Here is a 53,472-nt window from a genome sequence, read left to right on the forward strand (position 1 = left end):
TTGAGCGGCTGCGCGCTGATCTCGCGGCTCGGGATGTCGAGATCCAGCGGCTCAAGACCGAAGTCGCTCAAGCGCAAGAGAAGGCGGCCGCAGCGCGGGCGCGTGAGTCTGGCTACCGCGAGCAGATTGATCGGCTTGAATCCCGCATCAGTCAGGTCGGGTGTCCGGCAAATCGTCAGACTGACGAAAACGGCGACCGTGACAGCCGCATCCTGGCGCTGTCCGGGCTCTCCGAGGTCAAGGTTTCCGAGACCCTCAAGGCTGAAGGCATCAAATGCTCGCCTCGCACCGTGGGCAACGTGCGCCGTCGCCACCGTGCGGAACGTCCTGAGGCGGCTGGACCAGTGACGAGTTCAGCCGCTGGCGTGAATCGCAGCGTCCAGACGATCAAAAAATGACCAGACTCACGGGCGGATTGGACCCTGAAAGAACCCGGATGATTCCAGGATCTTGGTTCGCCAAGTAAGTTACTGATTTGATTGGTGGGCCGTGTAGGATTCGAACCTACGACCAAGGGATTATGAGTCCCCTGCACTAACCGCTGTGCTAACGGCCCCGGAATACGGAGTGGTTTGTTGCGCCATCCCTGGCGTCGAGATGGATCAGTCGCTGTCGAGGAAACTGCGGAGCTTGTCCGATCGGGTCGGGTGGCGCAGCTTGCGGAGCGCTTTGGCTTCGATCTGACGAATACGCTCGCGGGTGACGTCGAACTGCTTGCCGACCTCTTCGAGGGTGTGGTCGGTGTTCATGTCGATGCCGAAGCGCATGCGCAGAACCTTAGCCTCCCGGGAGGTGAGGCTGGCGAGCATGTTCTGCGTGGCTTCGCGTAGACCCTCGGCGGTCGCGGAATCGACCGGGGAGATGACGCCGGAGTCCTCGATGAAGTCGCCGAGGTGCGAGTCTTCGTCATCGCCGATCGGGGTCTCCATGGAGATGGGCTCCTTGGCGATCTTGAGGACCTTGCGGACCTTGTCCTCCGGCATGTCCATGCGCGTGGCAAGCTCTTCCGGGGTGGCTTCGCGCCCCATTTCCTGGATCATCTGACGCGAGATGCGGTTGAGCTTGTTGATCGTCTCGATCATATGCACCGGGATACGGATGGTGCGCGCCTGGTCGGCGATCGAGCGCGTGATGGCCTGCCGGATCCACCAGGTGGCATAGGTCGAGAATTTGTAGCCTCGACGATATTCGAACTTATCGACCGCCTTCATGAGGCCGATGTTGCCTTCCTGAATGAGGTCGAGGAACTGAAGCCCGCGATTGGTGTACTTCTTCGCGATGGAAATCACCAGACGGAGGTTGGCCTCGACCATCTCCTTCTTGGCGCGACGGGCCTTGGCCTCGCCGATGGACATCTTGCGGTTGACTTCCTTGATCTCGCCGATGGTGAGGCTGTTTTCTTTCTCGACGTCCTGCAACTTGCGCTGGGCGCGACGCACGTCGTGGGCAAGGTCGGCCAGGCGCACGCCATAGGGCTTACCGCTTTCGAGCTGCTGATCGAGCCAGCCGGGATTGGTCTCGTTGTCGGGGAAGGTCTCGATGAAATCCTTGCGCGGCATGCCGGCCTGATCGACGCACAAGCCCATGATGATGCGTTCCTGGGCGCGAACCCGCGCGATGGTCGTGCGCAGCAGCTCGGCGAGCTCCTGAAAAACGGGCGCAACCAGCTTGAACTGCAAGAAGATCTCGGAGACAGCCGCCATGGCTTCGCGGGAGCGTTCGTCGCTGCGACCGTACTCTTCGAGCGCGGCTTTCAGCACCCCATAGCGCTCGCGCAGCAGGTTGGCGCGACGCGCCGCATCTTCTGCATCAGGACCCGTGTCGACTTCCGCGACGGTCGTGTCGTCATCATCGTCGTCCGAGTCGTCGTCCGAGTCAGCTTCCAGCTCGGCCTTGTCGGCACCGCTGTCGACGACGGCGGGCGGCGCGGCGGGCGCGACGATCGCGGGCTCCTCTTCGCCGTCGTTGAAACCTGAAATGACGTCCGTGAGGCGCGTTTCCTCGCGGTCGACACGGTCGAAGATCTCGATCAAGCGCTCGATGGAGCGCGGATAGACGGAGAGCGCGGATAAGACCTGGTTGAGCCCGTCCTCGATGCGTTTGGCGATCATCAGCTCGCCTTCGCGGGTCAGCAGCTCGACAGTGCCCATCTCGCGCATGTACATGCGCACTGGATCAGTGGTGCGGCCGAACTCACTGTCGACCGTGGCTAAAGCCGCCGCCGCCGCCTCCGCCGCCTCGTCGTCGGAGACGGCATTATCGCTCAGGGTCTGATCGATGACATCCGGGGCGGTCTCTTGAACCATGATGCCCATGTCATTGATCATCCGAACGATATCTTCGATCTGGTCCGTTTCGACGATTCCGGGCGGGAGATGGTCGTTGACCTCGGTGTAGGTCAGATAGCCTTGCTCTTTGCCCCTGGCAATCAGTTGCTTCAGTTGAGACTGCTGCTGTTCTTGATCCATGGGTTACCTTGACTCAGTGCTGCGGTAAGGCGACTTGAAAGCGAACTTCGTATTTTAGCATATAAAACGGAAGGCGTCTCTCTGTATTTCCGCGAAACAGTGTATCCGTCGGTGTGATGGGCGCATTGGACACCTGTTATCGATCACGCTCACACAATAGATAGACGAAATCACCAGAAAAACCAGATAGATCATTCCTTCAGTGGAGCCTGTCGCGGCGTATCCGGGCGGATTCCACCTCCTGCTCCACCCGAGCACGCTCTTCGGCAGACCACTCCGCCGTGCTACGCTGATTGAACGGGCGGCTGCGCTCGATCTTGCGCGTCTCCTCGCTCAAGCGATGCAGGGCTCCAATGAGCTCGGCGGCAAGGTTTTCCTCGGCGATGTCGCGCAAGAAGGGATCGACGCTGATGCGCTGCAGGTAGTTGAAATGGGGATGCTCGCGCCAGCGCTCCAGGACGGTGGCCTTATTCCGCTCGGGATGCTCGAGCAATGCATCCAGTAGCTGTGACAAGACATCGACACCTGGGTTCGTCGAGCGACGCCAGCTGGCATCCTGCTCCTTGGCCTCCGCCGCCAGATGGGGATTGTCGAGCAGGAGGGCAATCGCCTGGGCGACCAAGCTCAAACGCATCGGGATGCGCGCCTGGGCGCCCTTGCGGTAAGGACGCCTGGCAGAGCGAACACTGGGCTCCGCCGTCACGCCCGTCAGTTGTGCGATGCGCTTGAGCACCAGCTCGCGATAGATGCCTTGCGGCAACTGCTCGACCAGCGGCTGGGCCAGACTGGCGAGCCGAGCCCGACCGTCCATGCTGGTCATATCCACCTGCTCGGCCAGGTGATCGAACAGGAGATCGGAGAGCGGCTTCGCCTCCGTGGCCAGGGCATTGAAGCCCTCCGCCCCGACCCGACGCACCAGGGTGTCCGGATCCTCTCCATCGGGGAGAAAGAGGAAGCGGATCGACTGTTGCCCGGTGGCCAGCGGGAGCGCCTCTTCGAGCGCCTTCCAGGCCGCCGCGCGTCCGGCGCGGTCGCCGTCGAAGCAGAACACCAGCTCGGGCGCCGTGCGCAAGAGTTGTTTAAGATGCTCCCCTGTCGTGGCCGTCCCCAGGGTGGCAACGGCATTGTCGATCCCGAACTGGGCGAGGGCAATGACGTCCATATACCCCTCGACGACGACGACAGCGGAGATCTTGCGATTGGCCCGTTGGGCCTCGAAGAGGCCGTAGAGCTCGCGCCCCTTGTGGAAAATGGGGGTTTCAGGTGAGTTGAGGTATTTGGGCTTGCCATCGCCAAGCAGCCGGCCCCCGAGACCGATGACGCGACCGCGCCGATCGCGGATGGGGAAGATCACGCGCTCGCGGAAGCGATCGTAGCGGCGGCCGTCCTGCTCGCCGATCAAGCCGCACGTCAGGAGCTGAGCTTGCGCGGCGGCACTCGCACCCAGGCGCTTGAGCAGGAAATCATTGCGGCCCGGCGCGAAGCCGAGATCGAAGCGCGCGACCATCTCCTCGCTCAGGCCGCGCTCCTTGAGATACTGTACGGCACGCGCGGCCTGCGGATGTTCGCGCAGCTGCTGGCGGTAGAGCATTGCGGCCTGCTCCATCAAGCCGTAGAGGGGCGCGTGATCCGGGCCTTTCGGCAGCGCATCCCCCTGCTTGGGGATCTCGAGGCCGACACGTTGAGCCAACTCCTCGACCGCCTCGGGGAACACGAGGTGGTCATATTCCATGAGGAAGCCGATCGCGGTGCCGTGCGCGCCGCAGCCGAAGCAGTGATAGAACTGCTTGTCGGGGCTGACGGTGAACGAGGGGGTCTTTTCGTCGTGGAAGGGACAGCGGGCTTGGTAATCCTTGCCCGCCTTGCGCAGCTGGATGCGCGAGCCGATCAGATCGACGATGTCGGTCCGAGCCAGGAGATCATCGATGAAGTCAGGAGGAATTCTGCCGGCCATGCCAGGGGTCAGGCTGGAGCAGCGGAGCGATCAGCTCCCGAGGCGCTGCTTGACGAGCGCACTGACGGCGCCCATGTCCGCGCGGCCCTGAATCTGCGGGCGCAGCACGCCCATGACCTTGCCCATATCGCTCATCGCCGTCGCACCGCTTTCGACCACGGCCGCATCGATCAGTGCCGCAATCTCGGTATCGGACAGGCCCGCGGGCAGATAGCCCTGAATGACACCCACCTCGAAGCGCTCCACATCGGCGAGGTCCGTGCGACCAGCGCCATCGTATTGCGAGATGGAGTCGCGCCGCTGCTTGACCATCTTGTCGAGCACGGCCAGCACCTGAGTGTCGTCCAGCTCGATACGCTCATCGATCTCGCGCTGCTTGATGGCGGCGAGCATGAGCCGAATGACACCCAGCTTATTCTTTTCACCCGCCTTCATGGCGGTCTTCATATCGTCCTGGATGCGCTGCTTGAGCATGTCGCGGGCTTCACCTCGGTCCGGATTCGTTTCAGAGTGAGGCGACCTGGACCTCGGCTGGAATGCGGGGCCGAGTCATGCGCGACAAGACCCTGCACGCCGGGCCGCGTTGGCCGCCCCTGTGCTTGAGATCCCGATGACGAGATCCCCATCGCGAGATCGGGGAGAGACTCAGTAAGGACGTTCCCAACGACGCGCTTCGCGCTGCAACTTTTTCTGATGACGCTTGACGGCAGCGGCCTTCTTACGCTTCCGCTCGGACGTGGGCTTCTCGTAGAACTCACGACGACGGACCTCGGCGAGCACCCCTGCCTTTTCGCAGGAACGCTTGAAACGCCGCATGGCGACTTCGAATGGCTCGTTTTCTTTGACGCGAACGCTGGGCATAGAAAGTCCCTTGGTATCTCCGGTTGAATGGATGGAAGGTAAAAGATCCCGAAGTATAACGCGAAACGAACTTTTCTTGCAAAAGGCAATATGATGTCGATCGACAATCGCTGAGGTTCTAACGTTATGCGCGTCTTGGGTATCGAAACATCGTGCGACGAGACAGGCGTCGCCATCTTCGAGGAGCGGCAGGGCCTGCTGGCTCACGCAGTCTATAGCCAGATCGAGATCCATGCGGAGTATGGCGGCGTGGTCCCGGAGCTTGCCTCGCGTGACCATATCCGCAAGACCTTGCCCTTGATTCACCAGGTGTTGGACGAGGCGGATCTGCCCCCGGACTCGATCGATGGTGTCGCCTTCACCGCGGGACCAGGGCTGATCGGCGCCCTGCTGGTCGGCTCCGCCATCGGGCGCAGCCTGGCGTGGGGCTGGTCGGTGCCGGCGATCGGCGTCCACCACATGGAGGGGCATCTGCTGGCGCCGCTGCTGGAGACGCCAGCGCCGGACTTCCCCTTCGTCGCCTTGCTGGTCTCGGGCGGTCACACCTTGCTGGTCGACGTCATCGGTATCGGCCGCTACGCCATCCTTGGGGAGTCGCTCGACGATGCCGCCGGCGAGGCCTTCGACAAAACCGCCAAGATTCTGGAGCTACCCTACCCTGGCGGCCCAGCGCTGGCGAAGCTCGCCGAGCAAGGCGACCCCGAGCGCTTTCGTTTCCCGCGACCCATGACCGATCGGCCCGGCCTGGACTTCAGCTTCAGCGGACTCAAGACCTTCACCCTCAACACCCTCAAGACGGAGCTGGTGGCGAGCAACGACCCGGCGCAAACCCGAGCCGACATCGCCCGCGCCTTCGAGGAGGCGGTGGTCGATACCCTGGTCATCAAGTGTCGGCGAGCCCTGCGTGAAACGGGGCGCACGCGCCTCATCCTGGCAGGCGGCGTGAGTGCCAATCGGCGCCTGCGCGAGCGCATGAACAGGGCCATTGCGGCCGAGGGCGGCGAGACCTTCTATCCGCGCCCCGAACTCTGCACGGACAATGGCGCCATGATCGCGTTCGCGGGTCTTCAGCGCTTGCGCGCCGGACAGCATGAGCCGCTGGTCTTCCGACCGCGGGCGCGCTGGCCCATGGGGGAGCTGAGTCCGGCCTGAGACGTGGAGCGATCACGGAAAGCTGTCGTCGAGACCGTCGTCGTCGCGGTCCGTCACCGGCAAGATCAGATGGAAGACAGCACCCTCTGGCGGCGATGACTCGGCCCATAGCCGCCCGCCGTGCGCCTCCGCGATCGCCCGACTGATGGCGAGGCCCAGCCCGAAACTGGAGTCGCTCGTGGACTCGAAGATATCGAACACCGCCTCATGCCGACCCGCGGGCAGGCCGGGCCCCGTATCCCTGACGATGAGTTCGATCTCGCGCTCGGAGGGAATGACATCCAGGACGACTTCGCGCCGTGGGCAGTTGGCGGCATCGATGGCTTGGACGGCATTGCAGATCAGGTTGACCAAGACCTGCTCGATCTGGACCGGGTCAGTCTGGATGGCCGGCAGACCATCCGGCGCGTTGAGCTTGAGCTGCACCCTGCGGTCCGAGGCAAACCAGAGCACCATCTCGAAGGCGCGCTTGAGCATCTGCTCGAGCGCCACCGAAACCTTGTACATCTTACGCCCGCGCAGGAAGGCGCGCAGACGCTCCATGATGTCTCCGGCGCGATGGACCTGGTCGTCGATCCGACGAATCACCTCCACCAAACGACCCGGATTCGCCGCCGGCCCCTGCGCCAGTTGAGTCGCCGCGCTGCAATAGAAACCCGCCGAACTCAGCGGCTGCAGGAGTTCGTGGATCAGCGAGGAGGCCAGGATGCCGACGGCATTCAGCCGTGCCACTTGGGCAAGCGCATCGCGCGCGCGCCGCGCCTCCTCTTCAGCGCGATGCCGCTCGGTGATATCCAGATAGGCGACGACAGCCCCTTCTTGCTCCCCTTCGAGCGGCAGCACCCGCATGAGCAGCCAACGCTGCCCCTGGGCCGTATCACAGGGATACTCGATGCTGAAATCGTCGCGCTTGCGCTGGATCACCTCCCGGATGCCCCGCGCCGCGCTCAGGACCGCCTCACCGGGCTGATCGTCGACCCGCCGCGCGGGGGCGCCAGCATTCAGACCCAGCGCCTCGCGCAGGTCATCATAGGCGCCGTGTTCACTGGATGCCTGGCGCCAGGCGCGGTTCGCCGTGAGGATGCGGCCATTGGCGTCGAGCACCGCAATCTGTGAGGTCAAGGCGTCCAGCACGGATTGGCGCAACCGATCGCTGGCAAGACGCTGGCTTTCCGCCTCCTGCTCCGCGGTGACATCCGATAGGGCCGTGAGGCACTCGGGGCCGAGCAGCCCGTCGCGTCGGATCGAGCACAAGCGCACGACGCGCGCTGGCGCCGGGTCGCGCAAGTGCAGCACCAGGTCGCACACCCGGGGCGGTGTCACGCCCTCGTCGAAGACCTGGCGTAGATGCTCGAGAAAACCCCGAATCTGCGCGCCGATGACGAAGCGCTTGAAGGGGCAGCCTTCCAGCTGAGCGCGCGGGTGACCGAGCAGTCCCGCGGCGGTGAGATTGGTGCTGCGGATCAATCCGCGGCGATTGAAGACCACGTAGCCGACCGGGGCATCGTCGAACAACTTGACGTAGTGATCACGGGAGATCCTGAGCGCTTCCTGCGCGTCGCGCAGCATGCGCCCCTGGATCTCCAGCTCGATCTCATGGGTCTGCAGGGCCAGCGTGAGGCAGCGCTGTGAATCGTTGGCGGCGCGCGCCGCATCGAGCGATGCGACGAGACTCTGGAATTGCGCCTCGAGCACTGTTTTGTCGATCGTCTGCAATCGCGCGGGCGGAGTTGGGATCCCCGCAAGCGCTGGCCGGGGCTCGTCCTGATGATCGCTCACGCTTGGCTCCCCTGCGATGAGGCACTTGGCATTGGACGCACGACCTCGAACGATGCGGCCGCTCTCGCGCTGAGCGAGGGATTGGCATGACCGGGGTACCGAGGTTGCAAGGATCCCGAGGTTTCGGAGGCTGGCGCGCGGACGCCGCGCGACCCGCTCGAAGAGACCGGTGAGCCGGTCAGTCGATCAGTCGGCCTTGGTCGTGAGCCGACCTTCCTTGCCCTCGATCAGGTTGCGGATGTTCGTGCGATGCCGCCACACCAGCAAGCCGGTAATGATCAGTTGCATGCCAATCAGCACCTTCTCCGGCCAAAAGAGCCACACGAAGCCAGGCGCCAAGGCCATGGAAATGAGCCCCGAGAGCGACGAGATCTTGAGCACCTTGGCGACGAACAGCCACACGGCCGCCACGCAGAGCCCGATCGGCCAATAGAGCCCGAACTGGACCCCGAGCGCCGTTGCCACGCCCTTGCCGCCACGGAAGCCGAAGAAAACCGGATAGAGGTGCCCGATGAAGGCCGCCAGACCGATCCCGGCCAGCACGCCGGGCCCGACCTCGAGCAGATGCCCGATCAGCATCGGGATCAAGCCCTTGAGCGAGTCCCCCACCAGCGTGATGGCCGCCGGCTTCTTGCCACCAATGCGCAGGACATTGGTCGCGCCCGGGTTGTTGGAGCCCTGGGTGCGCGGGTCCGGTAGGCCCATGAGGCGACAGACGATGATGGCACTGGACAGGGAGCCCAGCAGATAGGCGGCGATGAGAAGAAGGATGGCGGTCATCATGGCCCCGCATTGGACCCGCGAAGCGCCTTCAGGTCAAGATAGGCAGACGACCAAAATTTCTCCCAGAGGCCTGCATGGACATCGTCTACATCCGGGGGCTCAGAATCGAGACCACCATCGGCATCCACGACTGGGAGAAGCGCGTCCGCCGCCCCCTGATCCTCGATCTCGAAATGGCCAGCGACGTCGCCCAGGCCGCCGCGACCGACCGCATCGAGGACGCGCTCGACTATGACGCCGTGACCAAGCGTTTGGTGCGGGAGGTGTCTGCCAACCGGTTCGAGCTGGTCGAGACCTTGGCCGAGCACTGCGCGACCATCCTGCGGGAGGACTTCGGCGTCCCCTGGCTGCGCCTGAGTCTCAACAAGCCCGGCGCGGTCGGGGACGGCGTCGATGTCGGGGTTCTGATCGAGCGCGGCGAAAAACCCGCCTGAGGGACGCTCGAACGCCAGATGGCCGAGCGCCGCTGCCTCAATCGTCGGACGACAGACCACCGATGCGCAGCAACTGCTCGACCAAGGCACCGGTATCATCGGCCTCGTCCGCGCGCTCGGCGGGTGTCCAGGAATAGTCGATTTCGAGCCGATAGGAGCCGAGAAACGCATGCGGGCTGCGGCCCCCCCAGTCGGCCGGCGACAGCATGGAGAAAAAGGAACGGCCGTTGCCGCGCTGGTAGAGATGATAGGTCTTGCCTGGGATGCGCTTGAAGGCACACTCGGCGCGGTTCAGCACCTGCTCCTCGCGGGCGTCGGACAGAACCCTGCGCGCCTCCTCTTGAAGCAACCGAATCTGGTCCGCGATAACGCGCAGCTTGGCGCCAGTGCGGGCGCTGAGCATGGTTTCGGCCTTCGCAACCTCAGCGGCCAGCTCTCCGGTATCGAAGGACGGGGCCAGCCGGCTGACCGGATAGGGCGAGCTGCGCGCATCGCCAGGATGGATGATGGATTTCTGGTCTTCAGTCATCTTGCCTCTACTCGAGCATCAGTACCATTTAGGTCAAAATCAGCCCGATTAACAGGATTGCAAGGAGTATTGTTCATGTCATGTCTAAGCACGCCTTCGGGCATCTCGCTCGTGCGCGAACCCTGCGTTTTCATCCAGTTGCGGCGACATATTGGCACCTGGCCTCAGACGGCGACGGGGTCTGTTTGACGTGCCTCCCGCCCCCGACATCCAACTCTCCGAGCTCGAGGCAAACATCAGCGCTCGCCTGCTGGAGCAGATCCGCATCGCCATCGCGGACGCGGATGGCCTGCTGCCTTTCGATCGCTTCATGGAGCTGGCGCTCTATGCACCTGGCCTTGGCTATTACGTCGCAGGCGCGCAGAAGTTTGGACCATCGGGCGATTTCGTCACCGCGCCCGAGGTCTCTCCGCTCTTCGGCCGCTGCCTGGGCAACCAGTGCGCCGAGGTGCTCGCGGCGCTCGGCGGTGGGGATATCTTGGAGATCGGCGCGGGTAGCGGCACGCTCGCGACCCAGATCCTCGGGCAGCTCCTGGAGATCGGCACCCTACCCGATCGCTACCGCATTCTCGAGCCCAGCCCGGACCTCCAGCAACGCCAGCGCGAGCGCCTGCGCGACGAACTCCCGCCGCTCGCGGACCGCTGCGAGTGGCTGACGGACTTTCCGACGGCATTCCGCGGTGTCGTGGTCGCCAACGAGGTGCTGGATGCCATGCCGGTGCATCGTTTCCGCATCGGCGAGGCGGGCGAACTCCTCGAGGTCTTCGTCAGAGACGGCGCGGGCGTGCTGACAGAGACCGCCGCGGTGCCGCGCTCGGCTGATCTCGCCGAAGCCGTGGCGGCTTTAGGGGCCGAGGGCCTGGCCCTGACGCACGGCTACAGCTCGGAGATCAACCTGCGCCTGCCGCCTTGGCTGCGCGCGTTGGCCGGCTCCATGGCCGCGGGTCTGGCGCTCTTGATCGACTACGGCTATCCGCGCTCCGCCTACTATCAGCCCGACCGTCACATGGGCACGCTGATGTGCCATCACCGTCACCAGGCGCACGACGATCCCTATCGCCTGCCTGGCCTGCAGGACATCACCGCCCATGTCGATTTCACCGCCGTCGCCGAGGCTGGGGTCGGCGCCGGCTTCGACCTCGAAGGCTTCACCACGCAAGCGCACTTCCTCATCGGCTGCGGCATCGATCGGCTCATGGCCAAGTCCGAGGATGCCCCCGACCTCGGCGCAGGTGCCAAACAGCTCCTCTTGCCAACCGCCATGGGTGAGCGCTTCAAGGTCATGGGGTTGGGCAAGGGACTCTCCACGCCCTTGAGCGGCTTCGCCGTCCGCGACCTCAGCGATCGACTCTGAGGCGCTGGACGCATCGCTCTCCGACGCTTCCCGCAGCAGAGGGGGTCGAGGTCTTGGTCCTCTTCACCAATCAGGTGCGCGCCCAGGGCTTCCTCAAGAGCCATTGGGGACGGAAACCACGGCTTCTCAGGCGCTTCGGATGACGCTCGTATCGACCCGGCGCGACCACCAACTCGCCAGCGCGGCACCCGAGAGGTTGTGCCAGATCGAGAAGAGCGCGCCGGGCAAGGCCGAGGCCGCCGAGAAATACTTGACCGCAAGGGCGACCGCCAGACCCGAATTCTGCATCCCGACCTCGATGGCCAGGGTGCGCGCCTGGCGTTCCTCCATCCGCATCGCCCGCGCAGCCCAATAGCCGGCAACCAGGCCAATGGCGTTGTGCAGCACCACCGCAACCATGACAAGCAGCCCGACGCCCGCCAGATTCGCGTGATTCAATGCGACGATGATCGCAATGATGAGGACGATGGCGCCCATGGAGACGATTGGGAAGAGCGCCTTCACCCGCGCAAGGCGAGCCCCGAGTAGGCGATTGGCCAGAAGGCCAAGGGCAACCGGCGCCAGGATGATCTTGGCGATGGACATCAGCATGTCCAGCGCGGGCACCGGGACGCGCTCACCCACATAGAGCCATGTCAGCGCCGGGGTCAGCAGCACGGCCGCCAGGGTCGAGACCGTCGTCAGGGTGATGGACAGGGCGACGTCCCCGCGCGCGAGATAGCAGATGACGTTCGAAGCGGTGCCCCCAGGGCTCGCGCCGAGCAGCACGAAGCCCACGAGCAAGGCCGGCGGCAACCCCAGGCTCAACCCGATCAGCCATCCCGCAAGCGGCATCACCCCATATTGCAGCGCCATGCCGAGGAGAATGACGCCAGGCTGACGGACGACGCCGACGAAGTCGTCCAGCGTCAAGGTGACGCCCATGCCGAACATCACCAGGCCCAAGAGTGGAAGGATGCCCGGCTTGAGTCCGACGAGCCACTGCGGCATCGCGACGGCAATGGCGACGCCGATGAGGGCGAGCAGCGGGAAGAGGGTCACGGAGCGGTTCATGGCAAGCCGCGCGGCCGGCCTTCAGCCGCGACCTTCTGACGCGGGGACTCGGCGCAACGCGGTGCGCCGCCTGCCGACCAGCAGCCGATTCCAGCGGGGCACCATGGGCTGGAAAGCGCGTGACACCGCCGAGCAGTGTCACGAGAAATCAGGTGAGAATCCAAGGCTAACCTGCTGCCGCTAAAGCCTGCTCAAGGTCGGCGATGATGTCGTCGATATGCTCGATCCCGATCGACAGCCGGATCAGGTCTTCGGAGACCCCCGCGCGAGCCAACTCCTCGGGCGAGAGCTGACGGTGGGTGGTCGTGGCCGGATGGCAGGCGAGCGTCTTGGCGTCACCGATGTTGACCAGCCGCACCGCGAGCTTGAGCGCGTCGATGAAGCGGGCACCCGCCTCGCGCCCGCCCTTGATCCCGAAGGAGAGGATCGAACTGGCCTTGGCGCCATCCATGTACTTCTGTACCAGGTGATAGTCCGGGCTGTCCGGGAGTCCGGCATAGCGGACCCACTCGACCTTGGGATGATCCTTGAGGAAGCTGGCGACGGCGATGGCGTTCTCGCAGTGCCGGTCCATGCGCACATGCAGGGTCTCGATCCCCTGCAGGATGAGGAAGCTGTTGAAGGGAGAAATCGCCGCGCCCATGTTGCGCAGCGGCACGACACGGGCACGTGCGATGTAGGCCGCCGGCCCCAGGGCCTCCGTGTAGACCACGCCGTGATAGGAGATGTCGGGCTCATTCAGCATGGGAAAACGGTCCGCGTGCTCGGCCCAGGGGAAGTTCCCCGAGTCCACCAACGCGCCGCCGATCGTGGTGCCGTGGCCGCCCATGTACTTGGTCAAGGCATGCACGACGATGTCGCCGCCATGCTCGAAGGGGCGGCAGAGATAGGGACTCGGCACCGTGTTGTCCACGATGACAGGCACCCCATGCGCGTGCGCCATATCGGCGATGGCCTGGATATCCGCGACATTGCCCGCCGGATTGCCGATGGACTCGCAGAAGATCGCCTTGGTGTTGGCATCGATCTGGGCGGCCATGCCGTCGATGTCGTTGGGCGCGGCGAAGCGCACCTCGATACCCAGCCGGGGCAGCGTGTGCGCGAAGAGGTTGTAGCTTCCGCCATAGAGGGTCGCGACGGCGACGAGGTTGTCGCCCGCCTTGGCGATGGTGAAGATGGAATAGGTCACCGCTGCCATCCCGGAGGCCAGTGCCAGACCGCCCACGCCCCCCTCCATGGCCGCCACGCGCTGCTCGAGGACGTCACTCGTCGGGTTCATGATGCGGGTATAGATGTTCCCCGGCACCTTGAGATCGAAGAGATCCGCGCCGTGCTGGGTGTCGTCGAAGGCGTAGCTGGTGGTCTGATAGATGGGCGTGGCCACCGATTTGGTGGTCGGGTCCGGCGCGAATCCAGCATGGATGGCCAGGGTCTCAAGCTTCATGGAAGCACTCCTCGGGGTGGCTGATTGTCGTTGGTCTTTGCGGGATACTGGGATCTTCGGACATGGGAGCCAAGCCCGACCGAGTGAGGCCCATCCCGCTCAGATGATACAGTCGGAAGCCAGGCTCGAAGAAGAAAACGACGGCCGTTATCCCAGAGGACACGCGCAATGGTAGAGATCAAAGATCGCGAGACCGGTGAGATCCTGGAAACCATCGATGCCGACTCGCTCGTCGGCGCCGATCTCAGGGACATGACCTTGAACGGCGCGGACCTGCGCGGGGCCGATCTGACCGGCGCCAACCTGACGTCCAGCGACCTCAACGGTGCTTGCCTGAGCGGAGCGATTCTCGTCGACGCCATCCTGGTCGGCGCCCACCTGAAGGACGCGGACTTGAGCGGCGCGGACCTCTCGCGCGCACGGCTGGGCGCGGAGCACGCCTCCCGCGCGGTCATGCTCAACGGGGCGAATCTGGATGGAGCCAAGCTGCTGGGGGCCGATCTGCGCAGCGCCGAGGTGCGCTACGCGAGCCTGCGAGGCGCCAATCTGAAGTGCGCGGATCTGCGCGGCACGGACTTCCACGGCAGCGATCTCTGCCATGTCGTCGCCGTCAAGGCACTCTTCATCCAAGCCAATCTGCGCGAGGCCAACCTCTGCCACGCGGATTTGCGCGACGCTCACCTCAATGACGCCAGTCTGGTCCGGGCCAGTCTGCACGAAGCCGACTTCACCAGCCTGGATCCGGACGGTTTCACCATCATCAACCTCGCCAACTTCGAAGGCGCTGACCTCAGCGGTGCCAAGATGCGCAGCGTCTCGGCGCAGGACACCAATTTCCGCCATGCCAATCTGACCGACGTCGACCTGACCGACGCCATCCTCGGCGGCGCCATCCTGCATCGCGCGGACGTCACCAATACCGATTTCTCGGGCGTCGAGCTGGCCAGCGTGACCATGGAGTTCGCGAACGTCTCCAAGGCGCGCAATGCGGTCGTGCCGTCCTACAAGAAGAACCTGCGATAAGCCAATGAAAAAGCCCGTCGCAACCCAGGTCGCGACGGGCTCTTCAATGCTTCTTAATCAGCTGCTTAGCTAATTGATTGGTAGTAATCCATGAGGATTTGAGCCACCTCCGGACGGGAGAACTCGGGCGGCGGTGCGATACCGCTCCCCAGCAGCTCACGCACCTTGGTCCCGGAGAGCAGAACGAAGTCCTCCTTGGTGTGATCCGGCGCCTCGCACATCATCACAACCCGGTTGAGCTTCTTCGAGTAAGCGGTATGGTCTGCCTTGAAGATCTCGATCTGCAGCGCATCCTCGGGCACCTCTTCATCGAAGATGGTCTGGGCATCGAAGGCGCCGTAATAGTCCCCCACGCCGGCATGGTCGCGCCCGATGATGAAGTGGGTGGCGCCCATGTTCTGACGGAAGTAGGCGTGCAGCACGGCCTCGCGCGGACCCGCATAGAGCATGTCGAAGCCATAGCCGGTCACCATGGCGCTGTTGGGCGGGAAGTAGAGATCGACCATCTTGCGGATGGACGCATCGCGGACCGGGGCCGGGATATCACCGGGCTTGAGCTTGCCGAGCAGCATGTGGATGACCAGACCGTCGCAATTCAACCGCTCCATGGCCATGTGGCACAGCTCTTCGTGCGCCAGGTGCATGGGGTTGCGGGTCTGGAAGGCAACGACACGCTTCCAGCCGCGCTCGGCGATCTCATTGCGGATCTCGACGGCCGTGCGGAAGGTATCCGGGAAGTCGGCCTGGAAGTAGGAAAAGCTCAGGACCTGGATCGGCCCGGAGACCGCAAAACGACCCTGGCTGTTGAAGGTCTCCACGCCAGGATGCTCGCCGTCCAGCGTACGGTAGACCTTCTCAGTCATCAGGGCCATCTGCGCGTCGGAGACCTCCTCGATCGCCTCCACGTCCATCACGGCCATGACCGGGGTGCCTTCCACGTTCGGATCGCGCAGCGCAATGCGCTTGGCACCTTGGATCGCGTCGACGTTCTCCAGCAGACAGAGCACGGGGACGGGAAAGAATCGCCCGTCCGTCATCCGCATGGTCTCCGCCACACTGACGGCGTCCGCGAGGTTCATGAAGCCCGGCAAAGGGCTGAAGTAACCGCCGCCCATCATGACCGCGTTGCCGGCCGCTTGCGAGCTGATAAGGACCTGCGGCAGGCCCTCCGCCTCTCTCAGCAAGGCATGATGCGCGTCCGAATCGTAAACGAACAAGGGTTTCAGGACGTCGGAACCCACAGGATTGATCATCGCCTGTCTCTCCTCTCGGCTTCATCCGGTGTCCACCGGTATCGCGCGGACCAGGCGGATGAGACGGATTCTTGAAGTGTTTTCGAATTGAGGTGTGACGGCTGCCGGATTGGCCGCGGATAACGCCCACCGTCGGGTCATCGGGCGTGCCGGCAAAGGCATGCGGGGGTCTGCGAAATGCCGCAGGGGCCGCGAGCCGACGAGGTCGGCAGGCATGAGAATCGCCCCGGACGCCCCCGGCGCCATGCCGTTCAAGCCCGCTAGAGGGGGCCAAGTCGAGTCCAGCGCCGACCAGGGCACCATACCACGGGTCGACGCATCGCTTTACAAGGATCTGCTTATAGAGCTAACAAATTTCTCTGAGGTTCGGCAGGGGAATCGCACGGCCGATTGCGCTACACTCCCGCGCTTTGCGCGCCGCGCATCTGCCGCGCCCGCCTCACGGTGAGTGTCTGGCAGTCGCGCCAGGGCAGCGAACGGACAAGAGCTGCCAGGGCCACCAAGCGGCTTGAGATGTGGCCGGCAAGTCTGCGACCCTGATCCCGATATTGGAATCGTGGCGGCCGGGACAGGTTTCCCGGACATCACCCACGTGCTTGAGGATTCACTGCAATGCCGTACTTCGTTTACAAGATTTCACCGCCTCGGGTGCTCGAATACATCGCCACCCTGGATCGCTACCAAGAAGCGCGCGAGATCGTGCGCAGTCAGCGTGCCGAAGAGCCGCGCGACAGCGGTGTCGAATATCGGATGATCTTTGCGCGGCAACAGGGAGAGGCCGAAAAACTCCTCTCCATCCCGCGCGACGAGCGCGTGATTGGAGAGGACTGACCGAAACCTGATGGCTGGCGGTGCCCGGTTGGGCAATCGAGGCAGGCGCGACACAGGGATGCCGCGACTGCGTTGGGCTCGCGACTGCTCAGCGAGCCGTCATGATGAAACTGGAAGGCCGTTCCGCGCCGTAGTACTGGAGAACCTTGCGAACGTAGGACTGGGTCTCCGCGTAGGGCGGAACCGAGCGGCCGTACTTGAGCACGGCGCCCTCGCCCGCGTTATAGCCCGCCACCGCCAACTTCACGTCCTGGTCGAACATATCCAGAAGGTCGCGCAGATAGGCCGCGCCGCCGCGGATGTTCTGGGCCGGATCGAAGCTGTCGTTGACGCCGTAACGCCTGGCCGTCGCCGGCATCAGTTGCATCAGCCCCTGCGCGCCAGCGTGCGACACCGCGCGATGGTTATACGCGGACTCGGCACGGATGACCGCGTGCAAGAGTCCCGGAGACAGCCTGTAGCGGCGTGCATTGGCTGACACGAGGTGCTCGTAGTTAGCGCGCCGCTCAGTCACCGACTTGCTCATGGGTGCGGGTTGGCTGGCGATGACGCGGCCGCGCGCCGTGATGGTTCTGTTCTTGCGATCGAAATCGACGGTGAACTTCTGCTTGCTCTCACGCACCAGCTTGCGCGATTCGCGATGCCACTCCAGCTTGTACCGATTGCCCTTCAGCGGCGTATCTGTGAAATAGACATTACCGGAGCCATCGACGTATTTGAAAACATCAGCATGCGCAACCGGTGCGGACATGGCGGCAAGGACACTCGCCGCCAAGGCAGTCTTCAGTATTCCATACATTGATCAAACCTATCGGTTCAGCCTTCGGTTCAGCGAACATTCGGCCCAGCGAACGTCCGTTCGGCAGACATCTCAATCATAGCGCAGTTCACTCGAAGATGAAGCTAAAATCAGCCGTTTTTGCCGTGCCGATCACACTTCATGCTTGCGAACCAACCATCGCAAGTGCGAACTTCAAGCACGTTAAAGTGCCGTCATGTAGTTTATAACAACGCTCATTAAAAGCCTTCCTTATCAAACATTTACAATTTTTACCTAAAATATTCATTAAGTTAGTTTGAGAATACACTTGAAGTAAGAAAAGAATCAACGCGAAGAAAAATATGATTGATTTCCAAACTTTTCTGTATATAATTTCACACTCCTGAAGCTGACTAACGTCCTAAAGTGTACCGGGGGGAACATGAATCGACGTTACTTCCTAGGGGTTGCCCTAGCCGCCACGACAACGCCTGCCGCTGCTAGCCGACTATTCCAGCGTTCATTCGATCGACCGCGTTCATTATCCTTCTATCACTTGCATACCGAAGAGCGGATCGATGTCACCTATCGCATTGGAGACCGCTACCAGCGATCGGCACTCCAACGGCTAAATTACTTCTTCCGCGATTTCCGGACTGGCGATACGACCAGCATGGATCCGCAATTGTACGATCTGCTCTACGACCTCAAGCACTCGCTGGGCGATTCCGACGCCTGCTACCACGTCATCAGCGCCTATCGCTCGCCAGCCACGAACGCCAAGCTCCGACGCGCCTCCAGCGGCGTCGCAAAGAACAGCCTGCACCTGACGGGTCAGGCAATGGATATTCGCTTCCCCGACTTGCCCACACGCCGCTTGCGTGATGCCGCCATATCGCTCAACCGCGGTGGTGTCGGCTACTACCGTCGTTCCGACTTCGTGCACGTAGATACTGGCGAGATCCGAAAATGGGGTGCCTGAGTTAGCGAAGGGGGTTGCACGGGTCGACCTCCCTTGTGAGCCTCCCGTCGACCGCTGGCGGATCGCTTGGGGGTAATCTGCCAGTAAAAGGAGCTTGGGTCCGTGACCCAAGCTCCTTTTTTGCATGAGGGATCAGGCGTTATCCACAAGGATGGGCAGGTTATCGGTCTCGGCGGGCCAGCTCACTGACGGAAATCAACTCCAGGCCGATTAGCCCTTTGAATTCTGCCGAATGGCACCCTTGGCGACTGAACCGGCTGCAGCCACACCTGATGTCTAAAGGTTGGGCCGAGGACCGAGGCCCAACGAAACGGCACATGAGCCCCTGAGCTCACCCCAAGATTCGAAAGCTCGCCGTGAGATCAGGGACATCGACCTCGTTGACAGCCACTCGCAGCCGCTGGTTGAGCGCAAGCTCCTCACGCGAGCGGATGCGTGCCTCCATCGCCAGCTCGGGAATCAGAATGACCGCTTTGCGGTCATCGAAGCCGACCACCACGCCCTCGCCCTTCCAGCCAGGATTGTCACGCAGAAAGACCAGCTTCCAGTGCTGGTTCGACATCCGCTCGCCGCGGCGCACCGCGACGGAGGCAACGTCCGCCTCACCAACACGCTCCAGCACCTGCTGCTGATCGAGCGGCTCGCGACCATCGAGCCAGGCGCGCAGCTGCTGATGCACGAGCAGATCCGAATAGCGGCGCAAGGGACTGGTCGCGCGCGTGTAGAGCGGGAGCCCAAGACTGGCGTGCACATCCGGCGTGAGCGAGAGCTTGGTCGGCTTGAAGCAGCGACGTCTGGCATACATCGCGGCCAGATCCGACGCCTCTTCCCCGCCGTCCGGCGGAACCTGGGTCGCGAAGGGAATGGGTATCGCGTGCTCCAAACAGAGCCGCGCCGCCGCCTCACCCGCCATGAGCATGGCATCCGTGACCAGATCCCGGCTGCGCAGGCGCGGCAGCGGCCGGATCTGCACCTCACCCGCACGCACCCTCACACTGACTTCGGGCAGGTCCAGCCGCGTCGCACCATTCGCCTTGCGCCGCCGCTGAAAGCCTTCCATCAGGGCGGCAAGGCCGCGGAGCGCCGGATCGGCTGCCGTCAGCCGCTCGTCGGCGGTGGCATAGGTCAGGCGCTCGACGCGAATCCATGTGCGCCTGAGCTGAATATCGGCCAAGTCGCCGTCGGGGGTGCAACGCAATCCGAACGACAAGGCGGGCGAAATCGCTTGAAGCCCGAGACCCAGCCTCTCCGTCACCCGGCTGGGCAGCATGTTGATGATGCCTTCCGGCAGATAGAGGTTCGCCCCGCGTGCGCGCGCCTCCCGCTCCAGGTCCGATTGATGCGAGACCAGCGCGGCCACATCCGCGACATGCACCCAGATGAGATCGCCATCCAGGGCCAGGGCATCGTCCGGATCCTCGCTCCCCTCGTCGTCGATGGCGTAGGCCGTCAAATGGGTGAGATCGAGACGCGCTTCCTCGGGCAGCTCCGGCACCTGGAGGTCTGGATCCCCCAGCGTGATGCCACAGCGCAGCGGATGCGGGTTGTAGCTGCGGTCCCAATGGCCGACCTTCACCAGGGCGCGATGCGCATTCCCCGGCGTCTGCTGATAACCCAGCGCCTCCAGAATGCGACTGTGCTCGGATCTCGCCAGCGCCAATCGCTCCACCTCGCCGAGCCGATCCACGTCCTCGGGCGCGGGACGCGCTGCCTGCATGCGTTCCAGAAAGGCCTTCCAATCACGCTCGGCGGCCTCCTTGGCGGCACGCTCCGCGCGCTCACGTTCGACGACATCGCGCGTGCGCGCCTGAATGGACGCGGGCGTGCCGCTGAAGGTCACACCCTCGGCGACCAACTGCCAGGCCGCCCAGGCCGTCGCCGGCGTGAAGGCATCGAAGGCAAGTTCGGTGAGATCCTTGAGCGTGGTCTCGGCACCCTCCAGCAGCTCCCACGCCTCGCTCAGCTCCCCCTCCTGGGGGACCAGCTCGGAGAGGTTGCGCAGAGGCCCCGGATGCAGCAGCTCGATATCCTTGGGCCGAACACGCTTGTTCTGGCCGCCATCCAGCTCAATCTCGACCTTTTCTCCGAGACTGACTACACGGGCTGGCCGAACCTTGTAAAGCACGAGGCTATCGAGGGGCGGCATTGGTTGATGTGTCGGCAAGATGCTGTGCTCTCTTGAATTGAATGTCCTGAAGGCGCCCGGAGATCGCCTCGGGTGAGCGCCTGGCGATCCCTCGCGCTGCCCCGAGGCGGCGCTGGTGGAACCGACGCGCGACCGAGCAGCCGGGGCGGGAGTGTGGCATCTGGCGCAGGTGGACTCCGTCAGCCCGATCCGACTTTCGATTCCGCGCGATTTCATTGAGAATCGCCGGAGTTTCCTGTTGCCCAGACGCCCGCGTCTGGCGCTAGCCGCCTCGAGGTCCCCTACATGATGAATCAATGGCGAAATTTCCTCATCGCGCGCGGTGCGCGTATCGACGAGCAAAGCAGCCTCTCCTTTCCAGCGTCGCAGACCACATCCGACTGTCGGCTCTTCGACCTGTCGCATCTTGGCCTCATTGCCGTCCGCGGCGCCGACGCCAAGACCTATCTGCAGGGACAGCTGACGAACGATATCCGCGAACTCTCCGAGAGCAACAGTCAGCTCAGCGCCCACTGCAGCCAGAAAGGCCGCATGCTCGCCCTCCTGCGCGTCTTCCAGGTCGGCGACACCCTCTATCTGCAGACCCCGGCGGAGCGCCTGCCCGAGATCATCAAGCGGCTGCGGATCTATATCCTACGCAGCAAGGTGAACCTCGAGGACGCCAGCGACGCGCTGGTGCGCATCGGTCTGGCGGGCGACGGCGCGCCGGACCTGCTGACAGCGCGGGGACTCCCGGCCCCCGAGCAGGAAAACCGGCTCGCCCTCAGCGGCGAGTTCGCCGTCATCCGCATCCCGGGCACCCCGGCGCGCTTCGAGGTGCTGGCCCCCTACTCTGCCATGACCGGTCTCTGGGAGCATCTTGCCGAGCAGGCCGCTCCGGCCGACGCCCAGGACTGGACGCTGCTCGACATCCAGGCCGGGCTTCCGAACGTCTACGATCTGACAGCCGAAGCCTTCGTGCCCCAGATGACCAACCTGCATCTCATCCATGGCGTCAGCTTTCACAAGGGCTGCTATACAGGGCAGGAAGTCGTGGCCCGGATGCAATTCCTCGGCAAGCTCAAGCGCCGCATGTATCTGGCGGAGGTGACCGCCGAGACACCGCCCAAGCCCGGCGATGAACTCTTCTCGCCAGCGAGCACTTCACAGCAGGCCAGCGGCCGCGTGGTCGACGTCGCGCCCATCGCTCCCGGCCGCTACGCACTCCTGGTGGTTGCCGAGATCGCCTCGGCCGACGGCGGCGAAGTCCGTCTGGGCGAGAGCGGGCCTCTGCTCAGCCTGTCGGAACCACCCTATGGTTTCATGGAAGCGACCTGAAGACCCTTCTTCAAGCAGCTGTTCTACAATGGATGCGCCCGGAGAGGCGTACCCCGAGAAGGGATAGAGCAGCGGCCCCATGCGCGCGGGAGCGACAAAGCCCGCGCGACCCATGCGTTGCGCGGCACCCTCAAGCCGTTGACTCCGGCCGCATGTGCGGGAAGAGCAGCACATCGCGAATCGAGGCCGAATCGGTGAAGAGCATCACCAGGCGATCGATGCCGATGCCCTCGCCCGCCGTCGGCGGCATGCCGTGCTCCAGGGCACGGATGTAGTCCGCGTCGAAGTACATCGCCTCCTGGTCGCCCGCCTCCTTCTCCGCCACCTGCTGGCGGAACCGCTCGGCCTGGTCCTCCGCGTCGTTCAGCTCGGAGAAACCGTTGGCGATCTCACGCCCGCCGACGAACAGCTCGAACCGATCCGTCACGAAGGGATCGGCGTCACTGCGTCGCGCCAGCGGCGAGACCTCGGTCGGATACTGGGTGATGAAGGTCGGATCCATGAGCCGCGTCTCGACCGTCTGCTCGAACACCTCGATCTGGATCTTACCCAGGCCCCAGGTCGGTTTGACCTGAATGCCAAGACGCTCGGCCAGCGCCTTGGCCCGTGCGACATCGTCGACGTCCGCCGGCTCCAGCCCCGGGTTGTGCGCGAGGATGGCCTCGCGCACGCTCAGCCGCGCGAAGGGCCGCCCGAAGTCGTAGGTCGCGCCCTGGTACTGGATCTGGCTGCGGCCCAGCACCTCGGTGGCCATGCGCCTGAGCATGTCCTCCGTGAGGTCCATGAGGTCGCGATAGTCGGCATAGGCCTCGTAGAACTCCAGCATGGTGAACTCGGGATTGTGGCGGGTCGACAATCCCTCGTTGCGAAAATTGCGGTTGATCTCGTAGACCTTTTCAAAGCCGCCGACGACCAGACGCTTAAGAAAGAGTTCGGGCGCAATGCGCAGGAAGAGCTGCATGTCGAGCGCGTTGTGGTGGGTCACGAAGGGCCGCGCGACCGCGCCCCCCGGAATCACCTGCATCATGGGGGTCTCGACTTCCAGGTAGCCCCGACCGTTGAGATAGTCGCGCATGAACTGGACGATGCGGGTGCGCACGCGGAAGGTGTCGCGCGTCCCCTCGTTCATGATGAGGTCGAGGTAGCGCTGGCGATAACGGCTCTCCATGTCCGTGAGGCCATGGAACTTCTCCGGCAGCGGACGCAGCGCCTTGGTGAGCAGACGGATGCTGTCGCACCGAATCGAGAGTTCGCCGGTCTTGGTGCGGAACAGGATCCCTTCGGCGCCGAGGATGTCGCCGAGGTCCAGATCGCGCTTGAAGCGCGCGTAGGCATCCTCGCCGACCAGGTCGCGCTGGACGAAGAGCTGCATGCGCCCGGACATGTCCTGGAGATGGGCGAAGCTCGCCTTGCCCATCACGCGCCGCGTCATGAGCCGTCCGGCGACCTTCACGCGCAGCGCGCGCGCCTCCAGCGCCTCGGCGTCCAGCGCCTCATACTCCGCATGCAACTCGCCGACCACGACATCGCGCCTGAAATCGTTGGGAAAGGCGTTGCCCTGCTCGCGCAGCTGGGTGAGCTTGTCGCGGCGCTGCGCGACGAGCTTGTTCTCGTCGGCCGGCTCGGGATGCTCCTGGCCCGCGCTCGCGGCCCTCACGTCTTGGTCGCTCATGGGTTAGGAAATCCTCCGAGACCTCAGAGGCCGCTCTTGAGGCTGGCCTCGATGAAGGGATCGAGATTGCCGTCCAGCACCGACTGGGTGTTGGCGATCTCGACGCCCGTGCGTAGATCCTTGATCCGGGACTGGTCCAAGACATAGGAGCGGATCTGACTGCCCCAGCCGATGTCGGACTTGCTGTCCTCGATCACCTGCTGGCTGGCCTGGCGTTTCTGCATCTCCAGCTCGTAGAGCTTTGCCTTGAGCTGCTTCATCGCCTGATCTTTGTTCTTGTGCTGGGAGCGGTCGTTCTGACACTGGGTCACCAGCCCGGTCGGCAGGTGCGTGATGCGCACCGCGGACTCGGTTCGGTTGACGTGCTGCCCGCCCGCCCCGCTGGCCCGATAGACATCGATCCGCAGATCCCCCGGATTGATCTCCACCTCGACGCTGTCATCGATCTCCGGCGACACGAAGACGGCCGCGAATGAGGTATGGCGGCGATTGCCCGAGTCGAATGGCGACTTGCGCACCAGCCGATGCACGCCCGTCTCGGTGCGCAACCAGCCGAAGGCATAATCGCCGCTGAACTTGATGGTCGCGGACTTGATCCCCGCCACCTCGCCGGGCGACACCTCCATCAACTCCGTCTTGAAGCCGCGGCGCTCGCCCCAGCGCAGGAACATACGCAGCAGCATCTCGGCCCAATCCTGTGCCTCGGTCCCGCCCGAGCCGGCCTGGACATCGACGAAGGCGTTGTTGGCATCCGTCTCACCCGAGAACATGCGCCGGAATTCGAGATCCGCTACCCGCCGCTCGTGCTTGGCGAGGTCGGCCGCCAGGGATTCCAGGGTCTCCTCATCGCCCTCTTCCGCGACGAGCGTCAGCAGATCATCGGCATCCGCAAGCGCCGTTGTCAGCTCATCGACCGTGATCACGATCCCTTCGAGCATCGCCCGCTCACGCCCGAGCGCCTGAGCGCGGCTCGGATCATTCCAGATCGCCGGATCCTCAAGCTCCCGGAGGACCTCAGTCAGCCGATCCTTGCGCTCGGCGTAGTCAAAGATACCCCCTAAGGGACTCGACGCGTCCCTTCATATCGTTGATGTGGAAGACGAGGGGATTGATGTCGAGCATGGGACAGCTCCGCACGGATAAAACCGTGCATTATAGAAGGTTCTGTAGCGAAGACGCCAGCGTGCGAAGGCGCGATTCGAGCACGGATGATCACGGTCAGCGGCCTGGAGGTGATAGCCTGTTGTACGGGGATGGCGCCCGGGCTGGATGGCGCTCAGGATGTTCACAGATCGAATCGAAGAAGCCTTGTGAAGGCGCAAGCTCATGTGAAGGCGCAAGATCAAGGTCAGCACTCAGGTGGCCGGAGTGAGGAGCAAGGCATCCGCATGCATCTGCTGATCGTCGAAGACAACCCGGATCTCGCGGGCAACCTGAATGATTTCTTCGACGTGCGCGGACACAGCGTCGACCTGGCGCAGAACGGCCTCGCTGGGCTCAACTTCGCGCTCGAGCATGACTACGACGTCATCGTGCTGGATGTGATGCTGCCCGGCATGAACGGCCTGGAGATCTGCGCCCGACTGCGCGCCGCGGGACGCGACGTGCCTGTGCTCATGCTGACCGCCAGGGACACCTTGCCCGACAAGCTGAAGGGGTTCGACAGCGGCGCCGACGACTACCTCGTCAAACCCTTTGCATTGCCGGAGCTGGAGGCGCGGCTGAGCGCGCTCGCCAGACGCGCGCGCCGGGAGACCGCCCGCGCCCTGCTGCGCGTCGGTGATCTGACCTTCGATCAGGACCGGTTGCGCGTGGAGCGCGCGGGGCAGCGGATCGAACTCGCACCCATTCCGCTCAAGATCCTCCAGCTGCTGATGCGCCGAGCGCCTGGCGTGGTGCGCCGGGAGGAGATCGCACTGGCGATCTGGGGCAACGATCCGCCGGACAGCGACTCGCTGCGCGCGCACGTCCACGCCCTGCGCAGCGCCCTGGATCGGGGCGCGGCGGTCCAGCTCCTCCACACGGTGCGCGGCATCGGCTACCAGCTCGCCGAGCCCGATGAACGCTAGACGCAGTCTGCGCCATCGCGTGGCCGTCACCTTGGCCGTCTTCAGCGCGACGGTCAGCCTCACGCTCGCGACCTTCATGTATCTGGCCTCGCACGATCTGGAGCGTCGCCTCATCGACGACACGCTCACAGCCGAACTGGACGACGCCGTGGCGCGGCGCCAGCGCAACCCCCAATCGCTGCCGGAGCGCACGGCCACCATTCGCGCCTTCGTGGTCGCGCCCAGCGGGGGAACCACGCCGGTGCCGGCCGAGGTCGCGGCGCTCGCGCCAGGGCGTCATGAGTTGACGCTGGACGCAACACCCTACCGCGCCGGCGTGCGCGTCGTCGCGGACCGGCGGTTCGTCGTCCTCTTCGATGTGAGCGCGCTGCAGCGGCGCGAGCATGTCTTTTTGCTGCTGCTCGCGGCGAGTGTGCTGCTGGTGACCCTCGGCTCGGCGATTGCCGGGCGCTGGCTGGCATCCTTCGTGGTCGCGCCCGTGACCGAGCTGGCGCGGCGCGTGTCGGCATTGCGCCCGGAAGATCCGCCGCGACCCCTCGCCGCCGAGTTCCCCTGGCACGAGGTTCAGCAGCTCGCCACGGACTTCGATGGCTATCTCGCCCGACTCCACGACTTCATCGAGCGTGAGCGTTTCTTCACGGCGGATGTGAGTCATGAGCTGCGCACGCCCTTGACGGTGGTGGCCGGTGCCGCCGAGCTTCTGCAGACCGATCCCGCGCTGAGCGGGCGCAACCAGTCGCGCGTCGCCAGAATCGCGCGCGCGGTCGCCGAGATGCATGAGATGACGGAGGCGTTGCTGGCCCTCGCCCGGGAGCAGAAGAGCGGCGCGGCGGGGTCGATGGGGTGCGATGTCGCGCACGTGGCCGAGGAGTTGGTCGAGCGCTATCGGGACCTCTTTCCTGGCAAGCCGGTCGCGCTCGCGCTGGAGGTGAAGGAGCGCCCGCGCCTGCCGGCCGACCCAGCAATGCTCTCCATGGTGCTGGGCAATCTGCTGCGCAATGCCCTTGCCTTTACGCAAGAAGGGCGTGTGGTGCTGCGCGTCGAGGCGGGCTGCGTCGAGATCGAGGACACCGGACCAGGTCTGGGACCCGACGCGGGGCGCGACCTCTTCCAAGCCTTTGTCCGCGGCGGCGAGAGCGCGGGCGTTGGGCTGGGTCTCTCGCTGGTTCAGCGGCTGTGCGCGAAGGAGGGCTGGAGGGTTCAGCTCGGCAATCGCGTGGGCGGCGGCGCGAAGGCGCGGCTGATGTTCACGGGCGATGACGACGGGCACCTCGACTGAAAGGCGCCCGAGGCAGCATCAAAGGCACAAGAACACGCAGCCTCGAGGCGCCTTAACCTTCCCTTAACCTGTCCTTTTCATTCCCTTGACGACGCTTTCGCTAGGCTGGCGCGATGACCTTGATGACAGCCTAACGCTGGGAGTCGCTCATGCACCCACTCCACCTCCATGCGATCACGCCGCCCGAATCGCATCCGCCGATCCGGGTCCTATGGCACCTGCCGTTGATACTGGCGGGTCTGGTCGCGGCCTATGAGCTGGGAGCCGGACACCTGGTGCTTGCCGCGCTGGTCGCGGGCCTGTTGCTGGCGTTCCAGACGCGGATGGACAGGGCCGACGGGGGGCGCGCCTCGGGCAACGTCTCGTCCCGAGGCGCCAAGGGTGACGGCGGCACCCGCTGCGCCTCCGCGACCCAGCCCCCGCTTGGCAACAGGCCCATGGTCCTCGACGGCGGGAGTTTGGAGCATCGGCAGCAGTGCGCGCGAGGGCGCTGATCTGAAAAGACCCGAGCGGCGAGGCCGTCTCGGGTCAGCCTTGGGCACCACGCTGGCCGAGGCTTATCCGGCCTTCGGACTCGGCGAGGTCTTGGTGGTTCCAACCGGCGCTGCGACCACATGGGTGGTCAAAACGAGGCCGTCACGGACCTGCTTCAGCTCCAGGTTGGCCTCATGCAGCTTGTCCTGATCGATGAACTGAATGGCGCGATCCACGGACTGGGTCGTCTCGGCGAGCGGCATGCTCACCGTCTGGTCCACCAAGGCGAGATCGACCAGACGCAGCGCCTCAGCCGCCGCACCGCGGTCGCCCTGACTCAGATGCGCATTGGCCTTGGCAACAGCCGCCGTGCGGGCCTCGGCTTGATCGGTCTTGGCGCTCGCAGACGCGGCTGGACTGTTCTGCGCGGTCTTGCCCTGGCTCGATGCGGTCTCGGCAGAGCCCTTGGCGCTCTTCGCGTTGGCCAGGGAATAGCTCTCGACGACTTGCATCTCTGACATGATCGGGATCATGTCGGCCGTGACGGATTGCGTCTGGTGTTCGACCTCCTTGCCGTCCCGACGGACATCAGTCTGGACCTTGATTGGTTTGTCCTCGGATTTGACTTGATCGAGCAGCGTGCGCGCCTCCTTGAGCAGGTTCCTGGCGTTGTCCACATAGCCGTCATTGACGGCGACCCGCGCCAGATGGATGTCGTTGATGGCCGCCAGCCCATGCTCGGAGAGTTCGATCTGATCCTTGGCTTGGGGTCCGCCGGAGACCTGCTGAGAGACCTCGGTACCGGCCGATGACTCGGCCTTCTGGGTTTCGGCATACAGCTGTCCGGCCCCAGCGACACCCAGGGCGACGACGGTCATTACAGCGATGGCTTTCGTAGGCTTCATGGTCTTGGCTCCTGTCGATAGGTGTTCGATTCTGTGTTGGTTTTCGATTCTGCGTGTGCGGGTCTGTACGAGTCCGTCTCATGCTGCTGACGCTTGATGGCTCTAGGGCTCCTGCCCCGTTCCCCGGATCGACTCCTTTCGTTGGGTGCAATGATGGGACAAGGCGAATTACCGCTCGCTGTCCGGCGCATTACGGGAGCGTCACGATTGTGCGCAGCTGCGAGCGATTGCCTCCGGTGTCCAGCCAGTAGCGCCGATGCGCTTGGCTGCGGATCACGCACACCTGACCACGAAGAAGCGCGATACAGGTCATTGATCGTGATCATCATGATCTTCCGGTTCGCGTTCGGATTTCCCGGACTTCGGTCCGACGACCACTCCCTGACTCCAATAAGACGAGGAAGACCTATGTACAAATCCGTGATCCTGACACTCTCACTCGCGGCCGCGGGCACCGCTATCGCAGCCGATCACTCCGCCCACTGGGGCTATACGGGCGAGACTGGACCCGAGCACTGGGGCGACCTGGATTCCCATTTCGAACTCTGCAAGAACGGCAAGAACCAGTCGCCGGTCGACCTGGCCCACATCGTCGACTCGCAACTACCACCGATTGGTTTCCATTACAGCAGCGGCGGCGTTGACGAGATCAACAACGGCCACAGCGTTCAGATCGACTACGACGCGGGCAGCACCATTTCGCTGGACGGCCACGACTACGAGCTCAAGCAGTTCCACTTCCACACGCCGAGCGAAAACCACATCAACGGCAAGGAGTACCCGATGGAGGCCCATCTGGTGCATGCGGACGCCGACGGCAACCTGGCGGTCATCGCGGTCATGTTCGAGGAAGGCCCCGCAAACGCCGCGCTCGCGCAGCCCTGGAGCGTCATCCCAGGTCATGCGGGTGAACACGCGCATCTCGCAACCAAGGCGTCGGCCGAGGGACTGCTCCCCGCGGACCGCGACTACTACAGGTTCAACGGCTCGCTGACCACACCGCCGTGCAGCGAGGGCGTCGTCTGGCTCGTCCTGAAGCAGCCGGTCACCGCCTCGGCCGAGCAGATCAGCACCTTCTCCAAGGTGATGGGACATCCCAACAACCGCCCGATCCAACGTCTCAACGCCCGCCTGGTCATCGACTGAGAGGCAGGCGCTCGTCTGCAACCCTGAAGCCGCGGCGGCATCGGAATCCGCCCCGCTTGGCTCCGGCGGGCGCCGCCACCACTTCGTGGCGGATGCAACACACATCCGTCGAACCGCTCCGTGAGGCCGTCACCGGCGTGATCCTGGCTGGCGGCGCCGGTCGTCGCATGGGTGGGCTGGACAAGGGGCTGGTGGAGGTTGCGGGCCGCCCCCTCGTCGAGTGGGTCATCGATGCCCTGTCACCTCAGGTCGGCACCCTCCTGATCAGTGCCAACCGCAATCTCCCGGCCTATGCCGCCTATGGATTCGCCGTCGTTCAGGACACCGGACCGGGTTTGAATGGCCCCTTGGCCGGCATGCTCAGCGCGATGCGAGCCGCTACCACGCCCTGGATCCTCACCTTGCCCTGCGACACGCCGCACCCACCCGTGGATCTGCGCAGCCGCCTTGCGCGAGCCCTGATCGACGCCGAGGCCGACCTGAGCGTCGCCCTCGACGGCCAGCGACGCCACTCGGTGCACGCGCTACTCCCCGTGGCGCTCGCCGATCACCTCGCCGCCTATCTCCACAGCGGAGGGCGCAAGGTCGAGAGCTGGCAGGCTCAGCATCGCGTCGCCTGCGCGGATTTCAGTGACAGATCCGACGGCTTCGCGAACCTCAACTCGATCCACGACGTCGCGGCGTTCGAGCGTCATATCACCCGAACGCCCAAGTCTGACGCTGGAACCGGCGAGCCGAAATGAGCGCCGAGAATCCGGCCCCATAGCCCCTCTTGACAGCATTTTCAGCGCACCTTAATTTACATAATGCAAGCGCTCATCCGAGGCTTGCTGCTCAAGCGGTTCCCGTTGGAACGCCCTTTCCCATATTGCTCATGAGAGGATATGCCCATGACCAACATCGATTTTTCACCACTTCTCCGCTCCATGATCGGTTTCGATCGCATGACGGCGGCGCTCGAGAACGCCTCGCGCGCTGAGTCGGGCGGATACCCGCCTTACAACATCGAGGCGAACGGCGAGAACGACTATCGCATCACCATGGCCGTCGCCGGGTTCGCCGAGAAGGATCTGAGTCTCGAGGTCAAGGAGAACATTCTGACCATCTCCGGCGGGCGCCCCGAGTCCGACGATCATCCGCGCAAGTATCTCTACCGCGGCATTGCAAACCGGAGCTTCGAACGCAAGTTCCAACTTGCCGACTATGTGCGCGTGGTGGAGGCGCAGCTTGAGCATGGCCTGCTCCACGTCGATCTCCGGCGGGAGATTCCGGATGCCATGAAACCCCGCAAGATCCAGATCCGCGGCGGAGCCAAGGCCAGTGGCTTCATCGACGCCAGCGCGAGTGACGCCGCTGCCTGACATCGCCCCCTGAACACGGTTAGTTTAAATGATCGCCGGGCGAAAGCTCGGCGTTTCCGTTGTCACAAGGATGGCCCACGCAAGATACTGAGACGCCGGACTTTCGTCGGAGTCGACATCCTCCGGTCCGATCATCGGGCGTTCAACAGGTTGCGCTCATTGATTTCCACTGCGGAATTCGTCAGCCTCAGGCTTTCGAGTCCATGCCACCTCGGAGGCTGAGCACAATGCGCGCGCTGACAGCAATGACCGTTTGGGTCCTGATCTTCACAGCCATCGCCGGCCAGGCGCTCGGCGCTGAGGACAGCGCGGGATGGCGCCAAATCGCACCGCAGGCGGACGCCGATCATCCCCAGCGTTCGCCGAGCTGCTCCGGCGGCCCCGTCCTCGCCTGGACAGACTCGGGGGCGATATGGGCCGAGGCCGACACTCGCTTTTCCTTCTTCCTACGCGACGGAGATCCCAACCGTCTACTCATCATCTGGGATGGGGGTGGCGCCTGCTGGGATTTCAACAGCTGCATCGGCGCAGGCATGCGCCTGACCCCGATCTACGATATGCGTGTCGACGAAACGCCCGAGTCGCTGGCCGCCTTCGGCGGGATCGCCGACCGCGACGACCCGCGCAACCCGGTGCGCGACTACACCCAGGTCTTCATTCCTTACTGCACCGGCGACCTGCATTACGGCTCGCGCGATACGACCTATGACCTCCCCTTCGGCGGCCAATGGACGATCCGCCATCGCGGACAGCTCAATGTCATGGCCGTCCTGGACGCCTTGCGCTCCCGCTATGACGCGCTTGGGACAGAGCCCGCAGAGATCGTTCTGGTGGGTGTCAGCGCCGGCGGCTACGGCGTGCTCCACAACTACCCGGCCGTAACGCGCACCTTCCCGACCACGGAGAAGATCAGCGTCCTGGTCGACTCTGCGAATGGCGTCATGACCGAGCAGCTCTATGCCACGGCACTGGAACCTGACGGCGCGTGGGGAGTCTGGTCGAATCTGGATGAGTCACTCCAGAACGCCTATGCGTCCGGGCCAGAGACGCTGCTGACCCAAACATTCCAGGATCTTGCCTGGGAGCATCCTCAAACACGCTTCGGCCAATATACACGCGTCACGGACGGCACACAGATCCTCTTCTACAACCTTGCCAGACATATGGATGACCCCTGGACCTGGTTCGATCTGTCAGAGGTCATCCTCGCCGGACTGGACTGGACTCAGAAGGCCCAGAACACGATGTGGGACATCGCGGCCACGACCGGGAACTATCGGCTATACCTAGGTGCAGGCACGGAGCACACCATCCTGGGCGAGGCGAGCTTCTACGAGGAGCGATCTGGAGGCGGCGTGCTGTTCTCGGATTGGTTTTCCGACATGCTCACGCAGCCGCTGGACGCTTGGAGCCGGTGGCAGAATCTAAGCTGCGCACCGGCTTGCCTCGTGTCCGGCTGGCCCTTCTAGCGGCACAGGTTCAAGGGTCTGTGTATCTTTTTTCACGCATAGTGTGCTTTTACCACATCCAGTGCTATGCTTTGCCTCAAGGGATTTCACCTCGTTCGGAATGCACGGCCCGAGACTGCTGGGCGGATCTCGGAGAGGCGACACCCTGGGGTGGCGGAGGCACGCTTCCGTCAAAGACTGGCGCAAACCGAAACCAGCGCAATGACCAGAATGTACACAATCGGTTCAAGCGCGCAAGGGATGACCACCAGCTCGCTCACCGGGAGCACACAATGAAAACGTCTCGAATTCTCTTCGGCTTACTGTTGATGCTCACCACAACGGCAGGCGTGCAGGCGGCATTCACAGGTAATTTCCTGCAAACGCCAACCCTGGCCAACTTCTTGGAGAGCGTGATCGACATCGAGGATTGGAACATCCGCAGGAACGACTTCAACGGTGGTTATCCCGTCCTGCGGATCTGGTTCGAGAACGATCATGGAAAGGTCAAAAGTAGTCTCTACCTCGATGTAGCCGGTCACGACGCGCTGCCCAGCCTTGCCTTTCGCGAAAACCAATGGCCGAAGGCATTACCGGACATTCAGTGGACCATCATTGGCGTCCTGCCACGGGAAAGACAGGCGCCCGCCGTTCCGATTCCGGGCGCGGTTTGGTTGTTCGGCTCAGGACTGGTCGGCTTGGTGATGTTGGGCCGCAAGCGGTTGCGCGGGGAAACCAAGGGGGATTGAGTCAGGCTGATCTCCCACCGCCCGAGCTGGGTTCTCGCTGGCGACCTAGCTCGGACGCGCCGACACCGATTGCGCACCCCCATCCGCCCGCATTGACCCCAAGCCCCCACTGACCCTGTCGCACGCGGGCAGGCGCGATCCATGACCTCGGATCCATGATCTTCGAAGCCGCGCCCTTCAGCCGGCGCATGAGGCCGTCCGCTGCCTCCGGTCAGCGTTGCGCGATCTCGGCTCGAGGATTAATTTCTATGGCCTTTCCTCAGCCACGCGTCTCAGAATCATGCATTTCAAGAGAATCATGCACCTCAAGGACAGCTTCCGAGGCATCGGTCTTCTGTGCATCCTGGTCACACCCTTGACCCTGTCTTACGCCGGTCTGCCACCCGTCGTCGATGGTCAACCGCTCCCCACGCTGGCGCCGATGCTGGAGCGGGTCGTGCCAGCCGTGGTGAACGTCTCGACCGTCACGCGAATCGAAGCCGCCGAGCATCCGCTCCTCAGAGATCCGTTCTTCCGCCACTTTTTCGATGTGCCGCAAGGACAGCCGCGCCGCGAGAACAGCAGCCTGGGCTCTGGCATCATCGTGGACGCCAAACGCGGGCTCGTGCTCTCCAATCATCACGTCATCGCCAAGGCGGATGAGATCCGGGTGACGCTGCACGATGGACGGACGCTGGAGGCAAGCCTGATCGGCACGGACCCAGAGACCGATGTCGCTGTGCTGAAGATCCCGCCAGAGAACCTCATCGCCCTCCCCTTCGCCGATTCCGATGGTCTTCGGGTCGGCGATTTCGTGGTGGCCATTGGCAACCCCTTCGGCCTGAAGCAGACGGTCACCTCGGGTATCGTCAGTGGCCTGGGGCGCACCGGTCTTGGCATTGAGGGATACGAGAACTTCATCCAGACCGATGCCTCCATCAATCCAGGTAACTCGGGCGGCCCCCTGGTCAACCTGCGTGGTGAGCTGGTAGGCATGAACACGGCAATCCTCGCCCCTGGCGGGGGCAATATCGGCATCGGTTTCGCGATCCCCGCCAACATGGCGCGCGCCATCATGGAGCAAATCGCCGAGTTCGGTGCCGTCAGGCGTGGCCTCTTCGGGGTGAGCGTTCAGGATCTCACCGACGAGCTGTCCAGCGCCCTGGATATTCAGGACCGCAACGGGGCGCTCGTGACCACGGTCGAGCGAGGATCAGCAGCGGACGAAGCCGATCTGCGTGAGGGTGACGTCATCGTCGCGATCAACGGCAAACCCGTGGGCAGCGCGACGGATCTACGCAATGCGTTCGGACTCTTGAGAGTCGGTGAAACAGTCGAGCTGGACGTCGTGCGCAATGGCCGCCAACGTCGGCTGAGTGGACGCATCGCCGATCCCTACCGTGACTTCGTGACCGGCGACACGGTCGCCGCGAGTCTCGAGGGCGCCTTGCTCGGGGAGCTGAATCCGCGAGACACCGTTCCCGCAGTCCCCGTAGGCACCGTCGAGCCGGATAGTCCAGCCTGGCATGCGGGACTGCGCGAGGGCGACCGCATCATCCAAGTCAATGGACAGCGGATCGGCGGCCTGAGAGACATCGCCGTCGTGCTCCGAACCTCCAAGGGGCTTTTCAGCGTGAGAATCCAGCGCGGCGACGATCTCGTTCTGCTCGCGCGCCACTGATTCAGCAGGGATTCAGGATGACCTGGCTAGGATGACCTTCAAGACGGGAGACACGGCTTCCGTCTCTACGACGAGAGGAGATCATCCGATGAAAACGCAACGCCTAGTCACACTGCTGTCCGTCGCCACCATGGCAAGCGCCCTGCTCCTGCCTACATTGGCCTCGGCCCACGGGCGCCAAGACCATGGGGATCAGGGCAAGGAGGCGCGCTGGGCGTCCCCGCCACCCAAGCATGCCCCATGGCGCGAAGACCGACATGAGAAACGCCATCACCACAAGCACAGCAAGTGGGATCACCGGCGAGACAGACGTGATGCGCGTGTGCGGGTCTACGTGGCCGATCCAAGGCACCCGCCGCATCCCCGTCGCCCCGCGCCATCCAAGCTGCACCTCGGGAACGGTCTGACCATCATCTATCGCTAAGCGTCGCCAGCGCGACCCGGCCGGTTCCGGATTTCGGAACCGGCGGGTCGACACCGCGGATGCGCCATCCTCCGACGATCGGCGCCGAACGCCCGAGTTGTGCTAGATTCCTGACGACGCGCCGAGCCAAGGGAGCCACGTTCATCATGAGACTGTCCAGGGTACCGCCAATCCTTCTGATGTTGCTCGCCACCCTCTCCGCGGCCTGGGTCACGCCCAGCCAAGGCGCTGCCACGACGGCGGCCGCGGCGGGCGAGATCGCTCAGCGGCAGACCGGCGGTCGCGTCCTTGCCGTCAAGCCGACCGATGGCGGCTTTCAAGTCAAGGTGCTGACACCGGATGGCAAAGTCCGCTACGTCTTCGTGCCGAGCAGCTGACGCCTGCCCGCGCCCCCGATCGACCGACCACCTGCCATGCATATCCTTATCATCGAAGACGAGCCGGAGCTGCGCCGTCAGATCACCGAACGACTGAAACGCGAATCCTGGGTCGCCGAAGGGAGCGGTGACGGGCAGGAAGGTCTCTATCTGGCATCGGAGTACAGCTTCGATGCGGCCATCGTCGACCTCGGGCTTCCCGGACTCTCCGGCCTGGAGATCATCCGCCAGCTTCGCGCCAAGGAGAGCCTGCTCCCCATCCTCATCCTGACCGCGCGCGATCGCTGGCAGGACAAGGTCGAGGGGCTTGAGGCGGGCGCGGATGACTACCTGGTCAAACCCTTCCATAGCGAGGAACTCCTTGCGCGGCTGCGCGCGCTGGTTCGGCGCGCGGCTGGCACGGCTTCCCGCGAGCTGCGGATTGGGCCGCTCAGGCTGGACCTCAACGCCGAGCAGGTCTGGATCGAGGAGCGCCCGGTCGAGCTCACGGCCTATGAATATCGCCTGCTCGAACTGCTCGCTACCAGCCGCGGGAAGATCCTGTCGAAGCAGGCGCTCGCCGATCGGCTCTATCCGCACGACGAGGACCGGGAGAGCAACGTCATCGAAGTCCTTGTCGGACGGCTCAGACGCAAGCTGGACCCCGAGGGTCAACTCAGTCCGATCGAAACGCTCAGGAGCCGAGGGTATCGCCTCGCACTGGCGGAAGACGCGCACGAGGACGGCGGCGGGTGAGGTCACTGCGCACCCGCGTGCTGGTCTCGGCCGCGGCGGTGCTCACCATCGTCGTCCTCTTGACGAGTCTGGCCCTGGAGCAAGCCGTGCGCGACGCCGTGCTCAAGGCACGCGAGGAGCGTCTGCAGGCGCAGGTCTTCCTCCTCATGGCGGCGGGCGAGGAAGACAAGAACGGCCTTGTCTTCCCGAACGCGCTCGCCGAATCCCGCCTCAGCCTGCCCGGCTCCGGACTCTATGCCGAGGTGCTGGACGCGCTCGGCGATCCCGTCTGGAAGTCGCCCTCCGCCATGGGTCTCGACGAACCCACACCGCTGCCACTGCCGCCCGGCGAGCGCCGCTTCGAGCGTCTTCCGGGCGATGCGGGCAAGGCGTATCTGGTGCTCGCCTTCGGCGTCACCTGGGCAACTGGCCCGGTTCCGCAGGACTATACCTTCCTCGTCGCGGAAGACGCCGCGGCCGTCGAGGCGGAGGTCGGCGAATTTCGCGCCAGCCTCGCCGGCTGGCTGGGCGCCATGACGCTGCTGATGCTGGTCGCCCTGGTGTTGGTTCTGCGCTGGGGCTTGAACCCCCTGCGCCATGTGGCAACCGAGGTCGCCCTCATCGAAAGCGGCGAACGCGCTCAGCTCCTAGGCCGTTATCCCGAGGAGATCCAGGCACTGACGGACAACCTCAACGCCCTGCTCGCCCACGAGCGCGCCCGCCAACGCCGTCTCGACAACACGCTCGGCGACCTTGCGCACAGTCTGAAGACACCCTTGGCCGTGATGCGGGGCGCCCTCGAGGAGGCACCACTGCCAGCATCCGCAATCGCACTCCTGGGCGAGCAGCTCATCCGGATGGGGACGATCGTCGAATACCAGCTGCAACGTGCCCGAGCCAGTAACCAGCAGGCCGCCACCCTGGCACCGCCGGTGCCGGTCCGAGCCACGGCCGAGCGCCTCATCGCCTCGCTGCGCAAGGTCCATCGCGACAAGGCGGTCGAGGTCGTGATCGAGATCGCCCCCTCGCTGCAGTTTCGGGGCGTCGAGGGCGATCTCATGGAGATGCTGGGCAACCTGCTCGAAAACGCCTTCAAATGGTGCGATCGCAGGCTCCACCTGACGGCGACTGGAGGCTCTGAGCTGAGGCTCTCGGTCGAGGACGACGGCCCCGGAATTGCCGCGGAAGCCGTGTCGCGGCTGCTCGAGCGCGGCGCGCGGGCAGACGAGTCCGCCCCCGGCCACGGCATCGGCCTGGCGGTCGTCCGCGAGATCAGCGACGCCTATGGGGGCCGACTCGCACTCGACCTCAGCCCGCTGGGCGGCTTGCGCGCGCGGCTGTGCCTGCCCGGCTGAAACGGCTTCGCTGCTCAAGCGATGGGAAGGCCATCGGGCCGGAGCGCCTCGCTCCATGGGGCGTCGTCCGCCGGGGCTGGGTGCACTTGACAGACTGCGGTGTGACAAAGAAGAATTCAGTCACACTCAGGGACAGCAAGGACCAGCCCAACATGAGACGCGATGCAGCCATTGAAGCCATGACGCCATTGCTCCTGGCACTCTCGTTCATGACCTTCTCGCTCCTCACTCCCCTGGGCGCCGAGGCCCATTTTCAGGAGCTGATTCCTTCAACCGACATCGTCACGGCCGAGACGGGCAAGGAGATCGCGCTGGATCTCAGATTCACGCATCCGATGGAGCGCGGCCCGCTGATGGACATGGGGCAACCACTTCGTTTCGCCGTGCGCGGACCGGGCGGCGAGGAGGACTTACTCAGCGAACTCAGGCCGCAAACCATCGAGGGAAAACAGGCGTTCACGGCCAACTATCAGGTCAAGCGACCGGGCGACTACGTCTTCTTCGTCGAGCCCGCCCCCTACTGGGAGCCCGCCGAAGGGGTCATGATCAAGCACTACACCAAGGTGGTGGTGGATGCCTTCGGCGCCGAGGACGGCTGGGATGCCGAGATCGGCCTACCCGTCGAAATCGCACCTCTGGTGAGGCCCTACGGTCTTTGGACCGGCAACCAGTTCCGCGGCATCGTCAAGCAGAATGGCCGACCTGTCCCCTTCGCCGAGGTCGAAGTCGAGTGGCGCAACGACGGCAGCCTGACACCACCGTCCGACCCATTCATCACCCAGGTGGTCAAGGCCGATGGCAATGGCGTCTTCAGCTACGTCATGCCCAGAGCCGGCTGGTGGGGCTTCGCCGCCCTGCTGGAGGGCGACGCGCCCATGAAGAACCCGGAGGGGAAGGAGGTTCCCATGGAGGCGGGCGCGCTCATCTGGGTTCAGGTCCGCGACATGCGGTGATCCGAGGACACAACGACCTTGGCCCACATCCCAGACGCAATCCTCTCGACCCCGGTCCTCGTCACCGGCGGCCTGGTGTCGGCAAGCCTGCTCGCGGCGGCCCTGCGCCGGTTGGATTACGACCGTGTTCCGCAGGCCGCCGTGCTGTCGGCGGCCTTCTTCGTCTCCTCTCTGATCAACGTCCCGGTCGGCCCAAGCAGCGTTCATCTGCTGCTCAACGGCCTCATGGGCCTGCTGCTCGGCTGGACCGCGGTTCCAGCCCTCTTGGTCGCGCTCATCCTCCAAGCGGCCTTCTTCGGTTTCGGAGGCATTTTGGTGCTGGGCGTCAACACCATGAACATGGCTGTGCCAGCGCTGGTCTGCGCACTTCTGGTCGCGCCCTGGATGCGGCGTCTGCCCGCGGGCAGGCGTTTCTGGGGGGGCTTCGCCGCGGGTAGCCTGGGCGTGCTGATGACGGGGCTGATGGTCGCCCTGGCCCTTGGCCTCAGCGCAGACGCCTTCACCCCCGCCGCCAAGGTGCTGGCCGTCATCTATCTGCCGTTGGCGCTGGTGGAAGGACTCATCACCGCGACCATCGTCGGCTTCATCCAGCGCGTCGCGCCTGAGCTGCTGGCGCCAGTGGAGTCTGCCCATGCGTAATCTCCGCCGCGACCGCGTCCGCCGCCTGTGCCGCGTCTCGATTGCGCTCTGCGCCTGGGCGCTGAGCGGACCGGCGCTCGCGCACAAGCTCAAGGTCTTTGCCTCGGCCGTCGGCGATCGCATCGAAGGCACCGCCTATTTCGCCGGGGGCAACAAGGCCAGCGGCGCCATCGTGGTGATTCTGGACGCGGACGGCCACGACCTCGCGCACCTGAGACCGGCCACGGACGGCAGCTTCAGTTACCAGGCGCTGGCCCCCGTCGAACATCGCGTCATCGCCAGGACCGATGATGGACATCAAGCCGAGTGGCGAATCACGGCCGCCGAGCTCAGGCCTGCGTTCGGGGGCACCCTCGCGCCCAACCCGTCCCCTTCGATGTCGGCGGCCGCGCCAGCGATCACGGCCGGATCACCGCCCGAGGTCGCCTCGCCCCCATCCCCCGAGCCCGTCGGCCCCGAAACGCTCTCCGCGATCGAGCTGGCCGTCGCCCACCAAATTCGACCGCTGCGCGAGCAGCTCGCGGCAGCCGAGGACAGGGCGCGGCTTCATGACATCCTCGGCGGCATCGGCTACATCCTGGGGCTCGCGGGGCTGACCCTCTGGTGGCGCTGCCGCAAGACGGACGCCCGCGCGTGAGCGGAGCGCGTCTGCCGTCGCCCCAGACCCAAGGCTGGATCGCCGCCCGAGATCCGCGCCTGCGCATCAGCGCCGCCCTGCTCTTCGCGCTGGTGACGGTGAGTCTCGACCAGATACCCGCCACCCTCGCCGCCTTCCTCATGGCGGCCGCCTTGGCGTCAGCCACCCGAATGCGGCTGAAGGACATCGCGAGACGCCTGCTTGCCCTGGAGGGCTTCATGCTGGTGCTCTTGATGACGTTGCCCTTCACCGTCCCGGGCAACCCCATCATCGGCACTGGTACCCTAAGAATCACCGACGCGGGGCTGCACCTGGCTGGACTCATCCTGCTCAAGGCCAACGCCGTCGTGCTTGCGCTGCTCGCGCTCGTCGGCACCCTTGAGCCGGTTGTCTTCGGACATGCGCTGGCGCGGCTTGGCGTGCCGGAGAAGCTGGTGCATCTGCTGCTCATGACGGTGCGCCAGATCCATCTGCTGCATGAGGAATTCCTGCGGTTGCGTCAGGCGATGCGAGCCAGGGCCTTCGTCCCGCGCAGCAATCGGCACACCTGGCGCAGCTATGGCTTTCTGATCGGCATGCTGCTGGTGCGCAGTCTTGCCAGGGCCCAGCGCATCCTCGACGCCATGCGCTGCCGCTGTTTTCAGGGTCAGCTCTATCTGTTGGATTCGCGGGTGTGGACGCCGCGGGATACGCTCGCGGGCGCGGGCTTCGCCGCCGTGCTCGTCAGTCTCCCCGTCCTGGACCGAATGACGCGATGAACGAGACCCTCATCGAGCTGCGGCAGATCGCCTTCGACTATCCGGACCGCGCCGTGCTCCAGGACGTGAGCTTCGGGATTCATCGCGGCGACCGCGTCGCCCTGGTCGGCCCGAACGGAGCCGGCAAGACCACTCTCCTGCACCTGGTGGTTGGCCTCAAGCGCCCGACCTCGGGGTCTGTCCTCGCCTTCGGCCGCGAGTGCCGCCAGGAGCGCGACTTCCATGCCGTGCGCGCACGGGTCGGCCTACTCTTCCAGGACTCGGACGACCAGCTCTTTTGTCCGACCGTGCTCGAGGACGTCGCCTTCGGCCCCTTGAATCTGGGCCGCCCGCCCGGCGAGGCGCGGGCAGAGGCGCTACGCACCCTCGATCTGCTTGGCCTCGGCGCCTTCGCCGAACGCGTCACGCATCGGCTGTCCGCCGGCGAGAAGCGCCTGGTCGCCCTCGCCACGGTTCTGGCCATGCAGCCGGACGTGCTCCTGCTCGACGAACCCACCAATGGCCTCGACGAGGCGACGGAGCAGCGGCTCATCGCGCACCTGTCCGGGCTCGACCAGGCCATGATCATGGTCTCGCACGATCGCCGCTTTCTCGAACGGCTCTCGACACGCGCCCTGCGTCTCGCGGACGGCAGGCTGAGCGAGGTCGAGCTGCACAGCCATGGCCATACGCACTACCACACCCACCTCCACCTGCATCCCGCGGGCACGCCCGCCGACCATTCCCACCCCCCATCCGAGCTCTCGCACGACGCGGATCAAGGACTGGAATGAGCCGGCGCGGGCCGGTTAGAGGCCGCCAGGAACCACGACGGCTGCAAGGAGGGAAGCACCCCAGCCGCCGGCGATTGCACCTGCGGCGAGCGGAGCCTATTCGTCGATTTCGACGACGACCCCGCTGCCATCCGAGGTCATCACGAGCACGAGCTTGCCCAAGGTCGGATGTCGAGCGGTGAAGACCCTCACATCGGAAAGGGTCTTTTCACCGATGAGATCGCTCTCGTCCTTCAAGTCCTGGATGATGGCGGGTTCGGCGTCGAGCATGCGCATGGGAATCTCCAGCCAAATAACCTCGGTGCGATTCAGTGATGGCGCAGAGCACTCAAGGTGTCTACAGCGCCATGTCCAAGTCGTCCTGGATCACGGCGATTCCGGCCAGGGCGCACGCCTCGTCGGTCTCGCCCGACGGCGCACCGCTCACGCCAACACCCGCCACGAGCGCGGAGCCACCAACCAAGACAGGCACGCCGCCAGCCGACATCACCAAGCCATCGACGCGACCGACCGGGGTATCGGCTCGGGCACCCATCGCCGAGGTCGCGGCGTTGAAGTTCACGGCCGTGTAGGCCTTCATGCGGCTGATCTCCAGGGTGATGGGCGCCGCAATGGTATCGCGCAAGGCGACTTGCACCGTGCCCTCGCGGTCAACCACCGTCACCGCAATCTGAATCCCTTTCTCCCGACAGGCCTCGATCGCGCCCTGTGCAACCTTGACCGCCGAATCCAGCGACAATCGCTTGAGCGGGATCACCATGGGATCCTCCGCCAGCACTGGCGCGGTGAGGGAGAGTGCCGCCAAGCCAATCAACCATCGCATTCCCATCGTCATCTCCTCGTTTATGATTGATGCCCTTTCAAGGCATGAAGGAATCAGGTGTGTTCCGGGAAACAAGATCCTCATGGACCGGGCCGGGAGGCAGCGTCCAAGGCTCAGCCAAGCCCTGGGGCCTGCTCGGGTTGGTCCAACCGACAGACATCGCCTTGGATCAGGTGATCTCAGGAACCGTCCATCTTCTGCGTCCTGATTCGACCCTGGTGACGAAGCTCCAGCTTCGTCACCCGCGAGACGAAGCTCCGCTTCGCGAACTCGAGGATCAGCGCCCGGATGGACCCGGTCAAGGGTCTGAAGCCGCCGACGTCGTGAAGCAGAACTTCATCGCTGAGGTCACGAAGCTGGAGCTTCGTGACCAGAAAACCGACGGAAATCGCCTCAGCGCCCAGCATTGCCGCGATCGCCATAACGGGTGTCGATGTACTCGTCGACCATGCGCTTGAACTGCTCGGCAATCCCCTCGCCCTTGAGCGTCGCGACCTTTTCGCCATCCACATAGACCGGCGCCGACGGCCGCTCGCCGCTGCCAGGCAGACTGATGCCGATGTTCGCGTGCTTGCTTTCCCCCGGCCCATTGACCACGCAGCCCATGACGGCGACCTGCATGGTCTCGACGCCCGGATACTGGGTGCGCCAGGCAGGCATCTGCTCGCGCAGATAGCTCTGGATGTTCTGTGCCAGGTGCTGGAAGGTGTCGCTGGTCGTGCGCCCGCAACCCGGGCAAGCAGTGACCATGGGCGCGAAGGAACGAAAACCCATCGACTGCAGGATCTCCTGCGCCACGACGACCTCGCGCGTGCGCGCCTCGCCAGGGGCTGGAGTGAGGGAGACGCGAATGGTGTCGCCGATCCCCTCTTGCAACAAAACGGCCAGGGCCGCCGTGGAGGCGACAATGCCCTTGGAACCCATGCCCGCCTCGGTCAGGCCAAGGTGCAGCGCGTAGTCGCCACGCTCGGCAAGCAGGCGGTAGACGCCGATGAGGTCCTGCACCCCGCTCGTCTTGCAGGACAGGATGATGTGGTCCTTCGGCAGACCCAGCTGGACGGCGCGATCCGCGCTCGAGATGGCGGACTCCACCATGGCCTCGCGCATGATCTGATCGGCATCCTTGGGCTGAGAGGAACGCGCGTTCTCGTCCATCATCCGGGCCACGACCTCTTGGTCCAGGCTGCCCCAGTTGACGCCGATGCGCACCGGCCGATCGTAACGGCACGCCAGCTCGATCATGGTCGCGAACTGGCTGTCCTTCTTCTCGCCCTTACCCACGTTGCCGGGGTTGATGCGGTACTTGGCAAGCGCCTCCGCGCACTCCGGGTAGTCGGTCAACAAGCGGTGGCCGTTGAAATGGAAGTCGCCCACCAGGGGCACCTTGCAACCCTGGGCGTCGAGCGCCTCGCGGATGGCCGGGACCGCCTGGGCGGCAGACTCGTGATTGACCGTGATGCGCACCAGCTCGGAACCAGCCAGCGCCAGCTCGGCGATCTGCTGGACCGTGGCTGCCACGTCAGCGGTGTCGGTGTTGGTCATGGATTGGACGACGATGGGTGCTTGTCCGCCAACAGTGACCTGGCCGATGGCCACGGGAACTGTCCTACGCCGTTCTATGGAGTGTCGAGTTGGGCTCATGGTGCCTTTTCCGCCGATGCGATCTGCTGAAGCTCTATTCTGGCAGTGGATGATGACTGGTAAATAGACGGTCTTTGCCTGGTTTCAGGGCAGCGGTGAACGCAGTCCCTGGATCAGCTCCAGGTAGTCGGGATCCGTCTGCGGGATCAGGCCATGCCTGATGAGGAAATCGATGATGACGAGGTTGCAGTTCAGCTTGAATTCGTCGCTGTCGCGCACGAGATCGCGGACCTCTTCCACCGGCATGCGATAGAAGGCCTCGACCTCGCCGTCCGTGCACTGGGGCTGGAAATCCTCGGGCAGCTCCAGGTCGTAGCAGTACATGACGTCCGGCTTGAGTCCGCGATCGGAATCCCGACAGTAGGTCACCGCGCCGACAGGCAGGGCGCGGTCGGCCAGCGCGCGCGGCATGCCGGCCTCTTCATGGCACTCCTTGCGCAGATTCTCGACCAAGCTCAAGCCGTGGGGCAGTCCGCCGGCGACCAGGTGATCCAAGCGTCTCGGATAGAGACGCCGATCCGCCGAGCGCCGGCCGATCCACATCTCGATGCCATGCGCGGTCCGCACGAAGCCATTCAGATGCTGGCCGAAGGCGCGCATCCCGAAGAAGGGCGCACAAGCGCGGTCGATCAGACAGCGCGCCTGCTCCCGATTGCCCGCGGTGACGGGATAGAGTTCGCCATGCAGGTGGCTCAGAAGCCCCTCTTGCTCCAGACGATCGATCAGCTCGGCCAGGACCGCGCTGCGCGCGTCGAAGTCGGCGGGTGCATTCACCCATTCGACGCGCCCTGGCTCGACCGCAAAATGCTCGGGCCAGCGACGCAGGTGATCCGCCGCCGCTCGGCGCAGGCTGCCGATGCGCTCGCCAGCGAGCAGAAAGGGCACGAAGGCGTCCGGGTGCCAGGCGTTGCAGGCGCGAATCTTATCCAGAAAGCTCATGGATTGCGTGCGGATCGATCGTCAGCGTGGACGCGCATGGTACGAGAGGACATTTTACGAGAGAACATTTTACGAGAGGACAGCGTGCGAGAAGACAGCCGCATCTACTTCTCCCTGTCCTTGGCCAGACCCCACTGGATCTCCATCTCCTCGCGCTGATCAGGCCCTGGCTCCCGACCCTGCGCTCTGAGGGCGGTTTCCACCTGACCGAAGCGCCGCTCGAACCGATGATTCGCCGCCCGCAGCGCCTGCTCCGCGTCCACACCCATATGGCGCGCCAGATTGACACAGGAGAACAGCAGGTCGCCGACCTCATGGACCCGCTCGGTCGGATCGGCATGGTCTGCCAGCGTCTCGCGGCACTCCTCCAGCTCTTCACGGACCTTCTCGAACACGCCCGCGATCTCATCCCAATCGAAGGCGACGCGCGCCGCGCGACGCTGCAGCTTCTCGGCCCGCACCAGGGCCGGGAGCGCCTGGGCGACACCAGAGAGCACGCCCTTGGGGGCCTGATCGCCCTTCTCGGCACGCTCGGCGGCCTTGATCCGCTCCCAACGGGCGTGGACGGCATCCGCATCCCCGAGCTCCGTGTCCCCGAAGACATGCGGATGGCGGCGCATCATCTTGTCGCAGATGGACCTCACGACCGCGGAGAAATCGAAGATCCCCTGCTCCTCGGCCATGCGCGCGTGAAAGACAACCTGCAACAGCAGATCACCCAACTCGTCGCGCAACCCAGGCATGTCGTCCTGCTCGATGGCCTCGGCGACCTCGTAGGCCTCTTCGAGCGTGTAGGGCAGGATGCTGCGGAAGGTCTGCTTGAGATCCCAGGGGCAGCCGCCGTCCGGGTCGCGCAGGCGCGCCATGATGCCGAGCAGGTCGTCGATCGAAGGCGTGTCAGTCATTGAATTCAGTCGTTGAACGATCAGCGGACGGGACCTCGGTTTCGCCAAGCATCATGCGTAGCCATCGAAAAGCACACCAAGCAGCACCGCACCGATTCCGCCCCATTTCCAGTAGCCCCGCGGAATTCCGATGATCTCGTCAGGCTTGGAGGCAGTCGGATCCTTGAGGATCGCACTCAGATGCGGCCCAGCCAGGAGCCACGGCAAGAAGCCGAAGATCACGGGAACCGACAGCCATAAAGGAATGGGCTCATTGAGCAACAGCACCACCGCCGCCACGGGCCAGAGAAGGATGTAGGCCGCCGTCGTCTTGGCGTCCCGAGACTTGCTCGCACTCCAAGCAAAGGCCCAGACGGCGCTGGCGCCCCAGGCAACGGCAATCACGATGATGACGAGCCGCATGATTCCAGTCTCGTAGGGGTTCGACGCTAAGGAGATTGGCCGCTGGGGCTCTGGGAGCACGCTGCGCCGCGCGGAGTTGGGCGTTCAGCCGAGAGCGCAAGCAGCCCGAAAAAGATCGCGGCTTCGCGTATCCCCAGAGCCGCGCTCAGTACCCGCCGCATGTTAACGGATGCGGGCCGCCCCGGTCCACGGCCGCGCCTTGGATGTCAGAAACAACCATGGCGTGCCTATTGCTTGGCGTTTGGGATGCATCGAGCAATCCAACAACCGCGAGGTTCCGCGATGACCGATCCACGCCTCATCATGTATCACAAGCAATCCACCAGCGCCCGCACCCGCTTCCTGAAGTTGGGCTATGGCGGCGTCTGCGGCTTCGCGGCGCTGCCGAGCGAGGCCGAGCTGGCGGAACGCAGCATCGACGACAGCAAGCTGGTCGCGCACCCGGCATGCCTGCTGCGCGACGCCGAAACGCGCCTTGGTCTGCCCAGCGGCAGTCTGGAGGCAGAAAAAGGCTATCGCTGCAGGGTCAGTTCACCCGCGGGGGCAACCGAGGTCTTCCTCGCCCGCTTCACCACCATCGACCCGCCATTCGAGGAGGCCGCGGCCCAGGGCGGCGCCTTCATCGACCTGACCCAGGCGCGCGGCCTACCCCCGGTGGAGCTCGGCTTGCTGCGACTGGCCTACGAGAAGATTCTGGGCTGACGAGACAGGTTTCCGGTTGCGCGGGTTTCCGGTTGTATCGGTTTCTGGTTGTACGATCTGCCTCGCAACCCGACATCCTGTCGGAAAGATGACAAGGCCAGCGAATCGCAAGGCCCATCGCCGACGCCCGTCGCACCGATCCTGGCACGCCCCTGATCCAGCGTCCCACCAGCTCCAGCCCCAAGGCGCGCCACATCCAACAGCTTCCGCCAGACTCACACATCCACACTTGGCCCAAAATTCGCTATTTCACTTGTGATATAACGCACGTCCGCCAACCAGTCGACGAGCCAGACATGCCGCATCGCATCGATCAAGACCTGGATACCAGCGCCAAACTGCAGCTGGAGATGAACCAGAGCCGCTTCGCCGGGCACGGGCGCATCGACCTGCTCCGCCGGATCGGCGAGACAGGCTCGATCTCACAGGCGGCGAAGTCGATTCGCATGTCCTACAAGCAGGCGTGGGATGCGGTCGATGCCATGAACAATCTGTCGGCACAACCGTTGGTCCGGCGGCGGACTGGGGGGCGGCATGGTGGGGGGACGGAACTGACTGACGAGGGGACGCGGCTGATCGCCGTGTATGAAGCCGCGGAGCAGGAGCATCTTCGCTTTCTCGAGCGGCTCGGCAAAAGCATCAAGGACTTCGATCACTTTCACACACTCTTGGGAATCTTGAACATGAAGGTCAGCGCGAGAAATCATCTGCGCGGTATTGTCACCAGCATCAAACCCGGCGCCGTCAACGCCGAGGTCACACTGGACATCAGCGGAACCCCATTGGTCGCCATCATCACGGAGGAAAGCGTCAACACGCTCGGCCTCAAGCAAGGCGCGGAGGCATTCGCACTCATCAAGGCATCGTTCGTGATCCTCTGCACGGAGGACGGAGGACTCAAGACCTCCGCCCGCAACCGGCTCTGCGGCACCATCGATCACATCACCGAAGGGGCCATCAACTCCGAGGTGATCCTCGCGCTCGATGGCGGTGCGCGCATCGCCGCCATCATCACCAACGAGAGCGCCAGGGAACTCGATCTCAAGGTCGGCGAACGCGCCTGCGCCCTGATCAAAGCCCCGCACATCATCCTCGCCGTCAGCGATTGAGCCAACCGGCAGGCCGGCCAGCGTGCCGGCCAAGCCGGACGTACGTACCCAGCGTTATATCGTTTTCAATATGACGCCGGGACACTCAGCGTCCCCGAACCGATCAACAGGAGAACCATGATGAAAGCCCTAAAGACCACCCTCGCCGCGCTCATCCTCGCGGGCGCGAGCGCAAGCGCCCTGGCCGACGAGGTCAAGGTCGCCGTCGCCGCCAACTTCACGGCGGCCATGAAAGACATCGCGCGGGACTTCGAGAAGGCGACCGGCCACACCCTGCAGGTCAGCTATGGCTCGACCGGCAAGCTCTATACCCAGATCGAGAACGGCGCCCCCTTCGAGGTCTTACTCGCCGCCGATCAGAAACACCCCAAGCGCCTGGTCGATGCCGGCAAGGCCAGCGACCCCTTCACCTATGCGGTTGGCAGGCTGGTGCTCTGGAGCGCGGATCCGGAAATGATCAAGGACGGCGCCAAGGTTCTCACGCGCAACACCTTCAACAAGCTGGCGATCGCCAACCCCAAGACGGCACCCTACGGGGAGGCGGCCATGGAGGTCATCCAGTCCTTGGCGATCGGCGAAATGCTCACGCCCAAGCTGGTGACAGGCGACAACATCGCGCAGACCTACCAGTTCGTCGCAACCAAGAACGCCGAACTCGGTTTCGTCGCCAAGGCCCAGATCGCGCTGAACACCACGGGCTCCAGCTGGGAAGTCCCCCAGGAATTCTATCGCCCGATCCGCCAGGACGCCGTGCTGCTCGCGAAGGGTAACGACAACCCAGCCGCCAAGGCATTGATGGACTATCTGAAGGGCGATGCCGCCAAGGCCGTCATCGAGACCTACGGGTATGGGGTAGAATGACGCGCTCATGCCCTGAATGATGCGTGACGGATGGGGCGAGCGGCCGGGCAAGGCGTCTCGGGTTGACCCAGCCGTCTCTGGCCGCTCCGACCATGCCCCATCCGCGCGACGCATTCCTTGAGACGCATCGCCGGGTTGCGCGTCGCCCGCCCCATCCGATTCAGATCACTCGACCGGAAACCTGCTCACGTGACGCTCGACCTCGAGCCCGTCTGGCTCACCCTCAAGCTCGCCACCCTCACCACCGCCGTGCTGCTGGTCGTCGGCACGCCGATCGCCTGGTGGCTGTCGCAGACGCGCTCGCGCATGAAGCAGGTCGTGGCGACCCTGGTCGCCCTGCCCCTGGTGCTGCCGCCGACGGTGCTGGGCTTCTACCTGCTGCTGCTGCTCGGCCCGGCGGGTCCAATCGGCCAGATGACCACGGCGATCGGACTGGGCACCCTGCCCTTCACCTTCGGCGGGCTCGTGGTCGGATCGGTCATCTATTCCATGCCCTTTCTGGTCCAGCCAGCCTATAACGCCTTCGAGGCCATCGGCAGCCGCCCCCTGGAGGTCGCCGCGACACTGCGCGCCTCGCCTCGGGAACGCTTCTTCAACGTCGCCCTGCCGCTCGCACTGCCCGGCCTGCTCTCGGGCGCCATCCTCGCCTTCGCCCACACGGTCGGCGAGTTCGGCGTCATCCTCATGATCGGCGGCAACATCCCCGGCGAGACCAAGGTGCTGTCGATCGCCATCTACGACCACGTCGAGTCCTTGGAGTGGACCCAAGCCCACTGGCTCGCGGGCGGCATGGTGCTCTTCGCCTTCCTGGTGGTGCTGGCGATCAACATCCTTGGCCAGCGGATGCGCAAGGTCTGAGCAGGGGCGGGAGGTTCGGCTCGCCGAACCGTTCAGCGCACTGATGGAAAGCGCGCGCCTTTGCACGGCGAACTGGTAGACTGGCGCCACTGATGGGGTCTGACGCCGAGCTGATCCGCGGACTTACGAAGAGCGCCTTTCCGATGCGGGATCATCCCAACCTGACGCCGCAAACCGCGGCGGCCATCGAATCCGTCTTTCACCTGTACGACCCGCCACTCTGGTTGGTAACCTCCCGCGCCGGCGAGCGGCGCGGTGGGCTGATCGCGAACTCCGCGACCCGCGTCTCCATCGTTGCCGAACTGCCGCGCATGCTGGTCGCCATTGCCAAGCACCATCACACCTGGGAGCTGATCGAATCGTCCGGCCGTTTCGCGCTGCATCTGCTACCCTCCGCCCACCTCGACGCGGTCTGGCGCTTCGGTGTCGCGACCGGACATGTCACGGACAAGCTCGCCGGGCTGGATCTGGGCGAGACGCCGGACGGCAACCCCCTCTACCCAGAGGCCGCCGCCTGGTTGGACTGTCGCGTCGAAGCCCGCTTGGACACCGGCGACCGCACGGCCTATCTCGCGGAGATCCTCGGCGGCCGCACGCTGACCCAGGGTCCGGTGCTCACCCTCGCTGGCCTGCTGCGCGGGGCGCCACCCGAGCGTCGGGCCGAGCTCGATCGACTCTATGCCAAAGACCAGGCGATCGACGCCGCCGCCATCCAGGCGTGGCGACGCGAGACCCGACGGGGTTGAGCTGACTGCGTCGTCACGCACGACACTCACGCGTCAGGACCTGGCTCCCGCATTCACCGATTGCAGTTTTTTCGATAAATGTACCCTTTGGAAGAAGTCATCATGCAGTTACCTGACCACAAGACGAAGATCGTGGCCACCATCGGTCCGGCATCGGATTCACCGGAAATGCTGGTCCGGCTGATCCTGGCCGGCCTGAACGTGGCGCGTTTGAACTTCTCGCACGGCGATCCGGAGTACCACGCCGAGATCATCGGGCGGATCCGCAAGGCCGCCAAGGAGACGGGGCGGCGCGTCGCCATCATGGGCGACCTTCCTGGCCCTAAGATGCGCATCGGCGATCTCAAGAGCGAGCCCATCGAGCTGCAACGCGACGATACGCTGACCCTGACCACCGAGGATATCCTTGGGGACAAAGACAGGGTCGGTATCAGTTTCCCGAACCTGCCAGAAGCCGTGCGACCCGGTGACCGGCTCTATCTCAACGACGGCTTCATCCTGCTCAAGGTCGTGGAGGTCGAGGGCACCGATATCCGCTGCAGCGTCCGTGTCGGCGGCGAGCTGTCCTCGCGCAAGGGGCTCAATCTGCCGGGCATCGATCTGGGCATCAGTGCCTTTACGGACAACGACCGCGAGTGGCTCGGCTTCGCCGCGAAGCATCGGCTCGACGCCGTCAGCCAGTCCTTCGTCGCCGCCGAGGAGGACATCCTCGCGGTGCGTCAGGCCGCCGCCGACATGGGCTACGCGCCCTTCATCATCGCCAAGATCGAGCGGGCGGACGCGCTCGACAACCTCGAGCGCATCCTGATGGCCGCCGACGGCATCATGGTCGCGCGCGGCGACTTGGGCGTGGAAATCCCCATCGAGCGCATTGCCGTCGTGCAGAAGCAGATCACGGAGCTGGCCAATCACCATGGCAAGCCGGTGATCACCGCGACCCAGATGCTCGAATCCATGGTGATCTATCGCCGCCCGACACGCGCGGAGGCCACGGACGTCGCCAACGCCATCCTCGGCGGGACCGACTGCGTGATGCTCTCGGCGGAGTCCGCCATGGGACGCCATCCGGTGGAGGCGGTCGCCATGCTCGCCGGCATCGCCGCCCAGGTCGAGCCGGAGCGCAGCAAGCAGCCCTTCGTCCGCACCATGGGTGGCTTCAATGGCAGCGCGAGCACGCGCGCCGTCGATCTCATCGCGGCCAGCGTCTATCACACCATCAACGACAGCGAACCCAAGGTCGTCGTGGTGCCGACCCAGTCCGGCAGCACCCCACGCAACGTCGCCCGCTTCCGCCCACCGGTGTGGATCATCGCCTTCAGTCCGAACGACGCGACCTGCCAGTCGCTGCAGTTCTCCTATGGGATTCACGCGGTTCAGGTCGATTCGGATCGTCCCGACTGGTCGAGCTTCGCCCGTCAATGGCTGCGCGAGCGCGGGGTCGAGACCGGTCTGGTGCTCCTGACGCAGGGGCCGACGGCGGACAATCCCTGCGGCAACTACCGCATGGAAATCCTCGAGCTTGGCTTGCAGCCGGGCGTACAGTGCCCCTGATGGGTTCGCCGGACGCGCAAGGAGCGCGGCCGGCGCGTCTCATCCCGCCCCACTGACCCGCGTTCAGAGCGGGTTCAAGCGCACTTGGCGTGTTGGTTCGAAACCCCGCCCGAGCGCGCCCCGCAATGCTCACCGAGGAATTCCACCAAGGCGCCGACATGCCGCTCGATCTCATCCACCGAGTCATGTCCCGCGCCCTCGATCTCCAGCAGGCGGGCATCCGGGGTACGGCAGTTGGCCAGGATGCGACGGGCATCGGCGACCGGCACGGTCTGATCCTCTTGACCATGCACCAACAGGATGGGGCAGGCGATCCGGCGCACACTGTTCAGCGGCGCGATGGTCTGGAAGCGGTGTCCGATCACCCATTCCACATAGCGGCTCGCCACCCGCGCGATGGGGCGCGGCAGGTGCAGCTGGCGCAGTGCCTCCGCGGTCACCTGGGCCGGATCCGCGAAGGCGGCCAGACTGATGACCGCCATGATGTCCGGGTTCCGCGCGGCCTCGAACAGGGCCGCGCCCGCCCCCACCGAATGCCCGAGCACGGCGACCCGAGCCGCCCTGCCTGGATGATGGCGCTTGAGCCAGACGATGGCCATGCCAAGATCCTCGGCGAAGCGCGGCAGGGATGAGAAGCCATCCGCATCGCTCCGACCGTGATTGCGCGCATCGAAGAGCAGCAGATTGAAGCCCGCCGCCTGCAGTGGAACGGCAAGGGGCAACATCAACTCGGCATTGCCGCCCCAGCCGTGCAGCACGACGAGGGTGCAGGTGGCGCCCGGCGCCGGCAGCAGCCAGCCGAACAGGTGTCGCTCGCGGACCGTGGGGATGCGGACCACCTCGAAAGCGAGACCGGCATCCCCCGGCGAGCCGGTTTCCCGGCGACGCGGCGCGCGAAAACCAAGGTGCACGCCCGCTGGAATGACGGCGGTCGCGAGCAGGATCACGAGCCCGACGGTGGTAACAGTGACGCTCATGCGCGATTCCCCTCATCGTCGCTGCTAAATTCGTCGCCGCTACTCAATTCATCCTCGGGGAACCTGGACCGAAAAGGGGCCTTGGTCATCGGTTGGTTGCGCCAGGCAAAGCCTGGAAGGAGAGGAAGATAGCGGACGGATAAGCGAATCGGAAACTCCTTGTTGCGGCCCACCGGGTGAAAGTCCCGAGCCGGTAAGGATTGGCCATCCACCGGAACCGAGTGTGGCGTGGTTCGGGAGTGATCCCGGCTGCGAAGCGAACACAGGGGGCGTGTAGGCTGTGTGATAGAGCCCCGAAACTGATGCCAGCGGAGCCGACGCATTCCAATCACCGGAAGGCAACAGTCTCGGCATTGTACTGGCCTGATGCCGAGACTCCGCCGGGGTCTGAGAGCAGGGCATGCACGCACGGGTCGCCCAGGAACCTGGGAGGGCTCAGTCG

At 64.4% G+C, this 53,472-nt stretch carries 55 protein-coding genes and 1 tRNA gene; 32 read left to right on the forward strand and 24 right to left on the reverse strand.

Features of this window, described 5'->3' with window-relative positions; genetic code table 11:
- A partial coding sequence (locus tag CKO23_RS14270; protein ID WP_200332312.1) for a hypothetical protein occupies positions 1-398 on the forward strand: 398 nt, incomplete at its 5' end.
- Positions 399-480: 82 nt separating this feature from the next.
- On the opposite strand, the gene CKO23_RS14275 is transcribed toward CKO23_RS14270, so the two are convergent.
- The 5 genes from CKO23_RS14275 to rpsU form a co-directional block, all read right to left on the reverse strand.
- Positions 481-556: transfer RNA gene (locus CKO23_RS14275), tRNA-Ile, on the reverse strand.
- Between the two features lie 46 nt (positions 557-602).
- Entirely contained in the window at positions 603-2,468 is a 1,866-nt protein-coding gene (gene rpoD, locus CKO23_RS14280) for an RNA polymerase sigma factor RpoD (RefSeq protein WP_200332314.1), read from the reverse strand.
- A gap of 199 nt (positions 2,469-2,667) precedes the next feature.
- Positions 2,668-4,422, reverse strand: a complete 1,755-nt coding sequence (dnaG, locus tag CKO23_RS14285; protein WP_200332316.1) for a DNA primase — start codon at positions 4,420-4,422, stop codon at positions 2,668-2,670.
- Positions 4,423-4,452: 30 nt separating this feature from the next.
- On the reverse strand, positions 4,453-4,896 hold the full coding sequence (locus tag CKO23_RS14290; RefSeq protein WP_200332318.1) for a GatB/YqeY domain-containing protein: 444 nt from the start codon (positions 4,894-4,896) through the stop codon (positions 4,453-4,455).
- 171 nt (positions 4,897-5,067) lie between these two features.
- Positions 5,068-5,283: a 30S ribosomal protein S21 gene (rpsU, locus tag CKO23_RS14295; RefSeq protein WP_005220880.1), complete on the reverse strand. Its 216-nt coding sequence runs from the start codon at positions 5,281-5,283 to the stop codon at positions 5,068-5,070.
- Positions 5,284-5,409: 126 nt separating this feature from the next.
- On the opposite strand from rpsU, the gene tsaD reads away from it, so the two are divergent.
- Positions 5,410-6,435 (forward strand): tRNA (adenosine(37)-N6)-threonylcarbamoyltransferase complex transferase subunit TsaD, encoded by a 1,026-nt coding sequence (gene tsaD, locus CKO23_RS14300; RefSeq protein WP_200332320.1) that lies wholly within the window; start codon positions 5,410-5,412, stop codon positions 6,433-6,435.
- Between the two features lie 12 nt (positions 6,436-6,447).
- On the opposite strand, the gene CKO23_RS14305 is transcribed toward tsaD, so the two are convergent.
- Positions 6,448-8,214 carry an ATP-binding protein gene (locus tag CKO23_RS14305; RefSeq protein ID WP_200332328.1) on the reverse strand — a complete coding sequence of 589 codons (1,767 nt, stop codon included), beginning with the start codon at positions 8,212-8,214 and terminating at the stop codon, positions 6,448-6,450.
- A gap of 186 nt (positions 8,215-8,400) precedes the next feature.
- A complete protein-coding gene (gene plsY / locus CKO23_RS14310) occupies positions 8,401-8,997 on the reverse strand; it encodes a glycerol-3-phosphate 1-O-acyltransferase PlsY (RefSeq protein ID WP_200332330.1) in 597 nt (198 codons plus the stop codon).
- 74 nt (positions 8,998-9,071) lie between these two features.
- Here plsY and folB point away from each other — a divergent pair, with 74 nt between their 5' ends.
- Entirely contained in the window at positions 9,072-9,431 is a 360-nt protein-coding gene (gene folB, locus CKO23_RS14315; RefSeq protein WP_200332332.1) for a dihydroneopterin aldolase, read from the forward strand.
- A gap of 37 nt (positions 9,432-9,468) precedes the next feature.
- Here folB and CKO23_RS14320 read toward each other — a convergent pair whose 3' ends face one another.
- Positions 9,469-9,960 (reverse strand): DUF2452 domain-containing protein, encoded by a 492-nt coding sequence (locus CKO23_RS14320; RefSeq protein WP_200332334.1) that lies wholly within the window; start codon positions 9,958-9,960, stop codon positions 9,469-9,471.
- 190 nt (positions 9,961-10,150) lie between these two features.
- On the opposite strand from CKO23_RS14320, the gene CKO23_RS14325 reads away from it, so the two are divergent.
- On the forward strand, positions 10,151-11,314 hold the full coding sequence (locus CKO23_RS14325; protein WP_346014612.1) for a class I SAM-dependent methyltransferase: 1,164 nt from the start codon (positions 10,151-10,153) through the stop codon (positions 11,312-11,314).
- A 126-nt stretch (positions 11,315-11,440) separates the two neighbouring features.
- Here the strand turns inward: CKO23_RS14325 and CKO23_RS14330 are convergent, their stop codons facing one another.
- On the reverse strand, positions 11,441-12,367 hold the full coding sequence (locus tag CKO23_RS14330) for a bile acid:sodium symporter family protein (RefSeq protein ID WP_200332336.1): 927 nt from the start codon (positions 12,365-12,367) through the stop codon (positions 11,441-11,443).
- A 166-nt stretch (positions 12,368-12,533) separates the two neighbouring features.
- Positions 12,534-13,811, reverse strand: a complete 1,278-nt coding sequence (locus tag CKO23_RS14335; protein WP_200332338.1) for an O-acetylhomoserine aminocarboxypropyltransferase/cysteine synthase family protein — start codon at positions 13,809-13,811, stop codon at positions 12,534-12,536.
- Positions 13,812-13,979: 168 nt separating this feature from the next.
- Between CKO23_RS14335 and CKO23_RS14340 the strand changes: the two genes are divergently transcribed.
- Positions 13,980-14,834, forward strand: a complete 855-nt coding sequence (locus CKO23_RS14340; protein ID WP_200332340.1) for a pentapeptide repeat-containing protein — start codon at positions 13,980-13,982, stop codon at positions 14,832-14,834.
- Between the two features lie 65 nt (positions 14,835-14,899).
- Here the strand turns inward: CKO23_RS14340 and sat are convergent, their stop codons facing one another.
- Positions 14,900-16,087 carry a sulfate adenylyltransferase gene (gene sat, locus CKO23_RS14345; RefSeq protein ID WP_200332342.1) on the reverse strand — a complete coding sequence of 396 codons (1,188 nt, stop codon included), beginning with the start codon at positions 16,085-16,087 and terminating at the stop codon, positions 14,900-14,902.
- Positions 16,088-16,699: 612 nt separating this feature from the next.
- On the opposite strand from sat, the gene CKO23_RS14350 reads away from it, so the two are divergent.
- On the forward strand, positions 16,700-16,918 hold the full coding sequence (locus CKO23_RS14350; protein ID WP_200332344.1) for a hypothetical protein: 219 nt from the start codon (positions 16,700-16,702) through the stop codon (positions 16,916-16,918).
- Between the two features lie 88 nt (positions 16,919-17,006).
- Here the strand turns inward: CKO23_RS14350 and CKO23_RS14355 are convergent, their stop codons facing one another.
- Positions 17,007-17,669, reverse strand: coding sequence for a lytic transglycosylase domain-containing protein (locus CKO23_RS14355; RefSeq protein ID WP_242482444.1), 663 nt, complete (start codon positions 17,667-17,669; stop codon positions 17,007-17,009).
- 451 nt (positions 17,670-18,120) lie between these two features.
- Here CKO23_RS14355 and CKO23_RS14360 point away from each other — a divergent pair, with 451 nt between their 5' ends.
- Positions 18,121-18,660 (forward strand): YcbK family protein, encoded by a 540-nt coding sequence (locus CKO23_RS14360; RefSeq protein ID WP_200332348.1) that lies wholly within the window; start codon positions 18,121-18,123, stop codon positions 18,658-18,660.
- Between the two features lie 331 nt (positions 18,661-18,991).
- Here CKO23_RS14360 and CKO23_RS14365 read toward each other — a convergent pair whose 3' ends face one another.
- Positions 18,992-20,806 carry an RNB domain-containing ribonuclease gene (locus CKO23_RS14365; RefSeq protein ID WP_242482445.1) on the reverse strand — a complete coding sequence of 605 codons (1,815 nt, stop codon included), beginning with the start codon at positions 20,804-20,806 and terminating at the stop codon, positions 18,992-18,994.
- A gap of 285 nt (positions 20,807-21,091) precedes the next feature.
- Here CKO23_RS14365 and ygfZ point away from each other — a divergent pair, with 285 nt between their 5' ends.
- Positions 21,092-22,123 (forward strand): CAF17-like 4Fe-4S cluster assembly/insertion protein YgfZ, encoded by a 1,032-nt coding sequence (gene ygfZ / locus CKO23_RS14370; RefSeq protein WP_200332352.1) that lies wholly within the window; start codon positions 21,092-21,094, stop codon positions 22,121-22,123.
- A gap of 130 nt (positions 22,124-22,253) precedes the next feature.
- On the opposite strand, the gene lysS is transcribed toward ygfZ, so the two are convergent.
- A complete protein-coding gene (gene lysS / locus CKO23_RS14375; RefSeq protein WP_200332354.1) occupies positions 22,254-23,795 on the reverse strand; it encodes a lysine--tRNA ligase in 1,542 nt (513 codons plus the stop codon).
- Between the two features lie 23 nt (positions 23,796-23,818).
- Positions 23,819-24,917, reverse strand: a protein-coding gene (gene prfB / locus CKO23_RS14380) for a peptide chain release factor 2 (protein WP_200332356.1) whose coding sequence is annotated in 2 segments (ribosomal slippage) — positions 23,819-24,841 and positions 24,843-24,917 — 1,098 coding nt in all. Because the reading frame shifts where the segments join, the coding sequence is not laid out codon by codon here.
- Positions 24,918-25,183: 266 nt separating this feature from the next.
- Here prfB and CKO23_RS14385 point away from each other — a divergent pair.
- The 3 genes from CKO23_RS14385 (at position 25,184) to CKO23_RS14395 (ending at position 27,637) form a co-directional block, all read left to right on the forward strand.
- A complete protein-coding gene (locus CKO23_RS14385; protein WP_200332358.1) occupies positions 25,184-25,864 on the forward strand; it encodes a response regulator transcription factor in 681 nt (226 codons plus the stop codon).
- Entirely contained in the window at positions 25,854-27,143 is a 1,290-nt protein-coding gene (locus CKO23_RS14390) for a sensor histidine kinase (protein ID WP_200332360.1), read from the forward strand. Before CKO23_RS14385 ends, CKO23_RS14390 begins: the two co-directional genes overlap by 11 nt.
- A 149-nt stretch (positions 27,144-27,292) precedes the next feature.
- Positions 27,293-27,637: a hypothetical protein gene (locus CKO23_RS14395; protein WP_200332362.1), complete on the forward strand. Its 345-nt coding sequence runs from the start codon at positions 27,293-27,295 to the stop codon at positions 27,635-27,637.
- A gap of 63 nt (positions 27,638-27,700) precedes the next feature.
- Here the strand turns inward: CKO23_RS14395 and CKO23_RS14400 are convergent, their stop codons facing one another.
- A complete protein-coding gene (locus CKO23_RS14400) occupies positions 27,701-28,522 on the reverse strand; it encodes a YfdX family protein (RefSeq protein WP_200332364.1) in 822 nt (273 codons plus the stop codon).
- 408 nt (positions 28,523-28,930) lie between these two features.
- Between CKO23_RS14400 and CKO23_RS14405 the strand changes: the two genes are divergently transcribed.
- The 15 genes from CKO23_RS14405 to CKO23_RS14475 all read left to right on the forward strand — a co-directional run bounded on the left by CKO23_RS14405 (position 28,931) and on the right by CKO23_RS14475 (position 41,516).
- Entirely contained in the window at positions 28,931-29,668 is a 738-nt protein-coding gene (locus tag CKO23_RS14405) for a carbonic anhydrase (RefSeq protein ID WP_200332366.1), read from the forward strand.
- A 92-nt stretch (positions 29,669-29,760) separates the two neighbouring features.
- A complete protein-coding gene (gene mobA / locus CKO23_RS14410; RefSeq protein ID WP_200332368.1) occupies positions 29,761-30,411 on the forward strand; it encodes a molybdenum cofactor guanylyltransferase MobA in 651 nt (216 codons plus the stop codon).
- Positions 30,412-30,558: 147 nt separating this feature from the next.
- Positions 30,559-31,029 (forward strand): Hsp20 family protein, encoded by a 471-nt coding sequence (locus CKO23_RS14415; RefSeq protein WP_200332370.1) that lies wholly within the window; start codon positions 30,559-30,561, stop codon positions 31,027-31,029.
- Between the two features lie 227 nt (positions 31,030-31,256).
- Positions 31,257-32,498, forward strand: a complete 1,242-nt coding sequence (locus CKO23_RS14420) for a pectin acetylesterase-family hydrolase (protein WP_200332372.1) — start codon at positions 31,257-31,259, stop codon at positions 32,496-32,498.
- A 272-nt stretch (positions 32,499-32,770) separates the two neighbouring features.
- Positions 32,771-33,226: a hypothetical protein gene (locus tag CKO23_RS14425; protein WP_200332374.1), complete on the forward strand. Its 456-nt coding sequence runs from the start codon at positions 32,771-32,773 to the stop codon at positions 33,224-33,226.
- 280 nt (positions 33,227-33,506) lie between these two features.
- Positions 33,507-34,886: a DegQ family serine endoprotease gene (locus CKO23_RS14430; RefSeq protein WP_242482446.1), complete on the forward strand. Its 1,380-nt coding sequence runs from the start codon at positions 33,507-33,509 to the stop codon at positions 34,884-34,886.
- A gap of 88 nt (positions 34,887-34,974) precedes the next feature.
- The gene (locus CKO23_RS14435; RefSeq protein ID WP_200332376.1) at positions 34,975-35,310 is read left to right on the forward strand and encodes a hypothetical protein; all 336 of its coding nucleotides are present in this window, start codon (positions 34,975-34,977) and stop codon (positions 35,308-35,310) included.
- Between the two features lie 146 nt (positions 35,311-35,456).
- Positions 35,457-35,687 (forward strand): PepSY domain-containing protein, encoded by a 231-nt coding sequence (locus CKO23_RS14440; protein ID WP_200332378.1) that lies wholly within the window; start codon positions 35,457-35,459, stop codon positions 35,685-35,687.
- A gap of 36 nt (positions 35,688-35,723) precedes the next feature.
- The gene (locus tag CKO23_RS14445; protein WP_200332380.1) at positions 35,724-36,422 is read left to right on the forward strand and encodes a response regulator transcription factor; all 699 of its coding nucleotides are present in this window, start codon (positions 35,724-35,726) and stop codon (positions 36,420-36,422) included.
- The gene (locus tag CKO23_RS14450; RefSeq protein WP_200332382.1) at positions 36,419-37,756 is read left to right on the forward strand and encodes an ATP-binding protein; all 1,338 of its coding nucleotides are present in this window, start codon (positions 36,419-36,421) and stop codon (positions 37,754-37,756) included. The genes CKO23_RS14445 and CKO23_RS14450 overlap by 4 nt, the downstream gene beginning before the upstream one ends.
- Before the next feature lie 152 nt (positions 37,757-37,908).
- Positions 37,909-38,709, forward strand: coding sequence for a DUF4198 domain-containing protein (locus CKO23_RS14455; protein ID WP_440870570.1), 801 nt, complete (start codon positions 37,909-37,911; stop codon positions 38,707-38,709).
- An 18-nt stretch (positions 38,710-38,727) separates the two neighbouring features.
- On the forward strand, positions 38,728-39,348 hold the full coding sequence (cbiM, locus tag CKO23_RS14460; RefSeq protein ID WP_200332384.1) for a cobalt transporter CbiM: 621 nt from the start codon (positions 38,728-38,730) through the stop codon (positions 39,346-39,348).
- Positions 39,341-39,985 (forward strand): hypothetical protein, encoded by a 645-nt coding sequence (locus CKO23_RS14465; protein ID WP_200332386.1) that lies wholly within the window; start codon positions 39,341-39,343, stop codon positions 39,983-39,985. The genes cbiM and CKO23_RS14465 overlap by 8 nt, the downstream gene beginning before the upstream one ends.
- Positions 39,982-40,743: a cobalt ECF transporter T component CbiQ gene (gene cbiQ, locus CKO23_RS14470; protein WP_200332388.1), complete on the forward strand. Its 762-nt coding sequence runs from the start codon at positions 39,982-39,984 to the stop codon at positions 40,741-40,743. The genes CKO23_RS14465 and cbiQ overlap by 4 nt, the downstream gene beginning before the upstream one ends.
- Positions 40,740-41,516 carry an energy-coupling factor ABC transporter ATP-binding protein gene (locus tag CKO23_RS14475; RefSeq protein ID WP_200332390.1) on the forward strand — a complete coding sequence of 259 codons (777 nt, stop codon included), beginning with the start codon at positions 40,740-40,742 and terminating at the stop codon, positions 41,514-41,516. Before cbiQ ends, CKO23_RS14475 begins: the two co-directional genes overlap by 4 nt.
- 96 nt (positions 41,517-41,612) lie before the next feature.
- Here CKO23_RS14475 and CKO23_RS14480 read toward each other — a convergent pair whose 3' ends face one another.
- The 7 genes from CKO23_RS14480 to CKO23_RS14510 form a co-directional block, all read right to left on the reverse strand.
- Positions 41,613-41,792, reverse strand: a complete 180-nt coding sequence (locus tag CKO23_RS14480; protein ID WP_200332392.1) for a hypothetical protein — start codon at positions 41,790-41,792, stop codon at positions 41,613-41,615.
- 61 nt (positions 41,793-41,853) lie between these two features.
- Positions 41,854-42,339, reverse strand: coding sequence for a GlcG/HbpS family heme-binding protein (locus tag CKO23_RS14485; protein ID WP_200332394.1), 486 nt, complete (start codon positions 42,337-42,339; stop codon positions 41,854-41,856).
- Between the two features lie 179 nt (positions 42,340-42,518).
- Positions 42,519-42,761 carry a hypothetical protein gene (locus CKO23_RS14490; protein ID WP_200332396.1) on the reverse strand — a complete coding sequence of 81 codons (243 nt, stop codon included), beginning with the start codon at positions 42,759-42,761 and terminating at the stop codon, positions 42,519-42,521.
- Positions 42,733-43,980, reverse strand: coding sequence for a flavodoxin-dependent (E)-4-hydroxy-3-methylbut-2-enyl-diphosphate synthase (gene ispG / locus CKO23_RS14495; RefSeq protein WP_200332398.1), 1,248 nt, complete (start codon positions 43,978-43,980; stop codon positions 42,733-42,735). Before ispG ends, CKO23_RS14490 begins: the two co-directional genes overlap by 29 nt.
- A gap of 84 nt (positions 43,981-44,064) precedes the next feature.
- Entirely contained in the window at positions 44,065-44,919 is an 855-nt protein-coding gene (locus CKO23_RS14500; RefSeq protein ID WP_200332400.1) for a DUF4743 domain-containing protein, read from the reverse strand.
- 104 nt (positions 44,920-45,023) lie between these two features.
- On the reverse strand, positions 45,024-45,824 hold the full coding sequence (mazG, locus tag CKO23_RS14505) for a nucleoside triphosphate pyrophosphohydrolase (RefSeq protein WP_200332402.1): 801 nt from the start codon (positions 45,822-45,824) through the stop codon (positions 45,024-45,026).
- A 51-nt stretch (positions 45,825-45,875) separates the two neighbouring features.
- A complete protein-coding gene (locus CKO23_RS14510) occupies positions 45,876-46,226 on the reverse strand; it encodes a hypothetical protein (RefSeq protein ID WP_200332404.1) in 351 nt (116 codons plus the stop codon).
- Positions 46,227-46,508: 282 nt separating this feature from the next.
- Between CKO23_RS14510 and CKO23_RS14515 the strand changes: the two genes are divergently transcribed.
- From CKO23_RS14515 to pyk, 6 genes are all read left to right on the forward strand, one after another.
- Positions 46,509-46,928, forward strand: a complete 420-nt coding sequence (locus CKO23_RS14515) for a hypothetical protein (protein WP_200332406.1) — start codon at positions 46,509-46,511, stop codon at positions 46,926-46,928.
- A 296-nt stretch (positions 46,929-47,224) separates the two neighbouring features.
- Positions 47,225-48,037, forward strand: a complete 813-nt coding sequence (locus tag CKO23_RS14520; RefSeq protein WP_200332408.1) for a TOBE domain-containing protein — start codon at positions 47,225-47,227, stop codon at positions 48,035-48,037.
- A 117-nt stretch (positions 48,038-48,154) separates the two neighbouring features.
- Positions 48,155-48,898 (forward strand): molybdate ABC transporter substrate-binding protein, encoded by a 744-nt coding sequence (gene modA, locus CKO23_RS14525; protein WP_346014613.1) that lies wholly within the window; start codon positions 48,155-48,157, stop codon positions 48,896-48,898.
- Positions 48,899-49,087: 189 nt separating this feature from the next.
- Entirely contained in the window at positions 49,088-49,756 is a 669-nt protein-coding gene (modB, locus tag CKO23_RS14530; RefSeq protein WP_200332417.1) for a molybdate ABC transporter permease subunit, read from the forward strand.
- A gap of 92 nt (positions 49,757-49,848) precedes the next feature.
- Positions 49,849-50,502, forward strand: coding sequence for a flavin reductase family protein (locus CKO23_RS14535; RefSeq protein WP_242482447.1), 654 nt, complete (start codon positions 49,849-49,851; stop codon positions 50,500-50,502).
- Between the two features lie 102 nt (positions 50,503-50,604).
- Entirely contained in the window at positions 50,605-52,053 is a 1,449-nt protein-coding gene (gene pyk, locus CKO23_RS14540) for a pyruvate kinase (RefSeq protein WP_200332419.1), read from the forward strand.
- Between the two features lie 74 nt (positions 52,054-52,127).
- On the opposite strand, the gene CKO23_RS14545 is transcribed toward pyk, so the two are convergent.
- Positions 52,128-53,030, reverse strand: a complete 903-nt coding sequence (locus tag CKO23_RS14545; protein ID WP_200332421.1) for an alpha/beta hydrolase — start codon at positions 53,028-53,030, stop codon at positions 52,128-52,130.
- Positions 53,031-53,472: the final 442 nt, after the last annotated feature.

Source organism: Thiocystis violacea (genome assembly GCF_016583565.1).
Classification (GTDB): domain Bacteria; phylum Pseudomonadota; class Gammaproteobacteria; order Chromatiales; family Chromatiaceae; genus Thiorhodococcus; species Thiorhodococcus violaceus_A.

Coding starts and splice junctions, on each gene's coding strand:
- mazG (WP_200332402.1), bottom strand. CDS start 45,824: ATGACTGACACGCCTTCGATCGACGACCTGCTCGGCATCATGGCGCGC.
- plsY (WP_200332330.1), bottom strand. CDS start 8,997: ATGATGACCGCCATCCTTCTTCTCATCGCCGCCTATCTGCTGGGCTCC.
- CKO23_RS14485 (WP_200332394.1), bottom strand. CDS start 42,339: ATGCGATGGTTGATTGGCTTGGCGGCACTCTCCCTCACCGCGCCAGTG.
- ygfZ (WP_200332352.1), top strand. CDS start 21,092: ATGATGAATCAATGGCGAAATTTCCTCATCGCGCGCGGTGCGCGTATC.
- modA (WP_346014613.1), top strand. CDS start 48,155: ATGATGAAAGCCCTAAAGACCACCCTCGCCGCGCTCATCCTCGCGGGC.
- CKO23_RS14420 (WP_200332372.1), top strand. CDS start 31,257: ATGCGCGCGCTGACAGCAATGACCGTTTGGGTCCTGATCTTCACAGCC.
- CKO23_RS14395 (WP_200332362.1), top strand. CDS start 27,293: ATGCACCCACTCCACCTCCATGCGATCACGCCGCCCGAATCGCATCCG.
- CKO23_RS14480 (WP_200332392.1), bottom strand. CDS start 41,792: ATGCGCATGCTCGACGCCGAACCCGCCATCATCCAGGACTTGAAGGAC.
- CKO23_RS14350 (WP_200332344.1), top strand. CDS start 16,700: ATGCCGTACTTCGTTTACAAGATTTCACCGCCTCGGGTGCTCGAATAC.
- rpoD (WP_200332314.1), bottom strand. CDS start 2,468: ATGGATCAAGAACAGCAGCAGTCTCAACTGAAGCAACTGATTGCCAGG.
- CKO23_RS14490 (WP_200332396.1), bottom strand. CDS start 42,761: ATGGCGATCGCGGCAATGCTGGGCGCTGAGGCGATTTCCGTCGGTTTT.
- CKO23_RS14545 (WP_200332421.1), bottom strand. CDS start 53,030: ATGAGCGTCACTGTTACCACCGTCGGGCTCGTGATCCTGCTCGCGACC.
- CKO23_RS14355 (WP_242482444.1), bottom strand. CDS start 17,669: ATGTCCGCACCGGTTGCGCATGCTGATGTTTTCAAATACGTCGATGGC.
- CKO23_RS14435 (WP_200332376.1), top strand. CDS start 34,975: ATGAAAACGCAACGCCTAGTCACACTGCTGTCCGTCGCCACCATGGCA.
- CKO23_RS14475 (WP_200332390.1), top strand. CDS start 40,740: ATGAACGAGACCCTCATCGAGCTGCGGCAGATCGCCTTCGACTATCCG.
- CKO23_RS14425 (WP_200332374.1), top strand. CDS start 32,771: ATGAAAACGTCTCGAATTCTCTTCGGCTTACTGTTGATGCTCACCACA.
- CKO23_RS14385 (WP_200332358.1), top strand. CDS start 25,184: ATGCATCTGCTGATCGTCGAAGACAACCCGGATCTCGCGGGCAACCTG.
- CKO23_RS14405 (WP_200332366.1), top strand. CDS start 28,931: ATGTACAAATCCGTGATCCTGACACTCTCACTCGCGGCCGCGGGCACC.
- folB (WP_200332332.1), top strand. CDS start 9,072: ATGGACATCGTCTACATCCGGGGGCTCAGAATCGAGACCACCATCGGC.
- CKO23_RS14390 (WP_200332360.1), top strand. CDS start 25,854: ATGAACGCTAGACGCAGTCTGCGCCATCGCGTGGCCGTCACCTTGGCC.
- CKO23_RS14515 (WP_200332406.1), top strand. CDS start 46,509: ATGACCGATCCACGCCTCATCATGTATCACAAGCAATCCACCAGCGCC.
- CKO23_RS14440 (WP_200332378.1), top strand. CDS start 35,457: ATGAGACTGTCCAGGGTACCGCCAATCCTTCTGATGTTGCTCGCCACC.
- ispG (WP_200332398.1), bottom strand. CDS start 43,980: ATGAGCCCAACTCGACACTCCATAGAACGGCGTAGGACAGTTCCCGTG.
- CKO23_RS14510 (WP_200332404.1), bottom strand. CDS start 46,226: ATGCGGCTCGTCATCATCGTGATTGCCGTTGCCTGGGGCGCCAGCGCC.
- CKO23_RS14445 (WP_200332380.1), top strand. CDS start 35,724: ATGCATATCCTTATCATCGAAGACGAGCCGGAGCTGCGCCGTCAGATC.
- dnaG (WP_200332316.1), bottom strand. CDS start 4,422: ATGGCCGGCAGAATTCCTCCTGACTTCATCGATGATCTCCTGGCTCGG.
- tsaD (WP_200332320.1), top strand. CDS start 5,410: ATGCGCGTCTTGGGTATCGAAACATCGTGCGACGAGACAGGCGTCGCC.
- mobA (WP_200332368.1), top strand. CDS start 29,761: ATGCAACACACATCCGTCGAACCGCTCCGTGAGGCCGTCACCGGCGTG.
- rpsU (WP_005220880.1), bottom strand. CDS start 5,283: ATGCCCAGCGTTCGCGTCAAAGAAAACGAGCCATTCGAAGTCGCCATG.
- CKO23_RS14365 (WP_242482445.1), bottom strand. CDS start 20,806: ATGCCGCCCCTCGATAGCCTCGTGCTTTACAAGGTTCGGCCAGCCCGT.
- CKO23_RS14320 (WP_200332334.1), bottom strand. CDS start 9,960: ATGACTGAAGACCAGAAATCCATCATCCATCCTGGCGATGCGCGCAGC.
- CKO23_RS14535 (WP_242482447.1), top strand. CDS start 49,849: ATGGGGTCTGACGCCGAGCTGATCCGCGGACTTACGAAGAGCGCCTTT.
- CKO23_RS14455 (WP_440870570.1), top strand. CDS start 37,909: ATGAGACGCGATGCAGCCATTGAAGCCATGACGCCATTGCTCCTGGCA.
- CKO23_RS14335 (WP_200332338.1), bottom strand. CDS start 13,811: ATGAAGCTTGAGACCCTGGCCATCCATGCTGGATTCGCGCCGGACCCG.
- lysS (WP_200332354.1), bottom strand. CDS start 23,795: ATGAGCGACCAAGACGTGAGGGCCGCGAGCGCGGGCCAGGAGCATCCC.
- CKO23_RS14520 (WP_200332408.1), top strand. CDS start 47,225: ATGCCGCATCGCATCGATCAAGACCTGGATACCAGCGCCAAACTGCAG.
- CKO23_RS14360 (WP_200332348.1), top strand. CDS start 18,121: ATGAATCGACGTTACTTCCTAGGGGTTGCCCTAGCCGCCACGACAACG.
- CKO23_RS14290 (WP_200332318.1), bottom strand. CDS start 4,896: ATGCTCAAGCAGCGCATCCAGGACGATATGAAGACCGCCATGAAGGCG.
- sat (WP_200332342.1), bottom strand. CDS start 16,087: ATGATCAATCCTGTGGGTTCCGACGTCCTGAAACCCTTGTTCGTTTAC.
- CKO23_RS14465 (WP_200332386.1), top strand. CDS start 39,341: ATGCGTAATCTCCGCCGCGACCGCGTCCGCCGCCTGTGCCGCGTCTCG.
- CKO23_RS14430 (WP_242482446.1), top strand. CDS start 33,507: ATGCATTTCAAGAGAATCATGCACCTCAAGGACAGCTTCCGAGGCATC.
- CKO23_RS14330 (WP_200332336.1), bottom strand. CDS start 12,367: ATGAACCGCTCCGTGACCCTCTTCCCGCTGCTCGCCCTCATCGGCGTC.
- CKO23_RS14340 (WP_200332340.1), top strand. CDS start 13,980: ATGGTAGAGATCAAAGATCGCGAGACCGGTGAGATCCTGGAAACCATC.
- CKO23_RS14500 (WP_200332400.1), bottom strand. CDS start 44,919: ATGAGCTTTCTGGATAAGATTCGCGCCTGCAACGCCTGGCACCCGGAC.
- CKO23_RS14400 (WP_200332364.1), bottom strand. CDS start 28,522: ATGAAGCCTACGAAAGCCATCGCTGTAATGACCGTCGTCGCCCTGGGT.
- CKO23_RS14415 (WP_200332370.1), top strand. CDS start 30,559: ATGACCAACATCGATTTTTCACCACTTCTCCGCTCCATGATCGGTTTC.
- pyk (WP_200332419.1), top strand. CDS start 50,605: ATGCAGTTACCTGACCACAAGACGAAGATCGTGGCCACCATCGGTCCG.